The organism is Terrabacter sp. C0L_2 (assembly GCF_036352015.1).
GTDB lineage: Bacteria > Actinomycetota > Actinomycetes > Actinomycetales > Dermatophilaceae > Terrabacter > Terrabacter tumescens.
This window is the reverse complement of record NZ_CP143557.1, coordinates 3,020,068-3,077,738: the sequence shown is the minus strand read 5'-3', so window position 1 is coordinate 3,077,738 and position 57,671 is coordinate 3,020,068. Positions and strand designations below refer to the sequence as shown.

Below are 57,671 nucleotides of genomic sequence, written 5' to 3'. Positions count from 1 at the left end.
CCACGCGGTCGTCGTGCTCGTGCCTCTTTCCGCCCTGTCCGCGATCGCCTACGTCGTCCGCCCCGGGTGGCGCCGCGTGCTGCGCTGGCCGACGGCCGCCGGAGCGGTCGTCTCCGGCGTCTCGGCGTTCGTCGCCGCCGAGAGCGGTGAGGCGCTGCAGCGTCGGGTGACCCGGGTGCGCGCCGGCTCGTTCGACGTCGAGATGCTGAACAACCACGTCGAGTGGGGCGACCGCGCCAAGCTGCTCTGCCTGCTGTTCATGGCCCTGACCCTCGTGGCCCTCTGGTTCGCCCGGCCCCCCGACGAGGAGTCGCCGCGCGGGCACGCCTTCGACGTGCTCGTCGGCACCCTCGTCGTGCTGTCCGCCGTCGCCGCCGTCGTGACCGTCGTGCTGGCCGGCCACGCCGGGTCGGCCGTCGTCTGGAACGACCTGGCCTGACCGGGCGGGCACCTGCGTGGGCAGCGTCCGGGACCGCCGGAGAACCCCGGACAGCACCGACCGGGCGATTCGGGAGGAGCGCGCCACGCGGCATACCCTTGCGGGGTGTCCTCCACGCCTACCGTGACCGACGTCGACCGCGAGACCGGCACGAGCCGTCTCGCCCGCGTCGCGGGTCGCCTCCCCACCGTCCCGTCGTCCTGGGTGCGGCCGCTCCTGCTGGCCAACCTCGTCGGCGAGGTCGGGATCGTCGTCACCGGCGGCATCGTGCGCCTGACCGGCAGCGGTCTCGGGTGCAGCACCTGGCCGGAGTGCCAGCCGGGCTCGTTCACGCCGGTGCGCACGCCCGAGAGCGCCTACCACGACCTCGTCGAGTTCGGGAACCGCACGCTGACCGGCGTCGTGGGCATCCTCGCCCTCGTCTCGCTCTGGGTGGTCCTGACCCGGTGGCCGCAGCGCCGGCGCCTGCACCTCGTCGCGCTCGGCGTGCTCGCCGGCATCCCGGCGCAGGCCCTCCTCGGCGGCATCACCGTCCTGACGGGGCTCAACCCGTGGACCGTCATGTCGCACTTCCTGCTCTCGATGGTGCTCGTCGCGCTCTCGGCGGCCCTGGTGCGCGGAGCGCAGGACGAGGTCTCCGGTCCCGGCGAGCTCGTCGTCCACCCGCTCGCCCGCACGCTGGCCCTCGGCACGAGCGCGGTCGGCGCGGTCGTGCTCCTGCTCGGCGTCATCGTCACGGGGTCGGGACCCCACTCCGGCGACGCGGACCGGCCTGCGCGCACCGGCTTCGACCCGCGGTTCGTGTCGTGGATGCACGCCGACGCCGTCATGCTCTTCTGCGGGCTCGTCATCGCCACCCTCGTCGCCGTGCGCATCACGGCGCAGACCGACGAGGCCCGCCGCGCGTGGACCATGGTGCTCGTCGTCACCCTCGCGCAGGGCCTCATCGGCTACGTGCAGTACTTCACCAAGCTGCCCGAGCTGCTCGTCCTCGTGCACATGCTCGGTGCCAGCCTGCTCGTCGTCGCCCTGACCTTCGGCGTGCTCTCCACCCGGCGCCACCCGGTCTGACCTCGGGCATCGCCCCGCCCGGACGTCACCGGATCGCAAGGACTTTCGCAGGTCCTGCGGCCGTGTGCTGCCTAGGCTGGAGCGGTGCCCACCGTTCTCGTCGTCGACGACGACCTCACCCTGCGCGAGGTCGTCTCCGGCTACCTCGAGCGCGCCGGACTCGACGTCGTCGAGGCCGAGGACGGCCATGCCGCGCTGGCCGTGGCCCGCGAGCACTCCCCCGACCTCGTCGTGCTGGACCTCACCCTGCCGGGCCTCGACGGGCTCGAGGTCTTCCGCCGCCTGCGCTCCGAGCGCGGGGACCTGCCGGTCGTCATGCTGACGGCCCGGGGCGAGGAGTCCGACCGGGTGCTCGGGCTCGAGATCGGCGCCGACGACTACGTGACCAAGCCCTTCAGCAGCCGCGAGCTCGTGCTGCGCATCCAGTCCATCCTGCGCCGGGCGGCACCTGTAGCGACGTCGGGCAGCACCACGCTCGTCGATGCCGACCTGCGCGTCGACACCCGGCGCCACCAGGCGTGGCTCGGAAGCGACCCCCTGGCCCTGACGAGCCGCGAGTTCGACCTGCTCGCCCACCTCATGAGCCACCCCGGCACGGCCTTCTCGCGGCGGGAGCTGATGGAGCAGGTGTGGGGCTGGGAGTACGGCGACGAGTCCACGGTGACCGTCCACGTGCGTCGCCTGCGCGAGAAGGTCGAGGTCGACCCGGCGCAGCCGGTCCGGCTCCAGACCGTCTGGGGCGTCGGCTACCGCTGGGACGGCGCGACCGCGAACGGACGGCCGTGACCGGGTCGATGGGGATGCTCGTACGTCTGCCGCCGTGGCCGGCCGGCTCCGGCGCGCACACCGGGGAGGGGCCGTGATCACCGAGGCGGCCCTGCTGGCCGCCGTCGCGGCCGTCGCCGTCGGGGCCGTCGGAGCTCTCGTCGTCCGTGCCCTCGCGGCCCGGTCGCTCGTCGCCGCGGCCGTCGTCGCCCCTCTCGTCGTCATCCTCAGCGTCGCCGTCGGAGTGGTCGTCACCGCCCGTGCGATGTTCATCAACGAGCACGACCAGGCCGTGGTCCTCGTCGTCACCGCGACGTCGCTGCCCATCGCCGCCGTCTTCGGCTGGCTCATCGCCCGACGCGTCCAGGAGCTGATGCGCGCGTCCGCGCAGGAGACGGCGCAGCGGGACCGGGACCGACAGGTCGAGCAGAGCCGCCGCGAGCTCGTGGCCTGGGTCTCGCACGACCTGCGCACTCCGCTCGCCGGCATCCGCGCCATGGCCGAGGCCCTCGAGGACGGCCACGCGCCCGCGGACGGCTCCTACCCTGCGCGGATCCGGTCCGAGGCCGACCGGATGTCCGACATGGTCGGCGGTCTGCTCGCCCTCTCGCGGCTGCAGTCCGGCACGCTGCGCCTCGACCGCGCGCCCGTCGACGTGGGCGACCTCGTGTCCGACGCCGTCGCCTCCGCCCGGGTGCTCGCCGAACGCCGCGGAGTGCACGTGACAGGTTCGGCGCCGGCCGCGGCCGTGACGACCTCCGCGGACGTCGGTGAGCTGTCCCGGGCCCTGGCCAACCTCGTGACCAACGCGCTGACCCACACCGACGCCGGTGGCACCGTCGACATCTCGCTCGCCACCGGGCCCGCTCCGGACTGCCATGGCCACAAGGACGACGAGCACGCCCCCGACGTCGTGGGCGTGGCCACCGGCGGGGGTGCCGGCCGCACCGTGCACCCGGACGGCGCCGGTGTCGCTCGCATCGCGGTCTCCGACGGGTGCGGCGGCATCCCCGAGGACGAGCTCGACCGCCTGTTCGAGCCGGGGTGGCGCGGCACCAGCGCCCGCACCCCGGCCGCCGGCGTGGGTGCCGGCCTCGGCCTCGCCGTCGCGCGAGGCATCGCCCGCGCCCACGGCGGCGACGTGACGGTCGCCAACACCGGCCCGGGGTGCCGGTTCGAGCTCACCCTCCCCCTCCTCGATGCCCGGCCCGACCCCCGTCCCTAGGCTGGGGGTCGTGACCGACCAGCCGACCCTGCGAGACGGCGACCTCGAGCTGCGACCGTGGACGCTCGACGACAGCGACGTCACCCGCCCCCTCCACGACGACGAGATCGCCCGCTGGTTCGACGTCCCCGCCGTCACGCCGACAGCTGACGAGCACCTCGACTGGATCCGGCGCACGCACGTCGAGTGGTCCGACCGGAGCAAGGTGACCTTCCTCGTGCAGTGGCGGGGTCAGGCCGTCGGCACCGTGGACGTGCGGGTGCAGCACCAGGGCGTGGGTGTGCTGTCGTGGGCCGTCTACGCGCCCTTCCGCGGTCGCGGCCTCGCATGGCGCGCCGTGCGCCTGCTCGTCGAGTGGGCCTTCGACGAGCTGGGCCTCGAGCGCGTCGAGGCCCACGTCAACCCGGACAACCGCGCCTCGGTGAGCACCGCGCTGCGCGCCGGCCTGCGTCGCGAGGGTCGGCTCCGAGGCAACGCGACGTTGGCCGGCGTGCGACAGGACACGCTCGTGCTCGGGCGACGCCGCGACGACGCCCACCCCGACACCCGGGACGGCTTCACCGCGATGCTCGACTCGACCCTGCCGACCAAGCGCGCGATCGCCCAGGGCGTCCTGCGGTCGGTCTCCGGCCACGTGCTGCTCTGCGAGCTCGTCTACAAACGCGAGTGGGACCTCCCCGGAGGTGTGGTCGACCGCCACGAGTCCCCCGCCGCCTGCGTCGTGCGGGAGGTGCGCGAGGAGCTCGACCTCGTCGTCACCGCGGGGCCGCTGCTCGCAGTCAACTGGCTGCCCGCCCTGCACGGGTGGGGCGACGCCACCGTCTTCGTCTTCGACCTCGGTACCGTCGACACCGACGTGATCGAACGGGCGCACTTGCAGCAGCGCGAGATCCGCGACCTCCACTGGACCCGGCCCGAGGACTGGGACGGGCGGGTCGCCCCCTACAACGTGCGGCTGCTCACCGCCCTGCACGCGCACGACGGAGGCACGATCTACCTCGAGGACGGCACCCCGACCGCCTGAGCGCGCCGGACGGCATACGCCCTCGGTGCCCTCAGGAGAGGAACGGGAGCGGCAGGTGCCAGATCGGGTCGAGCGCCACGCCCACGAAGAGCACCGTGAGGTAGGTGATCGAGAAGTGGAACAGGCGCATCGGCTTGAGGACGTCCTCGGCCGCGCCGGCGCGCGCCTTGGCGAGCAGGCGGTGCGCCTCGGTGAGGAAGAGACCACCCGCGACGACCGCGGCGACGGTGTAGACCCAGCCGACGTGCTGGACCGGGACGAGCGCGAGAGACGTCAGCACCATGGCCCAGGAGTAGGCGACGATCTGGCGCGCGACGACGACGAAACGCTCGACGACCGGCAGCATCGGCACGTGGGCCGTGGCGTAGTCGTCCTTGTAGCGCAGCGACAGCGGCCAGTAGTGCGGCGGCGTCCAGAAGAAGATGACGAGGAAGAGGATGAACGCCGACCAGCTGAGCGAGCCGGTGACGGCGGACCAGCCGATGAGGACCGGCATGCAGCCCGCGGCTCCGCCCCACACGATGTTCTGGGCCGTGCGGCGCTTGAGCAGCAGCGTGTAGCCGAAGACGTAGAAGAGCAGCGCGCCGAGGGCGAGCCACGCGCTCAGCCAGTTGACGAGCAGGCCCAGCCACACCGTCGACACGACCGCGAGGGAGATCCCGAAGACGAGGGCGCCCCTCGGGCTGACCGTGCCGGTCACGAGCGGCCGACGGCTCGTGCGGTGCATGACGGCGTCGATGTCGCGGTCGATGTAGCAGTTGAGGGTGTTGGCGGCGCCGGCGGACAGCGTGCCGCCGACGACCGTTGCCACGACGAGCCAGAGGTCCGGCACGCCCTGCTCGGCGAGGAACATCACGGGGATGGTCGTGATGAGGAGCAGCTCGATGATCCGCGGCTTCATCAGTGAGACGTACTGTCCGACCAGGAACTTCACCCCACTGCCGTCCGGACCGTGCAGCGCCGAGAGGTCGGCGCGGGGGTCCACCGTTGTCACGAAGATCCTCACCGCTGGTACGTCGCTCCGACCCGTGGGGTACGTGAGCATTGCGTCGCAAGTCTAGACCGTCGCCGACGACGGCCGGCACCGCACCGGCAGGGCCGCGTACCGACCCCCGGGCGAGGTGTCGTGCCTCACAACGTGGGGGCTAGGCTCGTGGCCGTACGTGATCAACCCTTGTTGAAGGAGACCCGTTCCGTGCCCACTGCTGCGTCCAGCACCGCCACGAAGGCGAAGAAGCCCACCCGATCCGGCACCACGGCGAAGACGAAGGGCCTGCTGGCACAGCGCGACCCGGGTCTGCCGCGCCCCCTGGCGAAGAAGGCCGGCTGGAGCGACCTCGACGTGCGCGCGGTCGACACGACCCGCCTGCTCGCCGCCGACGCCGTGCAGAAGGTCGGCAACGGCCACCCCGGCACGGCCATGTCGCTGGCCCCGCTCGCCTACCTGCTCTACCAGAACGTCATGACGCACGACCCCTCCGACCCGGCCTGGCTCGGACGCGACCGGTTCGTGCTCTCCTGCGGGCACTCGAGCCTGACGCAGTACATCCAGCTCTACCTCAGCGGCTACGGCCTCTCGCTCGATGACCTCAAGTCGCTGCGCACGTGGGGTTCGCTGACGCCCGGCCACCCCGAGGTTCACCACACCCCCGGCGTCGAGATCACGACCGGCCCCCTCGGCTCGGGCCTCGCGTCCGCCGTCGGCATGGCCATGGCCCAGCGCCGCCAGCGCGGCCTCTTCGACCCGGACGCCAAGCCCGGCACGAGCCCGTTCGACCACCACGTCTACGTCATCGCCTCCGACGGTGACATGCAGGAGGGCGTCTCCCACGAGGCGTGCGCCCTCGCCGGCCACCAGGAGCTCGGCAACCTCACCGTCGTCTACGACGCCAACCAGATCTCCATCGAGGACGACACCGACATCGCCTTCAGCGAGGACGTCGCCGCCCGCTTCGAGGCGTACGGCTGGCACGTCGTCGAGGTCGACTGGCGCCAGGACGCCGACGGTGCGACGTACGTCGAGGACGTCGACGCCCTGCTCGCCGCCATCCGCTCCGGCGACAAGGTGACGAACAAGCCGACCCTCGTCGTGCTGCACACCATCATCGCCTGGCCCGCACCAACGAAGCAGAACACCGGCAAGTCGCACGGCTCGGCCCTCGGCGACGACGAGATCGGCGCGACCAAGGAGCTGCTCGGCTTCGACCCGAAGAAGACCTTCGCCGTCGAGCCCGCCGTCCTCAAGCACGCCCGTGACGTCGTCAAGCGCGGCAAGGCCGCCCACCGCGAGTGGGACAAGGCATACAAGGCCTGGCGCAAGGCCAACCCGGACCGCGCCGACCTGCTCGACCGCATCCTCGCGGGCACGTCCCCCGCCGGCCTCGCCAAGGCCGTGCCCACCTTCCCCGCCGACGCGAAGGGCGTGGCCACGCGCGCGGCGTCCGGCAAGGTCCTCACGGCCCTCGCCGACGTCATGCCCGAGCTGTGGGGTGGCTCGGCCGACCTCGCCGAGTCCAACAACACGACGATGGAGGGGCAGCCCTCCTTCATCCCGAGCGGCAAGCAGACCCGTGAGTGGAAGGGCGGCCCCTTCGGCCGCACGCTGCACTTCGGCATCCGCGAGAACGGGATGGGCATGATCCTCAACGGGATCGCGCTCGAGGGCCTGACCCGCCCCTACGGCGGCACCTTCCTCGTCTTCTCCGACTACATGCGCCCCGCCGTGCGTCTCGCCGCCATCCAGCAGGCACCCGTGACCTACGTCTGGACGCACGACTCCATCGGCCTCGGCGAGGACGGCCCGACGCACCAGCCGATCGAGCACCTCGCGGCCCTGCGCGCCATCCCCGGCCTCGACGTCGTGCGGCCCGCCGACGCCAACGAGACCGCTGCCGCCTGGGTGCAGATCCTGTCCAACACCGACGGCCCGGCGGCACTGTGCCTGACCCGCCAGCCCGTGCCGACGTGGGACCGCAAGCAGTACGGCAAGACCAGCGGCGTCGCCAAGGGCGCCTACGTCCTCGTCGAGGAGTCCCGCGCCGGCGACCCGGACGTCGTCCTCGTCGCCACCGGCTCCGAGGTGCAGCTCGCGGTCCAGGCCGCCGAGAAGCTCGAGAAGTCGCGTATCTCCACCCGCGTCGTGTCGATGCCCTGCCGGGAATGGTTCGAGAAGCAGAGCCGTTCCTACCAGGACAAGGTTCTGCCGCCGGCAGTCCGGGCCCGCGTCAGCGTCGAGGCGGGGATCTCGATGGGCTGGCACGACGTCGTCGGCGACGCCGGACGCATCGTCAGCATCGAGCACTTCGGCGCCTCCGCCGACCAGGCGACGCTCTTCCGCGAGTTCGGCATCACCGCCGAGGCGGTCGTCAAGGCCGCCAAGGACTCGATCAAGGCCGCGAAGGGCTCCGCCACCAAGGCGCCCGGGGTCACCGAGACCAACCCGGCCCGAGCCGTCCAGAGCGCCTCCACCGACGTCATGGGCGCCGACGCGCAGACCGGCAGCGGCAACGCCGCCCGCGCAGCCGCCGCCTCCGCACCGAGCAAGGGGAAGTGACCAGCATGACCAACCCGAACACCCAGGCCCTCTCCGAGGCAGGCGTCTCGATCTGGCTTGACGACCTGTCCCGCGAGCTCATCGAGACCGGCAAGATCTCCGACCTCATCACCGAGCGCAACGTCGTCGGAGTCACCTCCAACCCGTCGATCTTCCAGGCCGCCCTGTCCAAGGGCGAGCGCTACAACGACGACCTGTCCGCGCTGACCAAGGCCGGCAAGGGCGTCGACGAGGTCGTGCACGAGCTCACGACCTCCGACGTGCGCAGCGCCTGTGACCTGTTCCTCCCGCTCTACGAGTCGACCAAGGGCGTCGACGGTCGCGTGTCCATCGAGGTGGACCCGCGTCTCGCGCACGACACCGACAAGACCGTCGAGCAGGCCAAGCAGCTGCACGCCGACATCGACCGGCCCAACGTCCTCATCAAGATCCCCGCCACCAAGGCCGGCCTGCCGGCCATCACGGCGACGATCGCCGAGGGGATCAGCGTCAACGTGACCCTGATCTTCTCCCTCGACCGCTACCGGGCCGTCATGAACGCCTACCTCGAGGGGCTCGAGAAGGCGCACGCCGCCGGTCACGACCTGTCGAAGATCCACTCGGTCGCCTCGTTCTTCGTGTCGCGCGTCGACACCGAGATCGACAAGCGTCTCGACGCCATCGGCACCGACGAGGCCAAGGGGCTCAAGGGCAAGGCCGGCCTCGCCAACGCGCGCCTGGCCTACCAGGCCTTCGAGGAGGTCTTCTCGACCCCGCGCTGGGGCACGCTCGCCGAGGCCGGCGCCAACGTCCAGCGCCCGCTCTGGGCGTCCACCGGCGTCAAGGACCCGGCCTACCCCGACACGATGTACGTCACCGAGCTCGTCGCGGCCGACGTCGTCAACACGATGCCCGGCAAGACGCTCGAGGCGACCGCCGACCACGGCGACATCCACGGCGACACCGTCACCGGCGGCTACGAGCTGGCGAGCAACCTGCTCGACGACCTCGAGCGCGTCGGCGTCTCCTACACCGAGGTGGTCGACCTCCTCGAGACCGAGGGCGTCGACAAGTTCGAGAAGGCCTGGGGCGAGCTGTTGGACGGCGTCACCGCGGAGATGGAGAAGGTGACGGCATGAGCTCGCTGTCCGTCAGCGCATCGGGAGCAGCGGCGGACGCGATCGGGCGGCACGTGCCGACCCTCGTCGACGACGCCGTCGCCAGCCGACTCTTCGCCAAGGACGCCACGCTGTGGGGGCCGGAGGCAGAGTCCGAGTCGCGGATCCGCCTGTCCTGGGTGGGTCTCCCCCGCTCGTCGCGCCCGCTCGTCGGTGAGATCGCCGCCCTGCGCGACTCCTTCGCCGAGGAGGGCCTGACCCACGTCGTGCTCTGCGGCATGGGCGGGTCCTCGCTCGCGCCGGAGGTCATCTGCGCCACGGCCGGCAAGCCGCTCGTCGTGCTCGACTCGTCCGAGCCCGACTACGTCCGTCGCGCCCTCGAGGACGACCTCGAGCACACGGTCGTCGTCGTCTCGAGCAAGTCCGGATCCACCGTCGAGACCGACTCGCAGCGCCGCGCGTACGAGCAGGCGTTCACGGACGCCGGGATCGACCCCGCGTCGCGCATCGTCGTCGTCACGGACCCCGGCAGCCCGCTCGACGAGGAGTCGCGCGCCAAGGGCTACCGCGTCATCAACGCCGACCCCGAGGTCGGTGGGCGCTACTCGGCCCTGACCGCCTTCGGTCTCGTGCCGAGCGGCCTCGCCGGCGTCGACGTCGAGGCCCTCCTCGACGAGGCCGAGTCGGTTGCCGACCTGCTCGCCGCCGACGACGACGCCAACCCGGGTCTGCGTCTCGGCGCCGCCATGGGCGGCACCGAGCCGCTGCGCGACAAGCTCGTGCTCGTCGACGACGGCTCCGGCATCGTCGGGTTCGCCGACTGGGCCGAGCAGCTCATCGCCGAGTCCACCGGCAAGAACGGCACCGGCGTCCTGCCGGTCGTCGCCGGCAGCGACGAGGACCCCGAGGTGGCCCGGCCCGCGGCCGACACCACAGTGGCCCGCCTCGTGGCCGTCGACGACGAGTCCTCCCCCGCCGCGGACGCCGCGTCGGAGGTACGCGTCAGCGGCGCCCTGGGCGCCCAGCTGCTCCTGTGGGAGGTGGCGACCGCCGTCGCGGGCCGCCTGCTCGACATCAACCCGTTCGACCAGCCCGACGTCGAGAGCGCCAAGAAGGCGGCTCGCGCCCTGCTCGACCAGGGCACCGGCGCGACCTCAGAGGCGGCCGCCACCGATGGCGCCGTCGAGATCCGCACGCTCGGCGGCCCCGCCGACTGGCTCGGTGACGCGACCACGGTGTCCGGCGCCGTAGACGCGCTCCTCGCGCAGCTCGACCCGGAGCACGGCTACGTCGCCGTGATGGCCTACCTCGACCGGCTCGCCGACGTCGACCTGGCACAGTGCCGCGTGGCGCTCGCCCGGCGGACCGGACGTCCGACGACGTTCGGCTGGGGCCCGCGCTTCCTGCACTCGACGGGGCAGTTCCACAAGGGTGGCCCCGCCGTCGGCGTCTACGTCCAGGTGACCACCGCCCCCAAGGAGGACCTCTCCATCCCCGGGCGCGAGTTCACCTTCGGTGACTTCATCGCCTCCCAGGCCGGCGGTGACGCCGCGGTCCTCGCCGACCACGGGCGTCCCGTGCTCCAGCTGCACCTGACCGACCACGACGCAGGTCTCGCGCAGCTGCGCGAGGCGCTGCTGGCAGGGGGGACTGCATGAGTCCGGCGCGCATCTCGCACGGGCACAACCCGCTCCGCACGGCCGAGGACAAGCGCATCCCGCGCATCGCGGGACCCTGCGGCCTCGTGCTGTTCGGGGTGACGGGCGACCTCGCCCGCAAGAAGCTCATGCCGGCGATCTACGACCTCGCCAACCGTGGCCTGCTGCCGCCGGGCTTCTCGCTCGTCGGCTTCGCCCGTCGTGACTGGGCGGCGCAGGACTTCGGCCAGGTCGTGCACGACGCCGTCAAGCAGCACGCCCGCACGCCCTTCAGCGAGGACGTGTGGCGCAACCTCTCCGAGGGCTTCCGCTTCGTGCCTGGCACCTTCGACGACCCCGCCGCGTTCGACCTGCTCGCCAAGACCGTGGCCGAGCTCGACCAGGACCGCGGGACCGGCGGCAACCACGCCTTCTACCTCTCGATCCCCCCGGGCTTCTTCGCCACCGTGTGCGAGCAGCTCGAGCGGTGCGGCCTGACCAAGGCCGAGGGCGACAGCTGGCGCCGCGTCATCATCGAGAAGCCCTTCGGCCACGACCTCAAGAGCGCCCAGGAGCTCAACGAGATCGTCGAGGGCGTCTTCCCGCCCGACTCGGTCTTCCGCATCGACCACTACCTGGGCAAGGAGACGGTCCAGAACCTCCTGGCGCTCCGCTTCGCCAACCAGCTCTTCGAGCCGGTGTGGAACGCCAACTACGTCGACCACGTGCAGATCACCATGGCCGAGGACATCGGCATCGCAGGTCGCGCGGGCTACTACGACGGCATCGGCGCGGCACGCGACGTCATCCAGAACCACCTGCTGCAGCTGCTCGCCCTGACGGCGATGGAGGAGCCGGTCTCCTTCGACGCCAAGGACCTTCGCGCCGAGAAGGAGAAGGTGCTCTCGGCCGTCCGCCTCCCCGCGGACCTCGACAAGGGCGCTGCACGCGGGCAGTACGCCGGTGGCTGGCAGGGCGCCGAGGAGGTCGTCGGCTACCTCGAGGAGGACGGCGTCGACCCCAAGTCGGTCACCGAGACCTTCGCCGCCGTGACGCTCGAGGTCGACACCCGCCGGTGGGCGGGCGTCCCCTTCTACCTGCGCACGGGCAAGCGCCTCGGCAAGCGCGTCACCGAGATCGCGGTCGTCTTCAAGAAGGCCCCGCACCTGCCGTTCGAGCACACCGCGACGGAGGAGCTCGGGCAGAACGCCATCGTCATCCGCGTCCAGCCCGACGAGGGCATCACCCTGCGCTTCGGCTCCAAGGTGCCGGGCGCGCAGATGGAGGTCCGCGACGTGACGATGGACTTCGGCTACGGCTCGTCGTTCACCGAGGCCTCGCCCGAGGCGTACGAACGCCTCATCCTCGACGTGCTGCTCGGCGACCCGCCGCTCTTCCCGCGCCACGAGGAGGTCGAGTCGTCCTGGCGGATCCTCGACCCGCTCATGAAGCACTGGGCCAAGTCCGGCAAGCCGGAGCCCTACACGGCCGGCACGTGGGGTCCCCCCTCGGCCGACCGCATGCTCGAACGCGACGGACGTACGTGGAGGATGCCGTGATCCGGGACCTGACCGACACCACGACGACGGGGATCAGCAAGACACTGGTGCGCCTGCGCAACGAGGTCGGCGCGCTGGCGCTCGGGCGGGTGCTGACCCTCGTGGTCGTCGTCGAGGACACCGATGCCGGCAACGCCATCGAGGTCGCCAACCAGGCGAGCCGGCAGCACCCCTGCCGCATCATCGTCGTCATCGCCGGCGACCGCCGCGGCAAGAACCGCCTCGACGCGCAGATCCGCCTCGGCGGTGACGCCGGCGCGAGCGAGATCGTCGTGCTGCGGCTCTACGGCACCCTGGCCAACCACGGCCCGAGCGTCGTCGTCCCGCTCCTGCTGCCGGACTCCCCCATCGTGGCCTGGTGGCCCGGCGAGGCTCCGGCCGACGTGGCCAAGGACCCCATCGGGGCCATGGCCCAGCGCCGCATCACCGACGTCGCCGAGCACCGCAACCCGCGCCTCATGCTGAAGAAGCGGGCTGCCACCTACGCCCCCGGCGACACCGACCTCGCGTGGACCCGCATCACCCGCTGGCGTGGGCTGCTGGCCGCCGCGCTCGACCAGCCGCCCTACGAGCCGATCACCGGTGCCGTCGTCAGCGGCGCCCCCGACTCCCCGTCGTCCGACCTGCTGGCGGCGTGGCTCTCGCGACGCCTGCACGTGCCGGTGCACCGGGTGTCGACGCCGCGTGGCTCGGGCATCGGCTCGGTGCGCCTCGAGCGCAAGAGCGGCCCGATCGACCTCGTGCGCCCGGGCGACGTCGTCGCGACGCTGTCGCAGACGGGTCAGCCGGACCGCCGGATCAGTCTGCCCCGGCGCGAGCTCCCGGAGTGCCTCGCGGACGAGCTGCGCCGCCTCGACCCCGACGATGCCTACGAGGACGCGCTGCTGCACGGCCTCGGGGCCCTGCAGCCGGTGCGCCTCACCGCGGCCGCCGCGGCCAAGGCCGGCAAGGCTCCCGACCCGGCGGAGTCGCGGCGCCTCGCCGCACGCCTGGGCCGGGACGAGTCGGCCCAGGAGGCCAGCGCCATGATCACGGCGCCCCCGGCCCCCGAGCACGCAGAGATCGAGGACGTGCACGCGGCCACGGCCCGCAAGCTCGCCGGCAAGCGCACGCCGCGCGAGAAGCAGGCCGCCAAGGACCGCAAGAAGTCGGCCCCGTCGAGCTCGTCGTCCTCGTCGGGTGGCGGGGCCACGACCGCGGCGAAGAGCACGACGGCGAAGGCCACGGCGAAGAAGTCCACCGCACGGGCCGCGTCGAAGGCGACGACGAAGAGCGCGGCGAAGCGCGCCACGGCGAAGAAGTCCACCGCCAAGAAGGCCGCGACCACGGCCACCGCGCGGAAGGCCACGGCGAAGAAGGCCACGACGCGCGTCACGGCCGGGACCCGCAAGGCCACGGCGAAGAAGGCCGCCACGAAGCAGGCTGCCACGAAGCAGACCGGGAGCGCGTCGTCGTGACGGCCGCCCCCCGGGTCGTGGTGCACCCGAGCAAGCAGATCCTGGCCGATGCCGCGGCGGCGCGCCTCGTCGGGGCGATCGTCGACGCCCAGGCCGAGCGCGGGGTGGCGCACGTCGCCCTGACCGGTGGGTCGATGGGCTCGGCGATCATCGCGTCCCTCGCCGCCGTCCCGGGTCGGCTCGCCATCGACCCCATGCGGCTGCACCTCTGGTGGGGCGACGAGCGCTACCTCCCGGCTGGTGACGCCGACCGCAACGACACCCAGAACGACGAGGCCGGCCTGGCCTCCTTCGGGATCCCGGCCGAGCACGTGCACCGTGTCGCGGGCCCCGACGCCTCCGAGTCGCCCGAGGCGAGCGCGCTCGCCTACGGCGAGGCCATCCGGAAGCACGGCCAGGGCTCGTGGGACGTCGTGCTGTTCGGTGTCGGCCCGGACGGGCACGTCGCCTCGCTCTTCCCGCACCACCCCGCTCAGCGCATCACCGATGCGATCGCCGTGGCGGTGCACGACTCGCCCAAGCCGCCACCCGACCGGGTGAGCCTGACGTTCGAGTGCTTCGAGCGCAGTCACCAGGTGTGGTTCCTCGTCTCCGGCGCCGACAAGGCCGAGGCCGTCGCCGCAGCCCTTGCACCCGGAACCGACCGCTGGGACGTCCCGGCGGCCGGTCCGCGTGGCAGCGACGCGACCCTGTGGCTCGTCGACGCCGACGCCGCCTCGGGCATCGCCTGAGGGCACTGCTCCACCCAACCGGCCGGACGGCATACGCCATCGGCCGCAGGGCATGACGAAGGGCCCGGGAGATCCTCCCGGGCCCTTCGTCATGCGCGGCCCACCGCGACGGCGGGCGCGCAGGTCACGTCACTGGATGAGGCCACGCTCGCGGAGCGTGCTCAGCGCCTCGTCGAGGATCGCGGCGCCGTCGGCGTCGCTGCGACGCTCCTTCACGTAGGCGAGGTGCGTCTTGTAGGGCTCGACCTTCGGCGGGGCCGGAGGGTTCTCCTTGTCCTGGCCGGCCGGGAAGCCGCAGCGCGGGCAGTCCCACGTCTCGGGCAGGACCATGCCGGGCTCCTCGGCGAAGCTCGGGCGCGTCTCGTGCCCGTTGGAGCACCAGTAGGAGATGTGGACGCGAGGGGCGGTGTCACCGCGCTCCGCCTCGCCCATCGGGCCGGCGCCGACCCGGCTTCCACGAATGGCGTTACCGCTGGCCATCTACGTCTCCTGTCAGCTCACGAAGCGGGCCAGCAGGCCCAGACCGATGATGGACGCCGCCCAGACCGAGGCCACGGCCACGGTGAAGCGGTCGAGGTTGCGCTCGGCGACCGACGAACCACCGAGGGAGGTGGACATGCCCCCGCCGAACATGTCGGACAGGCCGCCACCCTTGCCCTTGTGCAGCAGGATGAACAGGGTCAGGACCATGCTGGACAGCACCAGCAGGACCTGCAGCACGATGCGAACCGCATCCACGTGGTCACTCCAAATCGTCGGGGTCCCGGGGGTCGGTGGGGCCGGTCGGCCCCTCCCCCACATGTTCCGGGGCTCGGGCAAGGATACCTGCCCGAGTGCCCATCGACCGAACGGACGTGACGGGGTCCGTGAGGAGTCCGTCAGGGGTCCGTCCGGTCGACGGCTGTGCTCAGGACGTCGCGAGGTGGTCGCGGTAGCGACAGATCGACGCGAACTCGGCCGGGTCGATCGAGGCGCCGCCGACGAGCGCGCCGTCGACGTCCTCCTGGGCCATGATCGCGGCGACGTTGTTCGCCTTGACGCTGCCGCCGTAGAGCACGCGGACGCCGTCGGCGACGTCGCCGCTGTAGAGCTCGGCGAGCAGGGTGCGGATCGCCGCACAGACCTCCTGCGCGTCGTCGGGCGTCGCGACCTCACCGGTGCCGATGGCCCAGATGGGCTCGTAGGCGATGACGATCGACGCGGCCTGCTCCTTGGTGACGCCGTCGAGGTTCTCGCGCAGCTGCGCGACGACGTGCTCGACCTGTCGGCCCTCCTTGCGCACGTCGAGCCCCTCGCCGCAGCACAGGATGGGCGTCAGCCCGTGGGCGTATGCCGCCTTGACCTTCGCGTTGACCACGGCGTCGGTCTCTCCGTGGCCCTCACGACGCTCGCTGTGGCCGACGGCGACGTAGGTGCAGCCGAGCTTGGCGAGGAAGGCGCCCGAGATGTCACCGGTGTAGGCGCCGGAGGCGTGCGGGGACAGGTCCTGCGCGCCGTACCTGAGGTCGAGCTTGTCGCCCTCGACGAGGGTCTGGACCGAGCGCAGGTCGGTGAACGGCGGGAGCACGGCGACCTCGACGGCCGCGTGGTCGTGCTTGGCGTCGCGCAGCGTCCAGTCGAGCTTCTGCACGAGGTGCGTGGCCTGCAGGTGGTCGAGGTTCATCTTCCAGTTGCCGGCCATGAGCGGCACGCGGCCCACCGGCTTGGTGTCCTTGGCCATCAGGCGTCGCCCTCCTCGAGCACGGTCAGACCGGGCAGCTCCTTGCCCTCGAGGTACTCGAGGCTCGCGCCGCCGCCGGTGGAGATGTGGCCGAACTGCTCGTCCCGGAAGCCGAGCTGGCGGACCGCGGCCGCGGAGTCCCCGCCACCGACGACGGTGAGCGCACCGCGCGCGGTGATGTCGACGAGCGCCTCGGCGAGGGCCTTGGTGCCGGCGGCGTAGGGCTCCATCTCGAACGCGCCCATCGGGCCGTTCCAGAAGACCGTGCGGCAGTCGGCGAGCTTGTCGGCGAACAGGGCGCTCGACTCGGGGCCGATGTCGAGACCCATCCGGTCCGCCGGGATCGCGTCGACGGCGACGACCTCGTGGTCGGCGTCGGCGCTGAACGCGTCGGCCGCGACGACGTCGACGGGCAGGACGATCTCGACGCCCTCCCTCTCGGCACGCTCGAGGTAGCCCTTGACGGTGTCGACCTGGTCGGACTCGAGCAGGCTCTTGCCCACCTCGTGACCCTGGGCCGCGAGGAAGGTGAAGACCATGCCGCCACCGATGAGGAGACGGTCTGCCGTGCCGAGCAGGTTGCCGATGACGCCGAGCTTGTCGGACACCTTGGCACCACCGAGCACGACGGCATACGGGCGCTCGGGGTCCTTGGTCAGGCGGCGGAGCACGTCGACCTCGGTCGAGACGAGGTCGCCCGTGGCGTGCGGCAGCAGGCGGGCGACGTCGTAGACGGACGCCTGCTTGCGGTGCACGACGCCGAAGCCGTCGGAGACGAAGACGTCTGCGAGAGAGGCGAGCTCGCCGGCGAACTCGGCGCGCTCCTCGTCGGTCTTGGCGGTCTCGCCGGCGTTGAAGCGGAGGTTCTCGAGGAGCAGCACCTGGCCGTCCTCGAGGGCGGCGGCCTTGGCCTTGGCGTCGTCACCGACGGTGTCGTCGGCGAAGACGACGTCGGAGCCGAGCACCTCACCGAGGCGCTTCGCGACGGGGGCGAGGGAGTACTTCGCCTCGGGAGCGCCCTTGGGGCGGCCGAGGTGGGCGCAGACGATGACGCGGGCGCCGGCGTCGGCCAGGCCCTTGATCGTCGGCGCCGAGGCGCGGATGCGCCCGTCGTCGGTGATGGTGGTGCCGTCGAGCGGCACGTTGAGGTCGGACCGGACGAGGACGCGCTTGCCGCGCAGGTCCCCGAGGTCGGTGGTGGTCTTCACGCGGGATGCCTCTTCGTCAGTTGGTGGTGCAGCCGGGCATGGAGGCGGCCACCGCCCCAAGGCGCTCGCAGGAGCGCCACGGGGCGGTGGCCGGGAGGCTCAGAGGGACTTGCCGACGAGCGCGACGAGGTCGACGAGGCGGTTGGAGTAGCCCCACTCGTTGTCGTACCAGCCGACGACCTTGACCTGGTTGCCGATGACCTTGGTGAGGCCGGCGTCGAAGATGCACGACGCGGGGTCGGTCTCGATGTCCTTGGAGACGATCTCGTCCTCGGTGTAGACGAGGAAGCCCTTGAGGGGGCCCTCGGCAGCGGCCTTGACCGCGGCGTTGACCTCCTCGACCGTCGTCTCACGGCCGGCCTCGAACGTCAGGTCCGTCGCCGAGCCCGTGGGCACCGGGACGCGCAGGGCGTAGCCGTCGAGCTTGCCCTTGAGCTCCGGCAGGACGAGGGAGACGGCCTTGGCGGCGCCCGTCGTCGTCGGGACGATGTTGAGGGCGGCTGCGCGCGCACGACGCAGGTCCTTGTGCGGCGCGTCCTGCAGGTTCTGGTCCTGCGTGTAGGCGTGGATCGTCGTCATGAGGCCCTTGACGATGCCGAACTCGTCGTTGAGCGCCTTGGCCATCGGGGCGAGGCAGTTGGTCGTGCACGACGCGTTGGAGATGACCGTGTGCTTGTCGGCGTCGTAGAGGTCGTGGTTGACGCCCATGACGATGGTGATGTCCTCGTTCTTGGCCGGGGCCGAGATGATGACCTTCTTGGCGCCGCCGTCGATGTGGGCCTTGGCCTTCTGCGCGTCGGTGAAGAAGCCGGTGGACTCGACGATGACGTCGGCACCCACGCCGGCCCAGTCGATGGCGGCGGGGTCGCGCTCCTCGAAGACGCGGATGGACTTGCCGTCCACGATGATCGACGTGTCGTCGTAGGAGACCTCACCGGGGAAGCGACCCAGGATCGAGTCGTACTTGAGCAGGTGGGCGAGGGTCTTGTTGTCCATGAGGTCGTTGGTGGCCACGACCTCGATGTCGGCTCCGGACGCCACGATGGCGCGGAAGAAGTTGCGGCCGATGCGGCCAAAGCCGTTGATACCAACGCGAACGGTCACTGCTGTGCACCTCTTCGGTGAGACTGTTTCGGACGGAAAAGCCAGACCTCGGGCCGCCCCGTTGCGACCGTGATCACATCCACCCTAGTGCGTCCCCCGCAGCGGCGAGGGGGCAGTCTCAGCGTCGGGTGAGCACGCGCTCAGCCCGCGACGGGGCAGCGCCCTGAGGGCGGGAGCGCCCGGGACGGCGCTCGTCGTGCGGCTGGGGCTCAGCTCTCCAGCATGTCGGGAGTGAGGTTCGCGTCGGTGCCGGCGACACCGAGCTCCTCGGCCCGCTTGTCAGCCATGGCGAGCAGGCGCCGGATGCGACCGGCGACGGCGTCCTTGGTCATCGGCGGCTTCGCGAGCTGGCCGAGCTCCTCGAGGCTCGCCTGCTTGTGCTCGAGGCGCAGCACGCCGGCCTCGCGCAGGTGGTCGGGGATGTCCTCGCCGAGCAGCTCCATGGCGCGCTCGACGCGGGCACCGGCGGCGACCGCGGCGCGCGCCGACCGGCGCAGGTTGGCGTCGTCGAAGTTGGCCAGGCGGTTGGCGGTGGCCCGCACCTCGCGCCGCATGCGGCGCTCCTCCCAGGCCATGACGGCGTCGTGGGCGCCGAGGCGGGTCAGCATCGCGCCGATGGCGTCGCCGTCGCGGATGACGACCCGGTCGACGCCCCGGACCTCGCGGGCCTTGGACTGGATGCCCAGACGACGCGCCGCGCCGACGAGGGCGAGCGCGGCCTCGGGCCCCGGGCAGGTCACCTCCATGGCCGACGAGCGACCCGGCTCGGTGAGCGAGCCGTGGGCGAGGAAGGCGCCGCGCCAGGCCGCCTCGGAGTCGCACGTCGCCGCGCTGACGACCTTGGGCGGCAGCCCGCGCACGGGTCGCCCGCGGGTGTCGATGAGCCCGGTCTGGCGGGCGAGGGTCGCGCCGTCCTCGACGACGCGGACCACGTAGCGCGACCCGCGGCGCAGGCCGCCGGCGGCGAGCACGAGCATGTCGCTCTTGTGGCCGTAGACCTCGGCGATGTTGCGGCGCAGGCGCCGTGCGGCGTTGGCGGTGTCGAGCTCGGCCTCGACGACGATCTGTCCCCCGATGATGTGCAGGCCCCCGGCGAAGCGGAGCATCGTGGACACCTCGGCCTTGCGACAGCAGGGCTTGGTCACCTCGAGGCGCGAGAGCTCGTCCTTCACCTTTGCTGTCATGGCCATGGGCGACATCCTGCCACCCCGATCAAGGACCCTCGCGCGGGAGTGCCTGCGCCCTCCGAATGCCCGGGGTCGTCCCGTCGGCCCGAGGCGGTCGCCGCTCGGTGACGACGGAGCCGTCAGGAGATGACGTCGCGCAGCGCGGCCGCGAGACGCAGGGGGTCGTGGACCCCCGGCTCGCCCCTCGCGGCCACCGGGGCGACGACGAGCTCGGCGCCGAGCTCGGCGGCGGCAGCCCGCAACGACGCGCCGTCGGGCACGACGCTGGGGTCGGCGAGCACGACGTCGAGCCGCAGCTCGGGCGCGTTGGCCGCGAACGAGGCGAGGTGGTCCTCGGCACGGAAGTCGCGCGTCTCACCCTTGTGCACCTCGAGGTTGAGGTTGAGCAGCCGCTTGGCCGGGGTCGTGACGAGCGCGTCGGCGAGGGCCGGGACGAGCAGGTGCGGCATGACGGACGTGAACCACGAGCCGGGGCCGAGCATCACCCAGTCGGCCTCGCGCACGGCGGCCAGCGCCTCGTGGCAGGGCTCGGGACACGTCGGGAGGATGCCGATCGAGGAGACGATGCCCGGCGAGGACGCCACCCGGTGCTGTCCGCGCACCTCGACCGTCTCGTCGGGCCGGTCGGGGTCGTGACCCCGGATCTCGGCGACGATCTCCAGCGGCTCGGCGGCCATCGGCAGCACGCGGCCGCGGGCACCGAGGAGCCGGCCGACGAGGTCGAGGCCCTGGACGGTGTCGCCGAGCAGCTCCCAGATCGAGACGATCATGAGGTTGCCGAGGGCGTGGCCCTTGAGGTCGCCGGTCCCGGCGAAGCGGTGCTGCAGCACGTCGCGCCACGTGTGGCCCCAGTCGCTGTCGTCGCAGAGCGCCGACAGCGCCATGCGCAGGTCCCCCGGAGGGAGGACGTCGAACTCCTCACGCAGGCGCCCGCTCGAGCCGCCGTCGTCGGCGACCGTCACCACGGCGGTGACGTTGTCGGTGAGCAGCCGCAGCGCGGTCAGGGCGGCCGCAAGCCCGTGCCCGCCGCCGAGCGCGACGATGCGCCGCTGGGGAGAGCCGAGTGGTAGGCGTGGGGTCGTCACGGAGTGGGTCCCGGTCACCCGGTCACTCGCGGCCCAGGTCACGGTGGACGACGAAGGTGTCGACGCGGTCGCGGCCGCCGAGCCGCTCGCTGAGGGCCTCGGCGATGGCCACGGACCGGTGCTTGCCGCCGGTGCAGCCGACGGCGACCGTGACGTAGCGGCGCCCCTCGCGGACGTAGCCGTCGATCATCGTGTCGAGCAGGTTGCCGGCTCGGTCGAGGAACTCGTCGGCGCCCTCCTGGCGCATGACGAACTCGCTGACGGGAGTGTCGCGCCCGGTCAGGGAGCGCAGCTCGGGCACCCAGTACGGGTTGGGCAGGAAGCGCATGTCGAAGACGACGTCGGCATCGAGCGGCAGGCCGTACTTGAACCCGAAGGACATGACGGCGATGCGCAGCTGGACGCGCCGGTCCCCCGCGAAGAGCGAGGACAGCTTGGCACTCAGCTGGTGCACGTTGAGGCCCGAGCTGTCGATGACGACGTCGGCCGAGGACCTCAGGTCGAGGAGCAGCTCGCGCTCGCGCTGGATGCCGTCGAGCAGCCGCCCGTCGCCCTGGAGCGGGTGCGGCCGGCGCACGCTCTCGAAACGGCGCACGAGCGCCTCGTCGGTCGCGTCGAGGAAGACGAGGCTGGGTCGCTCCCCCCGCTCGCGGGCCGCGCCGATCGCGCCCTCGAGCTGGGCGAACCAGCCGCGTGAGCGCACGTCGACGACGACGGCCACCTGCTGCAGGTGCTCCTCGGGGTGCTGCGCGCGAGCCTCGTCGCGCAGCTCCGCGAGGTGCGTGAGCAGCTGGGGCGGCAGGTTGTCGACGACGAGCCACCCGAGGTCCTCGAGGACGTTGGCGGTCGTGCTGCGCCCGGCCCCGCTCATGCCGGTGACGATGACGATGGGCGCGTCGGCCAGGGGCGTCTGCGGTGTGCGCCTGCTGTCGGCGGTCATTCGAGCACTTCTCCCGTCGTGAGGTTCACGGCTGGCTGCTGCGGTGCACCTTCAGCCAAGTGGCTGACAACGGCTGATGCAAGCGACTGGCCGAAGCCAGGTACGGCCATGATGTCCGTTACGTCCGCTGCGCGAAGTCGTTTGACCGAACCGAAGTGGCGCAGCAGGACCTTCTGTCGGCTCGCGCCGAGACCGGGTATGCCGTCGAGCTGGGAGGTCGTCATGGCCTTGGACCGCCGCTGGCGGTGGAAGGTGATCGCGAAGCGGTGCGCCTCGTCGCGCAGCCGCTGGAGCAGGTAGAGGCCCTCGCTCGTGCGCGGGAGGATGACGGGGTGGTCGTCGCGGGGCAGCCACACCTCCTCGAGGCGCTTCGCGAGGCCGACGAGGGCGACCTCCTCGATGCCGAGCTCGTCGAGCACGGCCTGGGCGGCGTTGACCTGCGGCAGGCCGCCGTCGACGACGACGAGGCTGGGCGGGTAGGCGAAGCGGCGCGGCCGGCCCGTCTCGGGGTCGATCGGCCCGGAGGACGGCGAGTCGTCGTCATCCGTGGTCCCGCTCGATGCACCGTTCGTGGCCCCGTTGGAGGCGCTGTTCGACGCCCCGTTCGGCGCCTCGGCCCGCGGCCCCGACGACTCCCCGACGACGCCGGTCGAGAGGTCGAGGTCACCGGCCCCCTCGGCGTCTTCGAGGTAGCGGCGGAAGCGCCGGGTCAGCACCTCGCGCATCGCGGCGGTGTCGTCGACGGTGACGGGCTCGTCGCCCTCCTCGCCCGTCGTGGCTCCGCGGACGATGAAGCGGCGGTACTCGCTCTTGCGGGCCAGGCCGTCCTCGAAGACCACCATCGACGCGACGACGTTGGTGCCCTGGACGTGGCTGACGTCGTAGCACTCGATGCGGAGTGGGGCGTCGTCGAGACCGAGGTAGTCCTGCAGCTCCTGCAGCGCCTTGCTCCGGAGCGTCAGGTCACCGGCACGGGCCACCTTGTGGCGGGCGAGCGACTGGTCGGCGTTGCGTCGGACGGTCTCCATCAGGGTGCGTTTGTCGCCGCGCTGGGGCACCCGCACGCTGACAGCCGAGCCACGGACCGACGAGAGCCACTCGGTCACCGCCTCGGCGTCGGCGGGGAGAGTGGGCACGAGCACCTCGCGCGGGACCGTCTCACGGTCGGCGTCGCCGTAGACCTGCAGGAGCAGGTGCTCGACCAGCGTGGGGACGTCCTCGCTCTCCTTCTCCACGACCCATCCGCGCTGGCCGCGGATGCGGCCGCCACGGACGTGGAAGACCTGCACCGCGGCCTCGAGGTCGTCGTCGGCGAGGGCGAAGACGTCGGCGTCGGTGGCGTCGCCGAGCACGACGGTCTGCTTCTCGAGCGCCTTGGTCAGGGCCCCGATGTCGTCGCGCAGGCGCGCGGCCTGCTCGAAGTCGAGCTCGGCCGCAGCCTCCTTCATCCGCGTCTCGAGCCGCTTGGCGAAGCGTGCGGTGTTGCCGGCCATGAAGTCGCAGAAGTCCTCGGCGATGGCGCGGTGCTCGTCGGGCGTCACCCGGCCGACGCAGGGCGCCGAGCACTTGTCGATGTAACCGAGCAGGCAGGGGCGGCCGCTCGCGGCCGCACGCTTGAAGACGCCGGCCGAGCAGGTGCGGACGGGGAAGACACGCAGCAGCAGGTCGAGGGTCTCGCGGATCGCCCAGGCGTGGCCGTAGGGACCGAAGTAGCGGGTGCCCTTGCGCTTCGCGCCGCGCAGCACCTGCGCGCGGGGGAACTCCTCGCCCATGGTGACCGCGAGGAAGGGGTAGGACTTGTCGTCGCGGTACTTGACGTTGAAGCGCGGGTCGAACTCCTTGATCCAGGAGTACTCGAGCTGGAGGGCCTCGACCTCGGTGCGGACGACGGTCCACTCGACCGACGCCGCGGTCGTGACCATCGTCGCGGTGCGCGGGTGCAGCGCCGTGATGTCCTGGAAGTAGGACGACAGCCGCGGTCGCAGCGACTTGGCCTTGCCGACGTAGATGACCCGGCCGTGCGCGTCACGGAAACGGTAGACGCCCGGGTCGGTCGGGATCTCCCCCGGCTTCGGTCGGTAGGTCGTCGGGTCCGCCACGCTCCCACCCTATGTCGGGCCACCGACGGCGCCGAACGCCGCCCGGGCGGCCGTCAGCTGACGGTGAAGCTGCCGCCCGAGACGGTGATGGTCTTGGCGGTCAGGCCCGTCGGCGCCGGGCCTGAGACGCGGTCGCCCGTCGTTGCGTCGAAGTGGCTCTGGTGGCACGGGCAGATGATCTGCCCGCCCTCGACCGAGTCGACGGTGCAGCCCTGGTGGGGGCAGATCGCGTCGAACGCCTTGAAGGTGCCGGCGGTCGGCTGGGTGACGACGGTCTGGCTGTCGGGGAAGACCTTGCCGCCGCCGACCGGGATCTCTGACGTCGGGGTGCCGCCTCCGGCCGAGCCCGACGCCGTGGCGCCGGCGCTCGAGGACGCACCGCCCGCGGCCGCTGCGCTCGAGGACCCGCCGGCGGGGCCGCTCGGCACGGGCGGGCTGCTGCAGGCGGTCAGGGCCCCGGCGCCGACCGCGACGCCGACGACACCGGCCGCCTTGAGCACGCCGCGTCGGTCGGTCAGGACAGCGACCCGCTCGTCGAGGGAGGCTGCGGTCGTCGCGGTGTCCGGGCTGCTGGTCGGCTGGGTCGGGTCGGCGGGGCTGCCCTGCGTCATGCGTTCCTCTTCCGGGTCGTGGTGGAGGTCCTCGTCTTGCTCACGGTCGTGCTCGACGTGCTCTTCTTCGCAGCAGCCGTGGTGGCACCTCCTCGGGCGCGACCGCTCGTCTTGGACGGGGCAGCGGTCTTGGATGCCTTCACTGTGCGGGGGTTCGTTGTGCGCGCGCCGTCAGATGGCTGGGAGCCCGCAGAACTCGCGGACTTCTTGGCGCGGCTGCCGGCGGTCCCGCGGGTCGTCGTGCGGGCGGTGCGCTCAAGGATGGGCTTGAGGAACCGCCCGGTGTGGCTGCCCTCCACCTCCGCGACGTGCTCGGGGGTGCCCTCGGCGATGACCGTGCCGCCACCGGAGCCACCCTCGGGCCCCATGTCGATGATCCAGTCGGCGTTCTTGATGACGTCGAGGTTGTGCTCGATGACGATGACGGTGTTGCCCTTGTCGACGAGACCCTGGAGGACGTCGAGCAGCTTGCGGATGTCCTCGAAGTGCAGGCCCGTGGTCGGCTCGTCGAGGACGTAGATCGTGCGTCCGGTCGAGCGCTTCTGCAGCTCGCTCGCGAGCTTGACGCGCTGGGCCTCACCACCGGAGAGGGTCGGCGCGGGCTGGCCGAGGCGGACGTAGCCCAGGCCGACGTCGTTGAGCGTCTTCAGGTGTCGGGCGATCGCGGGGACCGCCTCGAAGAACGTCGCGGCCTCCTCGATCGGCATGTCGAGCACGTCGGCGATGGTCTTGCCCTTGAAGTGCACCTCGAGCGTCTCGCGGTTGTAGCGGGCGCCGTGGCACACCTCGCACGGGACGTAGACGTCCGGCAGGAAGTTCATCTCGATCTTGATCGTGCCGTCGCCGGAGCACGCGTCGCAGCGGCCGCCCTTGACGTTGAACGAGAACCGGCCCGGCTGGTAGCCGCGGACCTTGGCCTCGGTCGTCTCGGCGAAGAGCTTGCGCATGTTGTCGAAGACGCCGGTGTAGGTGGCCGGGTTCGACCGGGGGGTGCGCCCGATCGGGCTCTGGTCGACGTGCACGACCTTGTCGAGCTGGTCGAGGCCCGTGACGGTCTTGTGCCGGCCGGGCACGTGACGCGCGCCGTTGAGCTTGTTGGCGAGGACGTTGTAGAGGATGTCGTTGACGAGGGTCGACTTGCCCGAGCCGGAGACGCCGGTGACCGCGACGAGGTTGCCGAGGGGGAAGTTCACCGAGACGTTCTGCAGGTTGTTCTCGCGGGCGCCGCTCACCGTGATCTGGCGACCGTCGTGGCCACGACGCACCTCGGGCGACGGGATCTCGCGCCGTCCGGAGAGGTACATGCCGGTCAGCGAGTCGGGGTGCTCGAGCAGGCCCTTGACGGGACCGGAGTGCACGACGTGACCGCCGTGCTCGCCGGCGCCAGGACCGATGTCGACGACCCAGTCGGCCGTGGCGATGGTGTCCTCGTCGTGCTCGACGACGATGAGGGTGTTGCCGAGGTCGCGCAGGCGCGTCAGCGTCTCGATGAGCCGGTGGTTGTCGCGCTGGTGCAGGCCGATGGACGGCTCGTCGAGGACGTAGAGCACCCCGACGAGGCCGGAGCCGATCTGCGTGGCGAGACGGATGCGCTGGGCCTCGCCACCCGACAGCGTGCCCGCGGGCCGGTCGAGCGAGAGGTAGTCGAGGCCGACGTCGAGCAGGAAGCCGAGGCGTGCGTCGATCTCCTTGATGACGCGCTCGGCGATCTGCTTCTCGCGCGCCGTGAAGTCGACGGTGTCGAGGAAGCCCGCCGCCTCGCTGATCGCGAGACCGCAGACCTCGGAGATGTTCTTGCCGCCGAGGAGGACCGCGAGCGACTCGGGCTTGAGGCGGGCGCCCTTGCAGACCGGGCACGGGACCTCGCGCATGAAGCCCTCGTAGCGGTCGCGGCTCCACTCGGAGTCGGTCTCGGAGTGGCGGCGCTTGATGAACGGGACGACGCCCTCGAAGCCGGTCGTGTAGGAGCGGTCGCGGCCGTAGCGGTTCTTGTACTTGACGTGGACCTTGTAGTTCTGGCCGTGCAGCAGCGCCTCCTTGGCACGCGCCGGCAGCGCCCGCCACGGAGCGTCCATCGAGAACTTCATGTCCTCGGCGAGGGCGCCCATGACGCGCTGGAAGTACTCGGCCGAGCCCGACCCCTGGGCCCACGGAGCGATGGCGCCCTCGGCCAGCGACAGGTCGTCGTCGGGCACGACGAGCTCGGGGTCGACCTCCAGCTCGGTGCCGATGCCGGTGCACTCCGGGCACGCGCCGAACGGCGAGTTGAACGAGAAGGAGCGCGGCTGGATCTCGTCCATGCCGAGCGGGTGGTTGTTGGGGCAGGCCATCTTCTCGGAGAAGCGCCGCTCGCGGTCCTTGGCCTTGGCGTCACGGTCGACGAAGTCGATGATGACGATGCCGCCGGCGAGCCCGAGGGCGGTCTCGACGGAGTCGGTGAGGCGGCGCTTGGAGCCGGCGTCGTCGCCCTTGGCGACGAGGCGGTCGACGACGACCTCGATGGTGTGCTTCTTCTGCTTCTCGAGGGCGGGCGGCTCGGCGAGCGAGACGACCTCGCCGTCGACGCGGGCGCGCGAGAAGCCCTTGGTCTGCAGCTCGGCGAAGAGGTCGACGAACTCGCCCTTGCGGCCCTGGACGACCGGCGCGAGCACCTGGAAGCGGGTGCGGTCCTCGAGCGTCAGCAGCTGGTCGACGATCTGCTGCGGCGACTGGCGCGTCACCGGCTCGCCGCAGACCGGGCAGTGCGGCCGGCCGGCGCGGGCGAAGAGGAGGCGGAGGTAGTCGTAGACCTCGGTGATCGTGCCCACCGTCGAGCGCGGGTTGCGGTTGGTCGATTTCTGGTCGATCGAGACCGCGGGCGACAGGCCCTCGATGAAGTCGACGTCGGGCTTGTCCATCTGCCCGAGGAACTGCCGGGCGTAGGCCGAGAGCGACTCGACGTAGCGGCGCTGGCCCTCCGCGAAGATCGTGTCGAACGCGAGGCTCGACTTGCCCGACCCCGAGAGCCCGGTGAAGACGATGAGGCTGTCGCGCGGGAGGTCGACGGACACGTCGCGCAGGTTGTGCTCGCGCGCGCCGCGGACGACGAGGGAATGGGCGTTGCCGGTGGGCGTAACAGTCACGCGCAACATGCTAGGTGGGGCCACCGACAGTCCCCCCATCGGCGGCTCAACGCTGGACACGGGGGCCCCGCGCCGGGACCGCGCCACGCGCACGGGGCGGCCGGAGCGGACGACCCGGCGGGACGGCATACTCGCACCCATGAGTGAGCACGTGCCCACGCCGATCGAGGACTACGCCGTGCTCGGCGACCTCGGCACCGCCGCCCTCGTGAGCCGTCGTGGCTCGGTCGACTGGCTCTGCCTGCCCCGCTTCGACTCGCGCGCCTGCTTCTCCGCGCTGCTCGGCACGCCCGAGCACGGGCGCTGGCTCATCGCCCCGGCCGACCCCGACGCCGTGACGACGCGCCGCTACGTCGGCAACTCGTTCGTGCTCGAGACGACCCACGAGACCCCCACCGGGCGGGTCCGCGTCACCGACCTCATGCCGCTCGGCGACGGGCGGTCGGACCTGCTCCGCCGGATCGAGGGCCTGGAGGGCAGCGTCCGGATGGTCCACGAGTGGACGGTGCGCTTCAACTACGGCCGCACCCGCCCGTGGGTGGCGCGGCACACCGACGACCGCGAAGACCACACCGACGAGATCATCACGGCCATCGCCGGTCCCGACATGCTCGTCCTGCGCGGCGCCCGCCTGCCCCACGCCCAGGACGGCCACCACGTCGACGAGTTCGACGTCGCCGCGGGCGAGACCTTCACCTTCTCCACCACGTGGTTCCGCAGCCACGACGAGATCCCGCCGCCGCTGCGGGTCCGCGCGCGCATCCGCGAGACGATCATGCGCAGCGAGGAGTACGCCGCTCGCAGCGACTACGTGGGCCCGTACGCGGACGCCGTGACGCGCTCGCTCCTCGTCCTGCGCGGCCTGACCCACCAGGAGACCGGGGGCATCGTGGCCGCCGCGACGACCTCCCTGCCCGAGGAGTTCGGCGGCGAGCGCAACTGGGACTACCGCTTCTGCTGGCTGCGCGACGCGGCGCTGACGCTCGAGGCGCTGCTCGGGTGCGGCTACGTCGAGGAGACCGCGCTCTGGCGCGACTGGCTGCTGCGCGCCGTCGCCGGTGACCCCGAGGACATGCAGATCATGTACCGCGTCGACGGCGGCCGCGACCTCCCGGAGCGGGTCCTCGAGCACCTGCCGGGGTATGCCGCGTCGCGCCCCGTGCGCGTCGGCAACGCCGCCGTGGACCAGCGCCAGACCGACGTGCTCGGCGAGGTCCTCATCTCGCTCGACCACGCGCGCTCGCGCGGGCTCGAGGAGAACGACGACTCCTGGCACCTGCAGCGCGCCCTCGTCAACCACCTCGCCGACCACTGGGAGGAGGCCGACAACGGCCTCTGGGAGATCCGCGGCCCGCTCCGCCACTTCACGCACTCCCGCGCCATGGTGTGGGCGGCGTTCGACCGCGCCATCCGCGCCGTCGAGCAGCACGGCCTCGACGGACCCGTCGAGCAGTGGCGCGAGCTGCGCGAGCGCGTGCGCGACGAGGTCCTGACGAAGGGGTTCGACGCCGGGCGCAACACCTTCGTCCAGCACTACGACACGACCGAGGTCGACGCGTCGCTGCTGACGCTGTCGTCCATCGGCCTCGTCGACGGCGACGACCCGCGGATGCTCGGCACCATCGCCGCGGTGGAGTCCGACCTCATGCGGGACGGCCTCGTCATGCGCTACCGCACCGACACCGGAGTCGACGGGCTCGCCGGCGACGAGCACCCTTTCCTCGCCTGCTCCTTCTGGCTCGTGACGGCCTACGCGAACGCGGGTATGACGACGGAGGCCACCGCACTGATGGACCGGCTCGTGGGCCTGACCAACGACGTGGGGCTGCTGTCCGAGGAGTACGACCCGATCGGGAAGCGCATGGTGGGCAACTTCCCCCAGGCGTTCTCGCACCTGACACTCGTCGGTGCCGCCCTGGCGCTGGCGAAGGCGACCGGAGAGGCGACGCATGCGGCACGCTGACGTGACACCCGACCTCGTGGCGGCGGAGACCGAGCGCCTCCTGTCGACGGCGGCCTCGTTCCGCAACGACGCGGTGCTCGCGCCGTCGCTGTGCGAGGGGTGGTCGCGCGGTCACGTGCTCGCCCACCTCGCCCGCAACGCCGACGCCCTCGTGCGGGTGTGCGACGTGGCCCTGACCGGCGCCCCCGACACGATGTACGACGACGTCGAGTCGCGCGACGCCGACATCGAGCGTGGCGCCCGCCGGTCGGCCCACGAGCACGCGACCGACATCCGCGACACCGCGGCCCGGCTGGCGGACCGGCTGGAGGCGCTGCGCCCCGAGCACGCCGAGGTCCGGGTCGAGCGGACGCCGGGCGGCTTCCCCATCGCCGTCGGCATGGTCCCGTTCATGCGGCTGCGCGAGGTCGTCTTCCACCACGTCGACCTCGACGCGGGCTACTCCTTCTCGAACGCTCCCGCCGAGGTCGTGGCGCTCTTCCTGCGCGACGCCGTCAACCGCCTCGCCCACGACAATGCACCCCCGTCGCTGCACGTCGTCACCGCCGAGGGCGAGGAGCACGTCGTCGGCGACGGTGCGTCACGCGTGACCGGCTCCGCCGCCGACGTGCTGCTGTGGCTCGCCCGCGGACGCACCGACGGCATCCACGTCGACGGGCCCGTCCCGACCCTTCCCTTCGGAGGCTGACCGTGAACCACCACGACGACACCTACACCGGGCACGTCACGGCCGGCGGCCCCGCCGGCGTGCGCGAGCTGCCCGCGCTGACGATCCGCAAGCTCGAGGTCGGCGGCTTCGGCAACAACGCCTACCTGCTCACCTGCCGGTCCACCGGCGCGCAGCTGCTCGTCGACGCGGCCGCAGAGCCCGAGCGGCTGCTCGAGCTCGTCTCCGCCGGGGGCGGTGGCCTCGACACCGTCGTCACCACCCATCAGCACCACGACCACGTTGGCGCGCTCGCAGAGGTCGTCGCCGCGACGGGCGCGCGCACGGTGGCCGGCGCCGACGACGCCGACGCCCTGCCCGTCCCGGTCGACGTGCGCGTGTCCCACGGCGACAGCGTCACCGTCGGGGACGTCACCCTCGACGTCGTGCACCTCCGCGGCCACACCCCGGGCTCCATCGCGCTCGCCTACGCGGACCCCGCCGGGCACACCCACCTCTTCACGGGCGACAGCCTCTTCCCCGGCGGCGTGGGCAACACGAAGAACCCCGGCCAGAGCTTCGCGTCGCTCATCGAGGACGTCACGACCCGCGTCTTCGACGTCTACGACGACGACACGTGGTTCTACCCCGGCCACGGCGACGACTCCACCCTGGGCGCCGAGCGGCCGTACCTCGACGAGTGGCGCGCCCGCGGCTGGTGACCCTCGGACCGGGCCAGACGGCATACGCCCTCGATGACCTGGTCGGGCGTCGGGGACGGACCGATGGCGTATGCCGTGGGCGGGCTCCGGCGTCAGCGTGACGGCGCCGTCGCGGCGCGGATCGGCAGGCGCACCCTCAGTCGGGTGTCGCCCGGCCGGGACTCGATCTCGACCGAGCCGCCGTGGCGCTCGACGACGATGCGGTGGGCGATGTCGAGGCCGAGCCCGGTGCCGCGTCCGACGTCCTTCGTCGTGTAGAAGGCCTCGAAGGCACGCTGCTGCACCTCCGGGCTCATGCCGGCGCCCGTGTCGCCGACCTCGACGACCACGCTGTCCCCGTCGCGCCGCGTGGAGACGGTGAGCGTGCCGACGCCGTCCATGGCGTCGACGGCGTTGTCGACGAGGTTGGTCCAGACCTGGTTGAGCTCGCCCGGCATCCCGTCGACGAGCGGCACGTCGCTGCCCCAGTCGCGCACGACCGTGACCCCGGGCCGCAGGCGAGGACCCATGACGAGCAGCGTGCTTTCGAGCCCCTCACGCAGGTCGACCGGCTGATGGGAGGCGCGGTCCATCTGGGAGTAGGACTTGATGCCGGCGACGAGCTCGGAGACGCGGCGCGTGGACTCGCGGACCTCGGCGAGGAGCAAGGACACGTCGATCGTGCGCGCGACCCAGCCGAGCGAGGCCGCGAGGCCCTCGTCGGGGCTGGCCGCGGCCGCGCGGGCGAGCCAGTCCAGGTTGGCCCCGGCGGAGACGAGGGAGGCCGCGAGCTCCCACGGCCGGGGCACGCTGGCGTGGTCGAGCCACTCCCCCAGCTCGTCCTCGCGGTCGGCCGCCTCGAGCGGGTCGGGCAGGGTGGTCGGCGGCTGCAGCTCCCGACGCAGGGCGTCGACCCGGGCGAACTGTGCTGTCGAGACGCCGTTCGACGCCATCTGACGCAGGGCCTCGAGCAGCCCGTCGCAGGCGCCTTCGAGCTCGGCGGCCGAGCGGGCCGCGGCCGCCGCGGGGTTGTTGATCTCGTGGGCCAGTCCGGCCGCGAGCGTCCCGAGCGTCACGAGCCCGCTGCGTTGGCGGGCCGTCGCCTCGATCGACCGCGCCGTGCCGTAGAGGCCCGCGACGAGGTGGGCGGCGAACGGGAACCAGTCGTTGGCCAGCTCGTGGAGCCGCTCGGCCGGGACGCGCAGCAGCCGGCCCGGCGTGACGCCGCGAGCCGTCGCGAGGTAGACGCCGTGCTCGTCCCAGGCCCGGAAGCCGCCGGCCCACCGGCCGGGGACGTCCATCCGGCCGACGACGACGTCCTCGCGGCCGACGTGGCGGGACAGGTCGAGGGTGCCGTCGACGACGACCCACCAGTGGTCGGCCCGGTCACCCTCGAGCCACATCACCTCACCGGGGGCGATCGCGACCTCCGCGCCCGCGGCGAGCAGCTGCGCCAGCTGGTCGTCGCTCAAGCCGTCGAAGAGCGGCACCGTCCGGAGGTCGGAGAGCTCGAGCATCGTGGGTCCCGTCTGTCGGCCGTCAGATCGTGGCGAGGTAGCGGTGGACGAAGTAGACCGACATCGAGCCCTCGCCGACGGCCGACGCGACACGCTTCATCGAGTCCGAGCGGACGTCGCCGGCGGCGAAGACGCCGGGCAGGCTCGTCTCCAGGGCGAAGGGCGGGCGCGCCAGCGTCCAGCCCCGGGCGTGGGGGCCAGTGACGAGGTCGTGCCCCGTCACGACGAAGCCGTGCTCGTCCCGCACGACGTCGGCGCCGAGCCAGTCGGTGCGTGGCGTGGCACCGATGTAGACGAAGAGCCAGGCCGCGTCGACCTCCGTCGTCGCACCCGTGTGCCGGTCCGAGAGCGTCAGCCGCTCGAGGTGTCCGTCCCCGTCCGCCCCGACGACCTCGGTGCGGCACAGCACCCGGATGCGCGGGTCGGCCCGGATCCGCTCGACGAGGTACTGCGACATGCCGGCCTCGAGCGACTCGCCGCGCACGACCAGGGTGACGCGCTCGGCGTAGCGGGCGAGGTTGAGGACGGCCTGGCCGGCGGAGTTGGCCGCGCCGACGACGTAGACCTCGTCACCGGCGCAGGCGGCGGCCTGCCCGGCGTTGGAGCCGTACTGGACCCCGCGTCCGACGAGGTCGTCGATGCCCCGCGCCCCGAGCCGGCGGTACGAGACGCCGGTCGCCAGCACGACGCTGCGCGCCTCGATGTCCTCGGCGCCGTCGAGGCGCACCGCGCGCGCGAGGCCGCGGGCCTCGAGGGCGACGACGTCACGGGCGAGCACCATCTCGGCCCCGAAGCGCCGGGCCTGCGCGATGGCCCGCTGCGCGAGGTCGGAGCCGGAGAGCCCGCGCGGGAAGCCGAGGTAGTTCTCGATGGCCGCGCTCTGTCCGGCCTGCCCGCCGGGGGCGTCGTGCTCGACGATGACGGTGCTGAGTCCCTCCGACGCGGCGTAGACCGCGGCGGCGAGCCCGGCCGGACCGCCGCCGACGATGCACAGGTCGTAGAGATCACGCTCCGCGCGCGTGCGCAGGCCCAGGGCCGTCGCGACGGCGACCGGCGTCGGGGCGCGCAGGGTCTCGCCGTCCGGGACGAGCACGAGCGGCAGGTCCTCGGGTCGGGCGCCGGCGAGGTCGCGCAGCCGAGCGCCCTCCTCGTCGCGCTCGACGTCGAGCCAGACGTAGGGCACGTGGTTGTTGGTCAGGAAGGTCTTGACGACGTGGCTGCCCTCGGACCACCGGTGGCCGACGACACGGACGTCGTTGCCCTGCTCGGGGTGGGCGTTGTGCCAGTCCGAGAGCAGGTCGTCGACGACGGGGTAGAGCCGCTCCTCGGGCGGGTCCCAGGGCTTGAGGAGGTAGTGGTCGAGGCCGATCTCGTTGATCGCCGAGATCGCGACGTCGGTGTCGGCATACGCCGTGAGCAGCAGGAGCTTGGCGTCCGGGACGTCGGCCCGCACCCGCGAGAGCAGCTCGATCCCGGTCATGGACGGCATCCGCTGGTCGGAGGCGACGAGGGCGAGCGGCTGGCCGCGCAGGACCAGCCGGGCCACGAGGTCGAGGGCCTCGGCGCCCGAGGAGGCCCGCAGGATCCGGTGCTCGGCCCCGTAGCGGGCGCGCAGGTCTCTCGCGATCGCAGCCGAGACGGGCGCGTCGTCGTCCACGGTGATGATCGCGGGCCGGGCCACGGCCTCAGCGTACGAGCGGGATCGCCTGCCGCGCGGGCAAGTCGGGCCACTTCACCCGCTGGAGGTGAGCGGGCCGGGATGCGCCATGGGACAGAGCGGACACATGGGGCCACGGCGCGCCGGGCCTGAGACGGCGTCGTCGGTCGCCGCGGCCACGGCCGCTCCTACTGGGCGTCCTCGAGGTCGGACTGCGCGTCGGGGTCGTTGTCGAGCTCGGCGATGAGCGACTCGAGCTCGGACCGGAGGAAGTCGATGTCCGGCGGGACGTTCGTCATGAGGATGTGACGCCTCGGGTTGTTGGCGACCGCGAGGCCGACACCCAGCCGGGACCGTCCGTGCTTCTCACGCCAGGCGCGCTCGAGGTGCGGCCCACCGGTCCAGTCGACGGGTGCATGGAGCCAACCCTTGACGTCGACGAGGTCGCCGTCGGGGCCGTGACGTCGGTTCGTGGGGGGATCGAATCCCTCGAGGGTGACTCGCTCTTCCATACCTCTGACGGTACGGCCCCGGACGCCCGCGGACCAGTACCCGCGACAGGTCCGCGGCGATTCGTGAGGCAAGAGACAAGCCGGGCGACGGGTGGGCGGACGCCCGTGTGGCGCGCGCGGGTGCCGGCGACACCGCCGCGCGGCGCGGGCCGCCTCGGCGAGCGCGCGCCGTGGTGCGAGGATGACGGGCGTGAGCTCGCCCGTCGCCGCCCCCACCGTCCCTGCCACCCACGTCGTCCGCGTCCCCGTGACGACGGTCTGGTCCGGTCCCGAGAGCCCGCGAGCCGTCGACGCCCCGGCCGTCGCGCCCGAGCCCGACAACGTCGCGTGGTTGGCCGCGCTCGACGCGAACGCCGCCCACGACGAGTCGGGCGACGGGCGCCTCGGGCTGCACGGCCGGGTCGAGACCCAGCTGCTCGCCGGCGAGCCCGTCGTCGTGACGCAGACGCACCACACCGAGACGACCGGCTCGTGGTCGCACGTCGTCGCCCCGTGGCAGCGGTCCCCCAAGGACGACCGCGGCTACCCGGGCTGGGTGCCCACGGCGCACCTGACGTCCGCGCCCCACGCCTCAGCGTTGGGCAACCCCACCCCGGTGCTGGGCGGGACGCCGGCGGCGGCATCCACCTCCGCGTCCGATGACGCCGTGCACCCTGCCGTGGCCGAGGCCCGCCGCCACATCGGCTTGCCCTACCTCTGGTCGGGCATCTCGCCGCTCGGCTTCGACTGCTCGGGGCTCGTGCTGCACACGTGGCGGCGCATGGGCGTCGTCGTCGCTCGCGACGCCTACGCGCAGGCCGACTTCGCCTCGCCCGTCGACCTCGCGTCGGTCCGTCCCGGCGACCTCTACTTCTTCGCCCGGCCCGGTCGGCGCATCCACCACGTCGGCATCGTCGTGCGCCCGGGTCGCATGGTCCACGCCTCGGAGACCGGAGGCGTGCTCGTCGAGGAGGACCTGCCCGCCGACCGCGTCGCCACCCTCGTCGCCGCCGGGCGCCTGCCGATGCCGTGAGCGTCGACCGTCGCACCGCTCCCCTGCTCGTCCTCGGGGGCGTCGTCTCGGTCCAGTTCGGGGGAGCCTTCGCCGCCACGCTCGTCCCGCGCATCGGGGCACCGGGCTCGGTGCTGCTGCGGCTGCTCTTCGCCATGGTGATCCTGTATGCCGTCGCGCGGCCCTCGTGGCGTGGACGCAGCCGTTCGGACTGGGGCACCGTCGTGCTCTTCGGGTTGGCCCTGGCGGCGATGAACACCTCGTTCTACGCCTCCCTGGCCCACCTGCCCATCGGCGTCGCCGTGACCATCGAGTTCCTCGGGCCGCTCGGGCTGGCGGCGGCGCTGAGCCGCCGCCCTCGGGACGTCCTCGCCGTCGCGGCAGCCGCGGTCGGCGTGCTGCTCGTCTCGGGAGTGCTGCACACGTCGTGGGACCGGCTCGACCTCGTCGGTGTGGGGTTCGCCGCGCTCGCGGGCGTCATGTGGGCGGCCTACATCGTCCTCAGCCAACGCACCGGTCGCGCGTTCGGTGGGCTCGACGGGCTGGCGCTCGCGCTCATCGTGTCCACCGTGGCGGTCGCACCGCTGGGACTGACCTCGGTGGACCGGTGGACTCCCCGTGACGTCGCCCTTGGTCTCGGCATCGCCGTCCTGTCGTCGGTGCTGCCCTACTCGCTGGAGCTCATCGCGCTGCGCCACCTGGCCCAGCACGTCTTCGGCATCCTGCTCAGCCTCGAACCCGTCGTCGCGGCGCTGGCCGGCCTCGTCGTGCTCCACCAGGTCCTCGACCGCGGCCAGGTGGCCGGCATGGTGCTCGTCGTGCTGGCCAGCGTGGTCGTGCTCGGCGCGCAGTCCCGGCCCGAGTCCCCGGACGCCGCGATGGGCCCGGGCTGATGCCGGCGACCGACCGGCGCTTGACCTCAGGTCGACTCGAAGTCCTACCGTCACCGGATGACCTCGGGCACCATGCGCACTGACTCCTCCTCCACCGTCCCCGACGAGGGCGGCGGCATCATGTCCCCGGCACTGCGGGCCACGACGGTCGGTGTGCTGGCGCTCGTCTCGCTCCACGCCTTCGAGGCCCTTGCCCTCACCACCGTCATGCCGACGATCGCCCGGGAGCTCGACGGGGCGTCCCTCTACGCGATGGCCTTCACCGCTACGCTCGCGTCCGGCATCGTCAGCATCGTCTGGTCCGGCAACCTCGCCGACCGGCACGGCCCTCGCCCGCCACTGCTCCTCGGGCTGGCGCTCTTCGCCACCGGGCTCGTCGTCGCCGGTCTGGCGCCCTCGATGGGGGTCCTCGTCGCCGCGAGGGTCGTGCAGGGCCTCGGCGCCGGCATGACGAGCACGGCGCTCTACGTCCTCGTCACCCGCGTCTACCCGCAGCGCCTGCACACGGCGATCCTCGCCGGCTTCTCGGCGGCCTGGGTCGTCCCGTCCATCGCAGGTCCGTTCGTCGCCGGGCTCATCACCCAGACCATCGGGTGGCGCTGGGTCTTCGGCCTCGCCCTCGTCGTGCTCGTCGTCGCGGCCGTGCTCCTCGGACGCATCCTCACCGGCCTGCGCCAGGAGGTCGTCGACGTGCCGTGGCGCACGCGCTCGATCGCGGCGTCGGGCGTCCTCGCGGTCGCCGTGCTCGGGCTCAACGCAGCGGCCGAGCGCCTCGACCCGGTCGGCATCACGGTGGGCGTGGTGGCGCTCGTGATCGTCGGGCTCACGCTGCTGCCGCTCACACCCCGCGGGACCCTGCGCGCGGCCCGCGGGCTGCCGACCGACATCGCCCTGCGCGCGCTGGCCTTCGCCGCCTTCAGCGGCGCCGAGGTCTACCTGCCCCGCCTGCTGACCGAGCGCGACGGCCTGAGCCCGAGCCTCGCCGGGGTCGCCCTGACGGTCACGGGCGTGACGTGGTTCGTCGGGTCGTGGGTGCAGGGTCGCTGGGACCAGCGTTTCGAGGTCGGCCGCACCGCCGCCGTGTCGCTGGGCGCCATCACCCTCTCCCTCCTCGCGCTCGCGGCAGCCGTCGCACTGGGAGCCCCCACGTGGGTCGTCATCGCCCTCTTCCCCGTCGTGGGCCTCGGGATCGGGACGCTCTACCCACGCGTCACCGCGCAGGCGCTGGCTCGGGCCTCCGCGACCGAGCAGGGCCTCGTCAGCTCCGCGCTGCAGATCTGTGACTCCTCGGGCGCCGCCACGGCCATCGCCCTGTCGGCCATCGCCTTCGCGGCGGCGGGCTCGGCCGTGCCGGGCGCGTATGCCGTCGTCTTCGTCGTCATGGCCGTGCCCGCCCTCGTCGGCTGGGTCGTCGCGCCGCGGGTGCGCTAGCGGCCGTTTCGGGACCTTGGTCCCTGTCGCCGGGCACCGGCGGCACGTACCTTCACAGGCACGACCTACCTCGAGCGCCACCCCGACCAGGATGTGACGTGACGGCCGGCTCCCCCACCTTGCTCAGCGCCGGCCGTGCCCAGCTCGGCACAGGAGTCCTGATGACCCTTCCGCTCAACCTGCCCACCCTGCCCAGCACCGGCGAGTCCTCGGCGACCAGCGTGGCCGCCATGAGCATCCGCGAGCTCATCGGCGCGCTGACCACCATCGAGGACCGGCTGCGTCACCTGCCGACGTTCGTCCCCCTGGGCGGGCGCCTGGTGACCAACCCCGAGCGGCGCCTGCTGCTCCGGCAGCAGCGGCTCGTCGTCGCGGGCCTGCGGCGGCACCGTGCCGCCATGCGCGCCCCGCTGTCCGGGCACCACGCCTAGCACCCGACGTCCGACCGGCGCCCGTTCAGGTCAGGCGTCAGGTCCCGCGTCAGGTCAGGTCACGCGTCAGGTCACGACGCGTCGTGCGTCGCCGCCCGCGAGGGCGCGTCGTCGCGCGGAGCGTCGCCAGGGGCGCCGGCACTGACGGCGCCGTCCGGGCGGTCTGCGCGGTTCGCGCTGTCCACGCTGCGGGCGGCCCCACCCTCGACGCTGCTGTCGGCGCCGCTGCCGAGGGGACCGGCCTGCGCCGCCTCGAGCTTGGCGTCGCGGCTCGACTTCCACAGGCTCGCGATGGTCGTGACGCCGAGGATGAGCACGATCGCGCCGAGCGAGACGAGGATCGGGATGTCCGGGACGCCCTCGACGGGCTGCCCGCCGTTGATGAACGGCAGGTTGTTCTCGTGCAGCGCGTGCATGACGAGCTTGACGCCGATGAAGGCGAGCAGCACGGCGAGCCCGATGCTGAGGTAGACGAGCTTCTTGAGCAGGCCGCCGATGAGGAAGTACAGCTGTCGCAGGCCCATGAGGGCGAAGATGTTGGCCGTAAGGACGAGGAAGGGCTCCTTCGTCAGGCCGTAGATCGCCGGGATGGAGTCGAGCGCGAAGAGCAGGTCGGTGGTCCCGAGCGCGAGGATGACGATGAGCATCGGCGTGATGAGGCGCTTGCCGTTCTCGATCACCGTCAGGCGGGTGCCGTTCCACTCCTTGGTGGCCGGGAAGCGCTTCTCGATCCAGAGCAGGAGACGGTTCTCGTGGTACTCGTCGTCGTCGGTCTCGCCGCCCGTGGCCAGCTTGACGGCGGTGTACACGAGGAACGCGCCGAAGATGTAGAAGACCCACGAGTAGGCGTTGATGACGACGGCCCCGAGGGCGATGAACACGCCGCGCAGGATGATCGCGATGATGATGCCGATCATGAGCGCCGACTGCTGGAGCTTCTGCGGCACCTTGAAGCTGGCCATGATGAGCAGGAAGACGAAGAGGTTGTCGACCGACAGGGAGTACTCCGTCAGCCAGCCGGCATAGAACTCACCCGCGTACTGGCCGCCCCACTCGAACCACACGAAGAGGCCGAAGAGCACGGCCGCCGCGACGTAGAAGGCCAGGTGTCGCCCGGCCTCGGCCATCGACGGGACGTGCGGTCGCCTCGCGATGACGAAGACGTCGATCATGAGGAACACGGCCATCAGGCCGATCGTGAGGAACCAGCCCCAAGCGGGAACGTTCATGGGCACAACCTTCCGGTCACCAGATCAGTAACCGGAGGTCTCTCCCGCCCGACCTGAGGTCGGACCGACGGGACCGGGAGCGGCGGTGAGACCCACTCCGTGATGACGAGCCCGTCGTGTCGGGGATACTCCCCTCCGTGAACGCCTGAGTCTTTCACTCCCGCCGCCGTCCCTCAAATCGGTCCGTCCCGTGGGCAGCCGGCGGACCCGGCTGCCCGGTGGAGCGGGTCAGCGAGTCGCCGCGCTCATCTGCCGCAGCTCCTTCTTCAGCTCGCCGATCTCGTCGCGCAGCCGGGCCGCGAGCTCGAAGTGCAGCTCGGCCGCCGCCTGGTGCATCTGCGTCGTGAGCTCCTGGATGAGGCCGGCGAGGTCGGCGGCCGCCATGTCGGCCGGCCGGTTGGCCGTGCCACCGGCGGACACGCCCACGTCGGCCGCCATCGCCCCTCGCCCGGACCCGCTCTTGCCTCGGGACTGCATGCGCCCCGAACCGAGCAGCTCCTGGGTGTCGGCGTCCTCGCGCTCGAGCAGGTCGGTGATGTCGGCGATCTTCTTGCGCAGCGGCGTCGGGTCGATGCCGTGCTCGGTGTTGTAGGCGATCTGCTTCTCGCGGCGCCGGTTGGTCTCGTCGAGCGCCTGCTCCATCGACGGCGTCATCTTGTCGGCGTACATGTGCACCTGGCCCGACACGTTTCGCGCGGCGCGACCGATGGTCTGGATGAGCGACCGGGCCGAGCGCAGGAAGCCCTCCTTGTCGGCGTCCAGGATCGACACGAGCGAGACCTCGGGCAGGTCGAGGCCCTCACGGAGGAGGTTGATGCCGACGAGGACGTCGAAGACGCCGGTGCGCAGCTCGCGCAGCAGCTCGACGCGGCGCAGCGTGTCGATGTCGCTGTGGAGGTAGCGGACGCGGATGCCCTTGTCGAGGAGGTAGTCGGTGAGGTCCTCGGCCATCTTCTTCGTCAGGGTCGTGACGAGGACGCGCTCGTTGCGCTTGGTGCGCTCCTGGATCTCGTGCATGAGGTCGTCGATCTGGCCCTTGGTGGGCTTGAGCACGACCTCGGGGTCGACGAGACCGGTCGGCCGGATGATCTGCTCGACCGGCGGGCCAGACTTGGCCAGCTCGTACTCCCCCGGCGTCGCCGAGAGGTAGACGGTCTGCCCGATGCGCTCGAGGAACTCCTCCCACTTCAGCGGCCGGTTGTCCATGGCGCTCGGCAGGCGGAAGCCGTGTTCGACGAGCATCCGCTTGCGGGACATGTCGCCCTCGTACATCGCGCCGATCTGCGGCACCGTCTGGTGCGACTCGTCGAGTACGAGGAGGAAGTCCTCGGGGAAGTAGTCGATGAGGCAGTTGGGCGCCGAGCCCGCGGTGCGGCCGTCGATGTGGCGGCTGTAGTTCTCGATGCCGTTGCAGAAGCCGACCTGGCGCATCATCTCGAGGTCGTAGGTCGTGCGCATGCGCAGGCGCTGGGCCTCGAGCAGCTTGCCCTGCTTCTCGAAGAGCGCGAGCTGGTCCTCGAGCTCGAGCTCGATGCCCCGGATGGCGCGCTCCATGCGCTCGGGGCCGGCGACGTAGTGCGAGGCCGGGAAGACGTACATCTCCTGCTCCTCGTTGACGACCTCTCCCGTCACGGGGTGCAGGGTGTAGATGCGCTCGATCTCGTCGCCGAAGAACTCGATGCGGATCGCGAGCTCCTCGTAGACCGGGATGATCTCGACGGTGTCGCCGCGGACCCGGAACGTGCCACGCGTGAAGGCGAGGTCGTTGCGGGTGTACTGCATCTCGACGAAGCGGCGCAGCAGGTCGTCGCGCACGACCTCCTGGCCGACCTTGAGCCGGGCCATCCGGTCGACGTACTCCTGCGGCGTGCCGAGGCCGTAGATGCACGACACCGAGGCGACGACGATGACGTCGCGCCGGGTCAGCAGCGAGTTGGTGGCCGAGTGCCGCAGCCGCTCGACCTCGTCGTTGACCGAGCTGTCCTTCTCGATGTAGGTGTCGGTCTGCGGGATGTATGCCTCGGGCTGGTAGTAGTCGTAGTAGCTGACGAAGTACTCGACGGCGTTGTTGGGCAGCAGCTCGCGGAACTCGTTGGCGAGCTGCGCGGCGAGCGTCTTGTTGGGTGCCATGACGAGCGTCGGACGCTGGACCTGCTCGATGAGCCAGGCCGTCGTGGCGGACTTGCCGGTGCCGGTGGCGCCGAGCAGGACGGTGTCGGTCTCGCCGGCCTTGACCCGCCGCGCGAGCTCGGCGATCGCCGTGGGCTGGTCACCGCTCGGGGTGTACTCGGAGATCACCTCGAAGGGTGCCACCGTGCGCTGGAGGTCGGTCGTGGGACGCATGGCTCAACCGTACGTCGCACGACCGACAGTCCCCCACCCGCTACTGCTCCCAGACGTACGCCGGGCGCAGCTCGACCGTGTCTCCGGGGCCGGCGAAGTTCACCGCGAGCTCCTCGGCGCGCTCCCGGGAGGCGACGTCGAGCAGGAAGAAGCCGGCCAGGTGCTCCTTGGCCTCGGCGTACGGGCCGTCGGTCGCCACGTGGCCGGAGCCGTCCCAGCGGAGGATCCGCGAGGACGCGGGGTCACCCAGCGCCTCGCCGCCCTTCAGCTCGCCGCTGGCCGACAGCTCCGCGAGCATGCCGTCGAACCAGGCGCTGCCGGCCTCTCGCTCCTCCTGCGGCCGAGCGAGAGCCTCGGCGACGAAGTCACCGGTCGGGTGGCCCCAGGGCTGGGGGTTGGAGTGGATGAGGATGACGTACTTCATGAGCGGTGCCTTCCGGTTCGCGGGCGGCCAGTCTGCCGCCTCGCGAGTGACGTCGGAGCCGACACGCCGTCCTCGACATCAGCAGCCGTCACGGCACCCGGTGGGTCCACTCCGGGGTGGCGAACTTCTCGTAGACGAGGCGCTGGGCGGCCTCGATCTCGTCCGGCGTGTAGTCCGAGCGGGACGACCGGTAGCGCCGGGCGAACGAGCCGGCGAAGGACTCGAGGATCGCGTCGCGCGTCATCCCGGTCTGCGAGCGCATGGGGTCGACCCGCTTGTTGGCCGACTTCGTCCCCTTGTCGCTCATCTTCTCGCGGCCGATGCGCAGCACCTCGAGCATCTTGTCGGCGTCGATGTCGTAGGCCATCGTCACGTGGTGCAGCACGGCTCCCGCGACGAAGCGCTTCTGGGCCGCACCGCCGATCTTGCCCTTGTCGCTCGCGATGTCGTTGAGCGGCACGAAGTGGGCGTTGACGCCGACGTCGGCGAGGGCCTCGATGACCCACTCGTCGAGGAAGGAGTAGGAGCGCTCGAAGCTCAGGCCCTCGACGAGCGAGGTCGGCACGACGAGCGAGTACGTGATGGTGTTGCCCGGCTCCATGAACATGGCGCCGCCGCCCGAGACGCGTCGGACGACGTCGATGCCGTGCCGCTCCGCCCCCTCGGGGTCGACCTCGTTGCGCACCGACTGGAACGAGCCGATGACGACGAGCGGGCTGTCCCAGTCCCAGAAGCGCAGAGTGGGCGGCCGCTCCCCCGCGGCGACCTCACGGGCGATGACCTCGTCGAGCGCGACGTGCAGCGCCGGGGCCAGCACGCGGGCCGGGATGACGTCGAACTCGTGGTCGTCCCACCCGGTCGCCTTGCCGAGGGCCCGGCGGATCGCGATGCCGATCGACTCCGCGGTGAAGCCGATGAGCGACACGTCGTCGGCGAGGGCGCCGGTGACGGCGCCTGCCAGCTGCTCGACACCCGCCTCGACAGGCATCCCGGTCAGGGCCGCGTTGATGTCGCCCAGGGCCTCGTCCGGCTCGAGGAAGAAGTCGCCCGACACGCTGACACCGGCCAGCCTGCCGTCCACCTCCTCGAGGTCGACCGCCACGAGCTTGCCACCGGGGACCTTGTACTCACCACGCATGCCACCCACAACACCACGAACCGCCTGCGTATGCCGTGTGCCCCCTACCGGGGTCGCCACCCCGTGCGCTCGGCCCACGTGTTCGCGCGCTGCCACGCACCCTCGAACCACGGCTCCTTGGCCACGACGTAGTCGGAGGTCGTGCTGTGGAGCGCGAGGAGCCGACGCTTCTCGGCGGCGTACGCGTCTCGCTCGGCGGGCTCGTGGCGCAGCCAGTCCCGGAAGAGGAGCGCGAATCTCCAACCGGCAGAACCGTGCTCGCGCACGTGGACGTGCACGTGGTTGCCGGGGTCGCACCCGCCGAGGAACTGCTTGAGCCAGGCAGCGGGGTCGGCTCCGTGCGGGTGCGGCGTGTCGGAGTGGATGCCGTGGCTGAAGACGTAGCCGGCGTCGGCGAACGCCGCTCGCACGTCGCCCCGGGTGACGTCGTCGAGGCGGTGCACCCCGACCTGCACGTCGAGGACGTCCTTGGCGAGCAGCCCGGGCACCGAGGTGGACCCGACATGCGACACCTCGGTGACGACACCGGTCGGCCCGAGTGCAGCCGCGAGCCGGGCGACGACGCGCTCGGCGCGCGACTCCCAGTCCGGGCGCGGCTCGACGACGCAGTCGGCTGCCCGGTCGGGTCGACGGGAGCGTGTGCTGCTGACGAGGTTCGCGGCATACGGCTGCAGGCGCTGCGACCACAGCGCGTCGACAGCCCGCACGAGGTCCTCCTGCGTGCCCGAGTTGTCGAGGACGACGTCGGCGACCGCGCGCCGCTGCGCGTCCGTCGCCTGCGCGGCGATCCGGTGGCGGGCGTCCTCCTCCTGGAGTCCGCGCTGCTCGACGAGCCGGCGCACGCGCGTCTCGGCGTCGGCCTCGACGACGACGGCGAGGTGCTCGTGCACCCAGAGGCCGCGCTCGACGAGCAGCGGCATGTCGTAGACGGAGACGCCGTCCCGCGGCCCGGCCGAGCGCTGCGCGGCCACGCGCTCCGCGATCGCGGGGCCGGTGATGGCGTCCAGCGCGTCCAGGGCGTCCCGGTCGGGGAAGACGATCGCCGCCAGGGCGGCGCGGTCGAGCGAGCCGTCGGCGCGGGTCACGGCGTCGCCGAAGCGCTCCCGGATCCGTTGCAGGGTCGGCTCGCCCGGCTCGACGACCTCGCGCGCGACGGCGTCGGCGTCGACGACGTGCGCCCCGAGCTCACCGAGCCGACGCGAGACGCTGGACTTGCCCGACCCGATCCCTCCGGTGACCCCGACGCGCAGCACCCGGCCAGCCTACGGTCCACCGCTCCTCCCCGCCGAACGCCGCGTTCGGTGGCGAACTCAGTGTTCTGCCCGTGAGTTCGGCGCCGAACGCGGCGTTCGATCGGTGAAGGTACTGCTGGAAGGCGCGGTGCGGGTCAGGCGAGGCGCGCGGGGAAGCCGCCCGTGGCGACCGGGCCCCAGCGGGTCGGCGTCACGCGCAGCAGCGACTTGCCCTGGTCGCGCATCGCCTGGCGGTACTCGTCCCAGTCGGGGTGCTCGCCGGAGATGGCGCGGAAGTAGTCGACGAGCGGCTCGACCGAGTCGGGCAGGTCGATGACCTCACAGTCACCGTCGACCTGGACCCACTCGCCGCCGAAGTCGTCGGACAGCACGAGCACGCTGACCTGGGGCCGCCGGCGGGCGTTCGCCGTCTTGGCACGCTCGGGGTAGGTGGAGATGACGATGCGGCCCTGCTCGTCGACGCCTCCCGTGACCGGCGAGGCCTGCGGACGGCCGTCGGACCGCTGGGTCATGAGCACCATCGAGTGGCGCGGCCGCACGAAGTCGAGCATGGCCTCGCGGTCGACCTCGGTGTTCGTGGCGATCTGGCGGGGCATCGCTACTCCTCGGTGTCAGGGCCGGTGTCGGGGGTGGTGGCGTCGCACTGGTCGAAGGTCACGACGAGAGTGTCGGCGAGCCACGCGGCATACGCGGGGTGGCTCCAGCCGCAGCGACGCACGAGGCGGTCGTAGATCTCGGGCGCGCTGAGGGTCCAGCAGATGTCGAGGAACCGCTCGCGGTCGAACCGCTCGGGCAGTCCGTGCGCGCCCTCGAGGGCGGCCATCGCGTTGGTGTTGCCCGCACGCCGCTCGCGGTCGATCGTCGCGACGAACTCGTGCAGGCCCGTGTCCGCACCGGGCCCCTGCGCGAGCAGCACGCCGAGCAGCGGACCGACCCGCTCGTAGATCGTGGCGCACAGGGCGGCGTAGGCACGCACGAAGGCCGGGCGGTCGGGGGCCTGGGACATGGCCCGGAACTCGGGACGCTCCTGCATCGCCACGGGCGCGTCGTCGCCGGCCAGCATGACGTCGTAGACGCCCTTGACGACGTCGGACTTGGAGCCCACGGCGTTGTAGACGGTCTGGGCGCTCACCCCGGCGGCGGCGGCGAGGCCGCCGACCGACATCGCGTGGTAGCCGTCGCGGAGCAGCATCTCGGCCGCCGCCTCGATGATGCGACGCCGCGTCGCGAGCGCCGCCTCGGCCCGGGAGCTGTTGTCGTACGCCCGGTCTGTTGACATCGGAGCCCTTCGAAAAGCATCATGAGTTCGCTGGAACGGCGTTCTAGCGAATGGGTGGGGTCCAGGGGTCCCCACCCGACTGCTGCACCAGGCGGTTGCAGCGCCGACATCGGCGCCTGTCGACCGAACGAGTGTGACACGAGCGCCACCGCTCCCGCCCCCGAGGGGGCACCGGGAGGGGGAGCGAGGGGCCGGGCCGCAGGGGTCCCGGCCCCTCGCTACGGGCGCGTCAGGCGCAGGCGGGCGCGAGCACCGACAGGGCGCGGTCCGGGTAGTCCGAGACGAGCCCGTCGACCCCGGCCTCGACGAGCTCGGCCACGCGGTCCGCGTCGTTGACCGTCCACGGCAGGACCGCGAGGCCGGCCGCGTGGGCCCGCTCGACGAAGTCCGCGTCGACGAGCACGTGCTCCGGCGAGATGACCTGCGCGCCGACGGCGGCGGCCCCCTCGCACACGTCCACGTGGGACTCCCCCACGACGACGCTCCCGGTCCACGGGCTCCCGGGCACCCACGTGACGGCCGCCTCGACGAGCGCCGAGCGGGTCACCTGCGGCGCGAGCTCGGCAGACAGCTCGAGCACCGCCCAGTCGAAGGAGTGCACGAAGCACTGCCGCTCGAGGCCGGCCTCGTGGACGCTCGAGAGGACCCCCTCGAGTAGGTCTCGCCGATGGGCGGACTCGCCCGCGTCGAGCGGGTTGACCTTGAGCTCGATGGTCCACCACACCTCCGGAGCCTGTTCGAGCCCGTGCGCGAGGACCTCGTCCAGGGTGCTGATGCGGGCCCCCGGCGCCGGGCGCTGCTCGGGGAAGCCCTCTAGCGTCAGGCTGCCGACGTCGACGGTGCGCAGCTGGGCCAGCGTCAGGTCGGCGACCCGCGCCCCGACGAGGTCCGGGCCGGTCGAGCGGCACTTGGTCGGCAGCAGCACCGGGTCGTGCCACACGACGACGTGGCCGTCGGCCGTGAGCCGCACGTCGAGCTCGACACCGGTCACCCCTGCGTCGTACGCCGCGGCGAAGCTCGCCAAGGTGTTCTCGACGACGAGGCCCTTGGCGCCCCGGTGACCCTCGACGTCGAAGCGGCCCGACGCCCACGGACCGGGTCGTGTCGACATCTCAGGCCTCGATCCGCTCGCCGGACGCCGCGTCGAAGAGGTGCACCTCGTCCCGGTTCGGCTCCACGTGCACGACGTCGCCGACCGTCAGGTGGGTGCGCTTGTCGAGTCGGACCGTGACCCGGTCAGCTCCCTCGTCGGCTCCGGCCGGCCGGCCGTAGACGAACGACTCGGACCCCAGCGACTCGACGAGCTCGACGTTGAGGGCGAGCGCCGTCGCGCCGGCTCCGTCGCGACCGGGGTCACGGGCACCGTCGCGACCGGCGCCGGCCGGCGTGTCGACGACGTGCCAGGACTCGGGACGCAGACCGACGACGACCTTCTCCCCCGCCCGCCCGGCCACGGAGCGGTCGAGCGGCACGGACACGCCGTGCACCCGGGCCACGCCCTCGCGGACCTCGGACTCCACGAGCGTGATGGCGGGTGACCCGATGAAGGCGGCGACGAAGGTGTTGACCGGGTGGTCGTAGAGCCGCTCGGGGGTGTCGACCTGCTGGAGTTTGCCGTCACGGAGCACGGCGACCCGGTGTCCCATCGTCATGGCCTCGACCTGGTCGTGGGTGACGTAGACGGTCGTGATGCCGAGGCGCCGCTGGAGCCCCGCGATCTGCGAGCGCGTGGACACGCGCAGCTTGGCGTCGAGGTTGGACAGCGGCTCGTCCATGCAGAAGACCTTGGGGTTGCGCACGATCGCGCGGCCCATGGCGACCCGCTGGCGCTGGCCGCCGGACATCTGGCCCGGCTTGCGGTCGAGCAGCTGGTCGAGCTCGAGGATCTTGGCGGCCTCGGCCACGCGCTGCTTCGTCTCCGCCTTGCTCACCTTGGCGTTGTCGAGGGCGAAGGCCATGTTCTGGGCCGCCGTCATGTTGGGGTAGAGCGCATAGCTCTGGAAGACCATGGCGATGTCGCGGTCGCGCGGACGCACGCCCTTCTGGTCGTGGCCGTCGACGAGGATGCGGCCGCCGTCGACGGGCTCGAGACCCGCGAGCATGCGCAGGGTCGTGGACTTGCCGCAGCCCGAGGGGCCGACGAGGACGAGGAACTCACCGTCCGCGATGTCGAGCGTGATGCCGTCGACCGCCGGGGCGTCGTCCTTGGAGAACCGACGAGTCGCCTCGTCGAAGTACACGGTTGCCATCGGTGGCCTCTCGGGTCGTTCGTGGTCTGGGAGGTCGTATGCCGTCCGGCGGCGTCCACGCGGAGCGCGCCGGACGGCATACGACCAGGGTGCTGCGGTGGCGCCTCAGGCGCCGAGCTTGCTCTTGATCTGCGAGTCGAAGACCTGTTGGCTCTCGGCGTCGAGACCCTTGAAGACGGTCGCGACGTCCTGGCCCTGGACGATCTGGTCCAGGGCCTTGCCGATGCGCGCGCCGCCGCCGGGCAGCAGCACGCGCACGTTGTCCTGCGAGCGGGTCTTGGGGAGCTGCTCGATGGCGGTCTTGGCGTTCGGGTTCTTCTCGAGGAAGGTCTTCTCGGCGGGCAGGTCGACGGCCGACTTGCGCACCGGCATGTAGCCCGTGGCCTGCGTGAAGGTGACGGTGTTCTGCGCGTTGGTGAGGAACTCGATGAACTTGAGGGCGTTCTTCTTGCGCGCGTCCGAGATGCTGGCCGGGATGCCGACGCCCGCGCCACCCGTCGGGCAGTTGCCGTCGCCGGGCAGGAAGGCCGTGCCCACGGAGAACTTCGCGTCCTTGGCGACGCCTCCCAGCGACCCGGTCGACATCATCGTGCAGCCGACGATGCCTGCCGTGAAGTCGGGGGCGGGGTCCTTGGACAGCTTGAGGAAGCCGTTCTTGGCCAGCCCCTGCAGGTAGGTGCCCGCCTTGACGGTGTTGGGGTCGGAGAAGGTCGGCGTCCACTCCTTGGAGTAGGCACCGCCGTAGCCCCACACGATGTTCTGGAAGACCCAGTCTAGGTAGTTGGAGCCGTCGGGCAGCTCCATGACGATCTTGTCCGAGCCGGCCGCGGCCTTGAGCTTCGGTGCCCACGTGAGGAACTCGTCCCAGTCCTTGGGCCCACGGTCCTCGAGACCAGCGGCTTTCCAGAGGTCCTTGTTGTAGTAGAAGAGCGGCGTCGACCGGGCGAACGGCAGCGCGTAGTGCTTGTCGTCCAGGTTGTAGTCGTTGTACAGCGCGTCGACGTAGTCGCTCGTGTCGATCTTGGCCGCCGACAGCAGGTCGTCCATCGGGGTCAGCTGCTTGTTGAGCGCGAAGTTGAACCACGTGACGTCCGAGACCACGACCACGTCGGGCAGCTGGCCGCCGGCGAGCGAGGCATTGAACTTCTGGGCGACCTCCTCGTAGTTCTTGCCGGCGTCGACGAGCTTGACCTTGAGGCTCGGGTTGGCCGCCTCGAAGGCCTTGATGATCGCCTGCTCGGTCGGCTTGCTGTTGCCGGGGTGGTTGCTCCAGAACTCGATGGTGTTGCTCGAGTCGCCGCCGCCCGACGTCGCGGTGCCGGTGCCGGCGCAGGCCGAGAGCCCTGCGATGCCGGCCGCACCGGCGAGCCCGAGGAACCCTCGGCGTGAGAACTCGTTCATGGGTGGTGCCTTTCCCTGTGGTGGTGGTTGGGGACGGAAGGTCGTGCTGGTCGTGCTGGTCGAGCTGGTCGAGCTGGTCGTGGATCAGCCTGCGACAGAGCGGGACTCAGCTCTTGACGGCGCCGGCCGTGAGGCCCTTGATCATCTGCCGCTGGAGGAAGAGGAACAGCACGAGGATCGGGAGCATGGCCAGCACCGTGCCCGCCATGACGGGCCCCCAGTTCGTGACCCCGTCGTTGTTCTGCAGGAACGTCAGGCCGACCGGCAGCGGTGCGGTCGTCTCGTCGTCGGACATGAGGAACGGCCAGAGGTACTCGTTCCACTCGTTGACGACGGTGATGAGGGCGAACGCCACGAGGGTCGGCCACGACATCGGCATGACGACGCGCCACAGCAGCTTCATCGGGCCGGCCCCGTCGAGGCGCGCCGCCTCGATGATCTCGCCGGGCAGGTTGAGGAACTGGTTGCGCATGAGGAAGGTGCCGAACGCGACGCCCGCGAGCGGGATGATGATGCCCTGGTAGGTGTTGCGCCAGCCCAGCTGCGCGACGAGCGCGTAGTTGCTGATGACGGTGATCTGGTTGGGCACCATGAGGGCCGCGATGACGACGAGGAAGACGACGGAGCGTCCCGGGAAGCGCAGCAGCGACAGGGCGTACGCGCTGATGACACCGAGCACGATCTTCGCGGCGGACGTCGCGGTGGTGATGATCACCGAGTTGCGGACGTAGTCGAAGAACGGGATGCGGGTCGTCAGCTCGGTGTAGTTCGCGCCCGTCGCCGGGTTGGGCCACCACTGCGCCGGGCGGACGTAGATGTCGCCGCGCTCCTTGAACGAGGTGATGAGGATCCAGAAGAGAGGGACGGCGACGACGAGGACGATGAGGACCATGCCGGCGTATCCCGCTGCGGTCCAGACCGGCCCGCGGTGGTGCGTGGACGCCTCGACGTTGTGGGCCTTGCGGCTGCGCTTCGCGGGCGTGGGGCCGGCGCGCTCCTCGTCGAGGTCCTCGACCACCGTGGACGTGCTCATGACTGCTTCCCCCTGTCCATGAAGCGCACCTGCACGACCGTGACGGCGAGCAGGATGACGAACATGACGGTGGCGACGGTCGCGCCGTAGCCGGCGCGCTGGTTGACGAACGTCTCCTGGTAGACCTGGTAGACGAGGGTGGTCGTGCCGTTGCCCTGCGGCCCGCCACGGGTCATGACGTTGATGATGTCGAAGACCTGGACGGAGCTGAGCAGCACCGTGATCGACAGGAAGAAGGTCGTCGGGCGCAGCTGCGGCATGAGCACCCGGCGGAAGCGCGTCCAGGCCGAGGCGCCGTCGATCTCGGCCGCCTCGTCGAGGTCGGCACGCCGGCCCTGCAGGGCCGCGAGGTAGATGACGAAGGTGTAGCCGAGGTTCTTCCAGATGTAGGTGACCGTCACCATGAACAGCGCCCAGCCCGGCTGCTGGTAGAAGTCCGGCGACTGCACGCCGATGCGGGCGAGGAGGTCACGGACGAGCCCGAACTGCGGGTCGAAGACGAACTGGAAGGCGATGCCGATCGCCGCGCCGGAGATGACGAACGGCGCGAAGACGACGGACCGCACGAGGTTGCGGCCACGCAGCTTCTGGTCGAGCAGCAGCGCGAGGCCGAGCCCCAGCGCCATCGAGATGCCGACGGTCGCGACCGTGAAGACCACCGTGTTGCGCACGATGATCTTCGTGTCGTCGCGGCCGAACCACTCGATGTAGTTGGCCAGCCCGACGGGGTTGGCGATGGGCGAGCTGATGTTCCAGTCGGTGAACGACAGCCGGATGTTGTCGAGCAGGGGCCGGTAGGTGAAGACGATGAGCAGGACGAGGTTGGGCAGCAGCAGCAGGGCTGCCAGCGACCACTCCCACGCCCTGCCGCTCGACCGTCTCGGAGGCGGACCCACCTCGGGCGGTGGGCCGCCGGAGGTGGGCAGGGCACTTCGGGTTTCGGTCACCGATGACTGCACCCCGCCAACCTAGCCGCGCAGATGCACCGAATGCGGCTTTGGCGCGTCGGGCATTCGACGCCCGTCTGAACTCCTGTGACGGCGCGCGCCCGACGCGCGCGTGGCTCTCGACCCGCGCGACCTGCGAGACCTGCGCGGCACCGAACGGACGTGGGACGCGAAGGAGCCCCGGACCCAACGGGTCCGGGGCTCCGTGCGAGCGGTCAGCTCAGAGCGACGAGGCTCAGTTGCCCGTCAGCTTCTCGCGAAGCGCGGCGAGCGCCTCGTCCGAAGCAAGGGTGCCCTCGACCGGAGCCGGGGCGTTGCGCGGGGCGCGCTCGCCACGGTCGGCGTCACCGGAGTCGGCGACGTCACCGGTCGCGGACGAGTAGGACGTCGCGGAGCCGGCGTTGGCCGCAGCCTCGGCGTCGGCCTTCGTCGCGGCGTCGACCTGGGCCTTGTGGGCCTCCCAGCGAGCGTGGGCGTCGGCGTACTGACGCTCCCACTTCTCGCGCTGGGCGTCGAAGCCCTCGAGCCACTCGTTCGTCTCCGGGTCGAAGCCCTCGGGGTACTTGTAGTTGCCCTGCTCGTCGTACTCGGCGGCCATGCCGTAGAGCGTCGGGTCGAACTCCGACGCCGAGACGGCCTGGTCGTTGGCCTGCTTGAGCGACAGCGAGATGCGGCGACGGTCGAGGTCGATGTCGATGACCTTGACGAAGATCTCGTCGCCGACGTTGACGACCTGCTCCGGCAGCTCCACGTGGCGCTCGGCCAGCTCGGAGATGTGCACGAGGCCCTCGATGCCGTCCTCGACGCGAACGAACGCACCGAACGGGACGAGCTTGGTGACCTTGCCCGGGACGACCTGGCCGATGGCGTGCGTGCGAGCGAAGTGCTGCCACGGGTCCTCCTGCGTCGCCTTCAGCGACAGGGAGACACGCTCACGGTCCATGTCGACGTCGAGCACCTCGACGGTGACCTCGGTGCCGACCTCGACGACCTCGGACGGGTGGTCGATGTGCTTCCACGACAGCTCCGAGACGTGGACGAGACCGTCGACGCCGCCGAGGTCCACGAACGCACCGAAGTTGACGATGGAGGACACGACGCCCGAACGGACCTGGCCCTTCTGGAGCTCCTTGAGGAACGTCGTGCGCACCTCGGACTGCGTCTGCTCGAGCCAGGCACGGCGCGACAGGACCACGTTGTTGCGGTTCTTGTCGAGCTCGATGATCTTGGCCTCGATCTCCTTGCCGACGTACGGCTGGAGGTCGCGGACACGACGCATCTCGACGAGCGAGGCGGGCAGGAAGCCGCGGAGGCCGATGTCGAGGATGAGACCACCCTTGACGACCTCGATGACGGTGCCGGTGACGACGCCGTCCTCTTCCTTGACCTTCTCGATCGTGCCCCAGGCGCGCTCGTACTGCGCACGCTTCTTGGACAGGATCAGACGGCCTTCCTTGTCCTCCTTCTGGAGGACGAGGGCCTCGACCTCGTCACCGACCTTGACGATCTCGCCGGGGTCGACGTCGTGCTTGATGGACAGCTCGCGCGAGGGGATGACGCCCTCGGTCTTGTAGCCGATGTCGAGCAGGACCTCGTCCCGGTCGACCTTGACGATGCGACCCTCGACGATGTCGCCGTCGTTGAAGTCCTTGATGGTGGCGTCGATCGCCGCAAGGATGTCTTCCTGAGAGCCGATGTCGTTGATGGCAATCTCAGGCGCGGTCTTCTCGACCGTGTTGGCAGTCATGTAGTAGGAACTCCGATTGTGGACGGTTAGATTGGGACCTCGCGGCGGCGGGCCTGACGGCTCGTGCCCCGATGCCTTTGTGGACAGGTTCAACATTGATCGTGCGCACACGAATGTGCTCGGCAATCCTATCCGCGCTGTCAGCACCCGGTCAAAAGAGACGATGTATGCCGTGAGCACGCCCACCGAGGCCACCCGACGTCCCGCTCCCCCGGCCGAGACGGCCACGGCCAACCGCACGTGGTGGGACGGCGAGGCAACGTCGTACTACGTCGAGCACGGCTCGTTCCTCGGCGACACCGACTTCGTGTGGGGACCGGAGCGCCTGCGCGAGGAGGACGCCCGCCTGCTCGGCGACCCGGCCGGCCAGGTGGTCCTCGAGATCGGCGCGGGCTCCGGCCAGTGCTCGCGCTGGCTCGCCGCGCACGGCGCGACCGTCGTGGCCACCGACCTCTCGGCAGGGATGGTCGCGACGGGGGTGGCGGTCAACGCCGCCGTCGAGAGCGGGGCCCGCGTGCCGTTCGCGCAGTGCGACGGACGGTCCCTCCCCTTCGCCGACGCGTCCTTCGACACGGTCTTCACGGCATACGGCGTCGTGCCCTTCGTCGCGGACTCCGAGGTCGTCATGGCCGAGGCGGCCCGGGTGCTGCGGCCGGGCGGCCGCTTCGTCTTCTCCACGACCCACCCGATCCGGTGGGCCTTCCCGGACGACCCGGGTGCCGGCGGCCTCACGGCGCGCCACTCGTACTTCGACCGCACGCCCTACGTCGAGCAGGACGCGTCGGGACACGCCACCTACGTCGAGCACCACCGCACGCTCGGTGACCGGGTGCGCGAGATCGCGGCGGCCGGGCTGGTGCTCGTCGACCTCGTCGAGCCGGAGTGGCCCGAGGGGCACGACGAGCCGTGGGGCGGCTGGTCCCCGCTGCGCGGGCGGGTCATCCCCGGCACGGCGATCTTCGTCTGCCGCGAGCCCGCCTGACGGGCGACGACCGGTCGACGCGTCGAGGACCATCGCGCCGGACGCACGCGACAGCGGCCGCGGATCCCGAAGGATCCGCGGCCGCCGTCGTCACGCTCGTCAGAGGAAGCGTCGCCTCAGGAGGACCGATCCACCGGCGAGGCCGAACACTCCGACAGCCGCTGCGGCCCGACCGAGGTTGGCCGAGCCTTCACCGTCGACACCTGCGAGCTCGTAGGAGTACGCCGTGGCACCCGTAGCGCCCTTCGGCGCGCCGTACGCCATCCCCTCGGCCTTGGCACGCTTGGCCCCGACTTCGATGAGTGCATACTTCTCGCCGTAGTCGGCCGCCGTGGCCTTTCCGGCCGCGACGAGCTTCTTCGTCCCCTCGTCGGACAGGCGCTGGGCACCGTCCTTCAGCTGGGGTGCGCCGGCAGCCGCGTCGGTGAGACCGGCGGCAAGCTGGCTCGTGCCGTCCGCCGCGTCAGCGAGGCCGTCGGAGAGCTGTCCGGCGCCGTCCTTGAGCTTGCCCGCGCCGTCGTCCAGCTGGCCGGCGCCATCGGCGAGCTTGCCGATACCGGTGTCCAGCTGCCCGGCTCCGGTCGCCACCTTCCCGGCGCCGGACGCGAGCTTCGACGCATTCGCCGAGAGCTCGCCGTTGCCCTTTGCGACGGCCGAGGTCCCGCCATGGACGGCGTCAGCCCCGGTCGTCAGACGATCGACAGCGTCGACCAGATCGAGTCCACCCAGTCCGAGGAGGTCGACTCCGTACTGGAGGTCATTGATGCCACCTCGCAACGTCTTGTTCTTCGCAGTGTCCTTCGGTCCGCCGATGCCGCCTTGGACCTTGGTGACGACACCGTCGACAAGAGTCGAGACTCCTCCGTCGACGAGGTCGACGCCCTCGAGCAGGCCGGGCACGGTCGGGTCACACACACCCTTGAGAGTGGTGTTGCTCAACCCGCACTCGACCTTCACCAGACCGATGGCCGCATCGCTGAGTTTGCCCTTGAGCTGACCGAGGCCTCCGGACACCTGGCCCAAGCCACTCGACACCTGTCCCAGACCACCCGAGACCTGGCCCAGACCAGCGGAGGCGGTCGTCGTCTTGGTCCGCAGGTCGCCCAGGCCGGATTGCACCTGTCCCAGAATCCCCTGGCACACCACACCGCAGTCGGTCGTCTTGGCAAGCGCGACCCCACCGTCCAGCTGGTCGATGCCGCCGCCCGACTTCAAAGCGTCCTGCAGGCCCGCTCGAACCTGGTCGACACCACCCTTGGACTGGTCGACACCACCCTTGGACTGGTCGACGCCACCCTTGAGCTGGTCGAGGCTTCCGCCGTTCTCCGTGGCCGTGGCCAGACCAGCGCGGATCTGATCGACACCGTCGATGAGGGTTCCGGTCTGGCCCTTGTTGCCGAGCCCGGCACGCAACTTCGCAATCCCTGCGTGCAGCGGCTTCGCCTGGTCCGGGAGTCCACCGATGCCGTCGTAAAGCGTCGTGAGTCCGGCATCGACCTGGTCGAGACCATCGGCCACCTGAGCGAGGCCGTCAAGTAGGCCAGGGGCCTGGTCACCCAGCAGGTGCAGGCCACCGGCCACGAGGCCGGCGCCGTCGTCCACCTGGGCCGCGCCGCTGCTCAACTTTTTCGCCCCGGCGTCGAGCTTGGAGTTGCCGTCCGCGACCTGGGTCGCCCCGTCAGCCACCTTGGCCGAGCCGTCCTTCGCATCTCCTGCTCCGGACCGCAGCTTGCTCGTCCCGTCCTTCAGCTGGCCTGCGCCCGCTGCAAGGTCTCTTGAGCCGGGCAGCGCCTGGGCACCGAGCCCCGCGTCGAGCTTCTTGGCACCGTCCCGCAGCTGGATCAGGCCGGCCAGCAGTGTGCTCGCACCGTCCCGCAGCTTGAGCAGGTTCGTGTCGATCTCGGTGGCCCCGGCCGTCAGGGTGGCACCGGTCGTGGCTCCGCCCTTGTAGCTCTCAGCGCCGCCCTTGAACGACGGGCTGTCGAGGGGGCTGACCGGCAGGGCCGACACGGACGCCTTGGGGAGCGTGCCGTCGACGATGTCTGCGGCGTAGCCGAAGGTCGCGGTCGGCGTCCCGATGGGGCCGAACAACGTCATGGTGAAGGTCAGCTTCGTCCCACCGCGACCGTCACCCGCGAGGTTGGCCTCGTTGGAGCTCACGTTCGTGAAGGTGGCCGGCAGGGTCGTGGTGAGCGACCCCACCATCGGGATCACGACGTCTTGGGTCGCGGACGTGCTCGCCCCGGTGCCGTCGTCGAAGGTCACGACCTGTGAAGAGCCCGTGACGTTCTTGACGGTGTAGCGCACCTCGAGTCGGCCACTGCGACCGAGCAGGTCGTCGGGCTGAACGGGCTGGCCGTCGAGCGTGTAGGTCGCCTGAACCTCGAGTGGCAGCTTCTTGGTGAAGTCGCTGACGGTCCTCAGCCGCTGCTCGCCATCGACGTCGAAGCGGCCGAGCATGATGCCGTCCTTGACCTCGAACCCACCGAAGCCGTCGAGGTTGCGCAGGCCCTGGGTCTCGACCGGGTTCGCGAGGTCGACCGAGCCGCGGCCCTTCATGGCGACCTGCTCGTAGACGCGTGCGACGTCGACCTTGCCGGACGCGTCGAGGTAGGCCTGCACCGTCTCGGTGTTGGACACCTGGACGGCGCCGTCACCGGCAGCGGCGGCGGGTGACGCCGCGAGAAGCAGGATCGTGGGCATGGCCGCGAGGCCGACCACCATGGTGGCGAGGGTTCGCTTGTTCACTGTGCCGCTCCCGTCACGAGCTCGTCGAGGTCTGTGGTGGTGCCGGTCTGGCGCTCACCGGTGTCCGCATCGGACACGGCCCTGCGCCACTGCACAGTCGCGGTCGAGTCGGATTGGGCCGCAAGGAGATTCGTGGCGAAGAAGCCGAGCCCCACAGCCAGGAGCACGGTGGTCGCAGCCGCGGGTGACTCCGTGAGGAACTGTGATGGAGCATTGGTGTAGACCGACTCGTAGGCCCCGACGATCGACGCGGCACCGACGAGACCGCTCCACAGCGGCAGGCGTCCACGGCTCACCGCGGCGACGACGGCGATCAGAGCCACGACGACGAAGGCAGCGACGGCGCGGCCCGCGGACGAGTCGGGCAGGACGGCCGCGCGCAGTGCGAAACCGATCCAGGCAAGGACGAACCCGGCGAGGAAGCCGGCCACCTTGCCCCAGACGGGACGGTGCGGGACGAGCCCGAGAACACCGCCGAGAGCCGCACCGAGAAGGGCGACGTGCTCGAGGTCGAGACCGAGC

General features: G+C 71.4%; 49 protein-coding genes (2 of these 49 only partly in view). 19 read left to right on the top strand and 30 right to left on the bottom strand.

All coding sequences use genetic code 11. The features are described from left to right. The 5 genes from U5C87_RS14030 to U5C87_RS14010 all read left to right on the top strand — a co-directional run. Positions 1-439, top strand: the 3' portion of a protein-coding gene (locus tag U5C87_RS14030) for a DUF2231 domain-containing protein (protein ID WP_330473156.1). 44 nt of this gene lie to the left of the window's left edge; only the last 439 of its 483 coding nucleotides appear in the window; its start codon lies off the left edge, out of view; its stop codon occupies positions 437-439. A 105-nt stretch (positions 440-544) separates the two neighbouring features. Then, positions 545-1,510 (top strand): COX15/CtaA family protein, encoded by a 966-nt coding sequence (locus U5C87_RS14025; RefSeq protein ID WP_330473155.1) that lies wholly within the window; start codon positions 545-547, stop codon positions 1,508-1,510. Positions 1,511-1,594: 84 nt separating this feature from the next. Beyond that, positions 1,595-2,296 carry a response regulator transcription factor gene (locus U5C87_RS14020; RefSeq protein ID WP_330473154.1) on the top strand — a complete coding sequence of 234 codons (702 nt, stop codon included), beginning with the start codon at positions 1,595-1,597 and terminating at the stop codon, positions 2,294-2,296. Between the two features lie 73 nt (positions 2,297-2,369). Continuing rightward, positions 2,370-3,500, top strand: coding sequence for a sensor histidine kinase (locus U5C87_RS14015; RefSeq protein WP_330473153.1), 1,131 nt, complete (start codon positions 2,370-2,372; stop codon positions 3,498-3,500). A gap of 10 nt (positions 3,501-3,510) precedes the next feature. Further along, positions 3,511-4,524, top strand: a complete 1,014-nt coding sequence (locus U5C87_RS14010) for an NUDIX hydrolase (RefSeq protein ID WP_330473152.1) — start codon at positions 3,511-3,513, stop codon at positions 4,522-4,524. Positions 4,525-4,555: 31 nt separating this feature from the next. On the opposite strand, the gene U5C87_RS14005 is transcribed toward U5C87_RS14010, so the two are convergent. Beyond that, complete coding sequence (locus U5C87_RS14005; RefSeq protein ID WP_443082133.1) at positions 4,556-5,530, bottom strand: heme o synthase; 975 nt, start codon at positions 5,528-5,530, stop codon at positions 4,556-4,558. Between the two features lie 189 nt (positions 5,531-5,719). Between U5C87_RS14005 and tkt the strand changes: the two genes are divergently transcribed. The 6 genes from tkt to pgl are packed head-to-tail and all read left to right on the top strand — an operon-like array spanning position 5,720 to position 14,558. Next, positions 5,720-8,077, top strand: a complete 2,358-nt coding sequence (gene tkt / locus U5C87_RS14000; RefSeq protein ID WP_330473151.1) for a transketolase — start codon at positions 5,720-5,722, stop codon at positions 8,075-8,077. Positions 8,078-8,082: 5 nt separating this feature from the next. Next, on the top strand, positions 8,083-9,195 hold the full coding sequence (gene tal, locus U5C87_RS13995; RefSeq protein WP_330473150.1) for a transaldolase: 1,113 nt from the start codon (positions 8,083-8,085) through the stop codon (positions 9,193-9,195). Continuing rightward, positions 9,192-10,832, top strand: coding sequence for a glucose-6-phosphate isomerase (locus tag U5C87_RS13990; RefSeq protein WP_330473149.1), 1,641 nt, complete (start codon positions 9,192-9,194; stop codon positions 10,830-10,832). The genes tal and U5C87_RS13990 overlap by 4 nt, the downstream gene beginning before the upstream one ends. After that, the gene (gene zwf / locus U5C87_RS13985) at positions 10,829-12,370 is read left to right on the top strand and encodes a glucose-6-phosphate dehydrogenase (RefSeq protein WP_330473148.1); all 1,542 of its coding nucleotides are present in this window, start codon (positions 10,829-10,831) and stop codon (positions 12,368-12,370) included. Before U5C87_RS13990 ends, zwf begins: the two co-directional genes overlap by 4 nt. Beyond that, complete coding sequence (locus tag U5C87_RS13980) at positions 12,367-13,827, top strand: glucose-6-phosphate dehydrogenase assembly protein OpcA (RefSeq protein ID WP_330473147.1); 1,461 nt, start codon at positions 12,367-12,369, stop codon at positions 13,825-13,827. The genes zwf and U5C87_RS13980 overlap by 4 nt, the downstream gene beginning before the upstream one ends. Then, on the top strand, positions 13,824-14,558 hold the full coding sequence (gene pgl / locus U5C87_RS13975) for a 6-phosphogluconolactonase (protein ID WP_330473146.1): 735 nt from the start codon (positions 13,824-13,826) through the stop codon (positions 14,556-14,558). Before U5C87_RS13980 ends, pgl begins: the two co-directional genes overlap by 4 nt. 129 nt (positions 14,559-14,687) lie before the next feature. On the opposite strand, the gene U5C87_RS13970 is transcribed toward pgl, so the two are convergent. The 11 genes from U5C87_RS13970 to uvrA all read right to left on the bottom strand — a co-directional run bounded on the left by U5C87_RS13970 (position 14,688) and on the right by uvrA (position 27,643). Next, positions 14,688-15,038 carry an RNA polymerase-binding protein RbpA gene (locus U5C87_RS13970; RefSeq protein ID WP_081920628.1) on the bottom strand — a complete coding sequence of 117 codons (351 nt, stop codon included), beginning with the start codon at positions 15,036-15,038 and terminating at the stop codon, positions 14,688-14,690. A 12-nt stretch (positions 15,039-15,050) separates the two neighbouring features. Then, positions 15,051-15,296 (bottom strand): preprotein translocase subunit SecG, encoded by a 246-nt coding sequence (secG, locus tag U5C87_RS13965; RefSeq protein WP_030202140.1) that lies wholly within the window; start codon positions 15,294-15,296, stop codon positions 15,051-15,053. Between the two features lie 169 nt (positions 15,297-15,465). After that, entirely contained in the window at positions 15,466-16,278 is an 813-nt protein-coding gene (tpiA, locus tag U5C87_RS13960) for a triose-phosphate isomerase (RefSeq protein ID WP_030202138.1), read from the bottom strand. Then, the gene (locus tag U5C87_RS13955) at positions 16,278-17,486 is read right to left on the bottom strand and encodes a phosphoglycerate kinase (protein WP_330473145.1); all 1,209 of its coding nucleotides are present in this window, start codon (positions 17,484-17,486) and stop codon (positions 16,278-16,280) included. Before U5C87_RS13955 ends, tpiA begins: the two co-directional genes overlap by 1 nt. A gap of 99 nt (positions 17,487-17,585) precedes the next feature. After that, positions 17,586-18,590, bottom strand: coding sequence for a type I glyceraldehyde-3-phosphate dehydrogenase (gene gap, locus U5C87_RS13950; protein WP_030202130.1), 1,005 nt, complete (start codon positions 18,588-18,590; stop codon positions 17,586-17,588). Positions 18,591-18,799: 209 nt separating this feature from the next. Then, a complete protein-coding gene (gene whiA / locus U5C87_RS13945; RefSeq protein ID WP_030202127.1) occupies positions 18,800-19,780 on the bottom strand; it encodes a DNA-binding protein WhiA in 981 nt (326 codons plus the stop codon). 116 nt (positions 19,781-19,896) lie between these two features. Next, entirely contained in the window at positions 19,897-20,862 is a 966-nt protein-coding gene (locus U5C87_RS13940; RefSeq protein WP_330473144.1) for a gluconeogenesis factor YvcK family protein, read from the bottom strand. Positions 20,863-20,884: 22 nt separating this feature from the next. Then, a complete protein-coding gene (gene rapZ / locus U5C87_RS13935) occupies positions 20,885-21,802 on the bottom strand; it encodes an RNase adapter RapZ (RefSeq protein ID WP_330473143.1) in 918 nt (305 codons plus the stop codon). Beyond that, positions 21,799-23,901: an excinuclease ABC subunit UvrC gene (uvrC, locus tag U5C87_RS13930; protein ID WP_330473142.1), complete on the bottom strand. Its 2,103-nt coding sequence runs from the start codon at positions 23,899-23,901 to the stop codon at positions 21,799-21,801. Before uvrC ends, rapZ begins: the two co-directional genes overlap by 4 nt. 53 nt (positions 23,902-23,954) lie before the next feature. After that, complete coding sequence (locus tag U5C87_RS13925; protein ID WP_330473141.1) at positions 23,955-24,512, bottom strand: Rieske (2Fe-2S) protein; 558 nt, start codon at positions 24,510-24,512, stop codon at positions 23,955-23,957. Further along, positions 24,509-27,643 (bottom strand): excinuclease ABC subunit UvrA, encoded by a 3,135-nt coding sequence (gene uvrA / locus U5C87_RS13920; RefSeq protein WP_330476694.1) that lies wholly within the window; start codon positions 27,641-27,643, stop codon positions 24,509-24,511. Before uvrA ends, U5C87_RS13925 begins: the two co-directional genes overlap by 4 nt. Before the next feature lie 130 nt (positions 27,644-27,773). Between uvrA and U5C87_RS13915 the strand changes: the two genes are divergently transcribed. Genes U5C87_RS13915 through U5C87_RS13905 form a run of 3 tightly spaced genes read left to right on the top strand, consistent with a single transcriptional unit; the run spans position 27,774 to position 30,965 of the window. After that, entirely contained in the window at positions 27,774-29,597 is a 1,824-nt protein-coding gene (locus U5C87_RS13915; RefSeq protein WP_330473140.1) for a glycoside hydrolase family 15 protein, read from the top strand. Further along, a complete protein-coding gene (locus U5C87_RS13910; protein WP_330473139.1) occupies positions 29,584-30,285 on the top strand; it encodes a maleylpyruvate isomerase family mycothiol-dependent enzyme in 702 nt (233 codons plus the stop codon). The genes U5C87_RS13915 and U5C87_RS13910 overlap by 14 nt, the downstream gene beginning before the upstream one ends. A 2-nt stretch (positions 30,286-30,287) precedes the next feature. Next, positions 30,288-30,965 carry an MBL fold metallo-hydrolase gene (locus U5C87_RS13905; protein ID WP_330473138.1) on the top strand — a complete coding sequence of 226 codons (678 nt, stop codon included), beginning with the start codon at positions 30,288-30,290 and terminating at the stop codon, positions 30,963-30,965. Positions 30,966-31,057: 92 nt separating this feature from the next. Here the strand turns inward: U5C87_RS13905 and U5C87_RS13900 are convergent, their stop codons facing one another. The 3 genes from U5C87_RS13900 to U5C87_RS13890 all read right to left on the bottom strand — a co-directional run bounded on the left by U5C87_RS13900 (position 31,058) and on the right by U5C87_RS13890 (position 34,630). After that, positions 31,058-32,461 carry a sensor histidine kinase gene (locus U5C87_RS13900; RefSeq protein ID WP_330473137.1) on the bottom strand — a complete coding sequence of 468 codons (1,404 nt, stop codon included), beginning with the start codon at positions 32,459-32,461 and terminating at the stop codon, positions 31,058-31,060. A 22-nt stretch (positions 32,462-32,483) separates the two neighbouring features. Then, positions 32,484-34,142, bottom strand: a complete 1,659-nt coding sequence (locus tag U5C87_RS13895; protein ID WP_330473136.1) for an FAD-dependent oxidoreductase — start codon at positions 34,140-34,142, stop codon at positions 32,484-32,486. Between the two features lie 164 nt (positions 34,143-34,306). Beyond that, the gene (locus tag U5C87_RS13890; RefSeq protein WP_330473135.1) at positions 34,307-34,630 is read right to left on the bottom strand and encodes a hypothetical protein; all 324 of its coding nucleotides are present in this window, start codon (positions 34,628-34,630) and stop codon (positions 34,307-34,309) included. Between the two features lie 190 nt (positions 34,631-34,820). On the opposite strand from U5C87_RS13890, the gene U5C87_RS13885 reads away from it, so the two are divergent. The 4 genes from U5C87_RS13885 to U5C87_RS13870 all read left to right on the top strand — a co-directional run bounded on the left by U5C87_RS13885 (position 34,821) and on the right by U5C87_RS13870 (position 38,376). Next, a complete protein-coding gene (locus U5C87_RS13885) occupies positions 34,821-35,642 on the top strand; it encodes a C40 family peptidase (protein WP_330473134.1) in 822 nt (273 codons plus the stop codon). Further along, on the top strand, positions 35,639-36,514 hold the full coding sequence (locus U5C87_RS13880) for an EamA family transporter (RefSeq protein ID WP_330473133.1): 876 nt from the start codon (positions 35,639-35,641) through the stop codon (positions 36,512-36,514). The genes U5C87_RS13885 and U5C87_RS13880 overlap by 4 nt, the downstream gene beginning before the upstream one ends. 57 nt (positions 36,515-36,571) lie before the next feature. Next, on the top strand, positions 36,572-37,945 hold the full coding sequence (locus tag U5C87_RS13875) for an MFS transporter (RefSeq protein ID WP_330473132.1): 1,374 nt from the start codon (positions 36,572-36,574) through the stop codon (positions 37,943-37,945). Positions 37,946-38,106: 161 nt separating this feature from the next. Then, complete coding sequence (locus tag U5C87_RS13870; protein WP_330473131.1) at positions 38,107-38,376, top strand: hypothetical protein; 270 nt, start codon at positions 38,107-38,109, stop codon at positions 38,374-38,376. A 71-nt stretch (positions 38,377-38,447) separates the two neighbouring features. On the opposite strand, the gene U5C87_RS13865 is transcribed toward U5C87_RS13870, so the two are convergent. The 13 genes from U5C87_RS13865 to rpsA form a co-directional block, all read right to left on the bottom strand. After that, on the bottom strand, positions 38,448-39,605 hold the full coding sequence (locus tag U5C87_RS13865; RefSeq protein WP_330473130.1) for a TerC family protein: 1,158 nt from the start codon (positions 39,603-39,605) through the stop codon (positions 38,448-38,450). Between the two features lie 228 nt (positions 39,606-39,833). Then, complete coding sequence (gene uvrB / locus U5C87_RS13860; protein WP_330473129.1) at positions 39,834-41,948, bottom strand: excinuclease ABC subunit UvrB; 2,115 nt, start codon at positions 41,946-41,948, stop codon at positions 39,834-39,836. A 40-nt stretch (positions 41,949-41,988) separates the two neighbouring features. After that, the gene (locus U5C87_RS13855; RefSeq protein WP_330473128.1) at positions 41,989-42,372 is read right to left on the bottom strand and encodes a YciI family protein; all 384 of its coding nucleotides are present in this window, start codon (positions 42,370-42,372) and stop codon (positions 41,989-41,991) included. Between the two features lie 88 nt (positions 42,373-42,460). Then, positions 42,461-43,510: a lipoate--protein ligase family protein gene (locus U5C87_RS13850; protein ID WP_330473127.1), complete on the bottom strand. Its 1,050-nt coding sequence runs from the start codon at positions 43,508-43,510 to the stop codon at positions 42,461-42,463. 44 nt (positions 43,511-43,554) lie between these two features. Then, the gene (gene coaE / locus U5C87_RS13845) at positions 43,555-44,763 is read right to left on the bottom strand and encodes a dephospho-CoA kinase (protein WP_330473126.1); all 1,209 of its coding nucleotides are present in this window, start codon (positions 44,761-44,763) and stop codon (positions 43,555-43,557) included. 134 nt (positions 44,764-44,897) lie between these two features. Then, positions 44,898-45,359: a PPOX class F420-dependent oxidoreductase gene (locus tag U5C87_RS13840; protein ID WP_330473125.1), complete on the bottom strand. Its 462-nt coding sequence runs from the start codon at positions 45,357-45,359 to the stop codon at positions 44,898-44,900. A gap of 2 nt (positions 45,360-45,361) precedes the next feature. Beyond that, complete coding sequence (locus tag U5C87_RS13835) at positions 45,362-46,042, bottom strand: TetR/AcrR family transcriptional regulator (RefSeq protein ID WP_330473124.1); 681 nt, start codon at positions 46,040-46,042, stop codon at positions 45,362-45,364. A gap of 229 nt (positions 46,043-46,271) precedes the next feature. Then, a complete protein-coding gene (locus U5C87_RS13830; RefSeq protein WP_330473123.1) occupies positions 46,272-47,153 on the bottom strand; it encodes a glycerophosphodiester phosphodiesterase family protein in 882 nt (293 codons plus the stop codon). 1 nt (position 47,154) lies between these two features. Then, entirely contained in the window at positions 47,155-48,291 is a 1,137-nt protein-coding gene (locus U5C87_RS13825; RefSeq protein ID WP_330473122.1) for an ABC transporter ATP-binding protein, read from the bottom strand. Between the two features lie 105 nt (positions 48,292-48,396). Then, positions 48,397-49,692, bottom strand: a complete 1,296-nt coding sequence (locus tag U5C87_RS13820) for an ABC transporter substrate-binding protein (protein ID WP_330473121.1) — start codon at positions 49,690-49,692, stop codon at positions 48,397-48,399. A gap of 106 nt (positions 49,693-49,798) precedes the next feature. Beyond that, complete coding sequence (locus tag U5C87_RS13815) at positions 49,799-50,725, bottom strand: carbohydrate ABC transporter permease (protein WP_330473120.1); 927 nt, start codon at positions 50,723-50,725, stop codon at positions 49,799-49,801. After that, the gene (locus U5C87_RS13810; RefSeq protein WP_330473119.1) at positions 50,722-51,672 is read right to left on the bottom strand and encodes a carbohydrate ABC transporter permease; all 951 of its coding nucleotides are present in this window, start codon (positions 51,670-51,672) and stop codon (positions 50,722-50,724) included. Before U5C87_RS13810 ends, U5C87_RS13815 begins: the two co-directional genes overlap by 4 nt. Before the next feature lie 235 nt (positions 51,673-51,907). Then, a complete protein-coding gene (gene rpsA / locus U5C87_RS13805) occupies positions 51,908-53,419 on the bottom strand; it encodes a 30S ribosomal protein S1 (RefSeq protein ID WP_330473118.1) in 1,512 nt (503 codons plus the stop codon). 172 nt (positions 53,420-53,591) lie between these two features. Between rpsA and U5C87_RS13800 the strand changes: the two genes are divergently transcribed. Further along, positions 53,592-54,401, top strand: a complete 810-nt coding sequence (locus tag U5C87_RS13800; RefSeq protein ID WP_330473117.1) for a class I SAM-dependent methyltransferase — start codon at positions 53,592-53,594, stop codon at positions 54,399-54,401. Positions 54,402-54,500: 99 nt separating this feature from the next. Here U5C87_RS13800 and U5C87_RS13795 read toward each other — a convergent pair whose 3' ends face one another. Both U5C87_RS13795 and U5C87_RS13790 read right to left on the bottom strand, forming a co-directional pair. Next, positions 54,501-57,149 (bottom strand): hypothetical protein, encoded by a 2,649-nt coding sequence (locus U5C87_RS13795; protein ID WP_330473116.1) that lies wholly within the window; start codon positions 57,147-57,149, stop codon positions 54,501-54,503. Beyond that, a protein-coding gene (locus U5C87_RS13790) for a hypothetical protein (RefSeq protein WP_330473115.1) crosses the window boundary here: on the bottom strand, positions 57,146-57,671 show its 3' portion. 71 nt of this gene lie beyond the right edge of the window; the window shows 526 of its 597 coding nt (coding positions 72-597); the start codon falls outside the window, past its right edge; it ends in the stop codon at positions 57,146-57,148. Before U5C87_RS13790 ends, U5C87_RS13795 begins: the two co-directional genes overlap by 4 nt.

Coding starts and splice junctions, on each gene's coding strand:
- tal (WP_330473150.1), top strand. CDS start 8,083: ATGACCAACCCGAACACCCAGGCCCTCTCCGAGGCAGGCGTCTCGATC.
- U5C87_RS13990 (WP_330473149.1), top strand. CDS start 9,192: ATGAGCTCGCTGTCCGTCAGCGCATCGGGAGCAGCGGCGGACGCGATC.
- zwf (WP_330473148.1), top strand. CDS start 10,829: ATGAGTCCGGCGCGCATCTCGCACGGGCACAACCCGCTCCGCACGGCC.
- U5C87_RS13970 (WP_081920628.1), bottom strand. CDS start 15,038: ATGGCCAGCGGTAACGCCATTCGTGGAAGCCGGGTCGGCGCCGGCCCG.
- tpiA (WP_030202138.1), bottom strand. CDS start 16,278: ATGGCCAAGGACACCAAGCCGGTGGGCCGCGTGCCGCTCATGGCCGGC.
- whiA (WP_030202127.1), bottom strand. CDS start 19,780: ATGGCCATGACAGCAAAGGTGAAGGACGAGCTCTCGCGCCTCGAGGTG.
- rapZ (WP_330473143.1), bottom strand. CDS start 21,802: ATGACCGCCGACAGCAGGCGCACACCGCAGACGCCCCTGGCCGACGCG.
- U5C87_RS13925 (WP_330473141.1), bottom strand. CDS start 24,512: ATGACGCAGGGCAGCCCCGCCGACCCGACCCAGCCGACCAGCAGCCCG.
- uvrA (WP_330476694.1), bottom strand. CDS start 27,643: ATGTTGCGCGTGACTGTTACGCCCACCGGCAACGCCCATTCCCTCGTC.
- U5C87_RS13915 (WP_330473140.1), top strand. CDS start 27,774: ATGAGTGAGCACGTGCCCACGCCGATCGAGGACTACGCCGTGCTCGGC.
- U5C87_RS13910 (WP_330473139.1), top strand. CDS start 29,584: ATGCGGCACGCTGACGTGACACCCGACCTCGTGGCGGCGGAGACCGAG.
- U5C87_RS13900 (WP_330473137.1), bottom strand. CDS start 32,461: ATGCTCGAGCTCTCCGACCTCCGGACGGTGCCGCTCTTCGACGGCTTG.
- U5C87_RS13890 (WP_330473135.1), bottom strand. CDS start 34,630: ATGGAAGAGCGAGTCACCCTCGAGGGATTCGATCCCCCCACGAACCGA.
- U5C87_RS13875 (WP_330473132.1), top strand. CDS start 36,572: ATGACCTCGGGCACCATGCGCACTGACTCCTCCTCCACCGTCCCCGAC.
- U5C87_RS13870 (WP_330473131.1), top strand. CDS start 38,107: ATGACCCTTCCGCTCAACCTGCCCACCCTGCCCAGCACCGGCGAGTCC.
- U5C87_RS13865 (WP_330473130.1), bottom strand. CDS start 39,605: ATGAACGTTCCCGCTTGGGGCTGGTTCCTCACGATCGGCCTGATGGCC.
- uvrB (WP_330473129.1), bottom strand. CDS start 41,948: ATGCGTCCCACGACCGACCTCCAGCGCACGGTGGCACCCTTCGAGGTG.
- U5C87_RS13855 (WP_330473128.1), bottom strand. CDS start 42,372: ATGAAGTACGTCATCCTCATCCACTCCAACCCCCAGCCCTGGGGCCAC.
- U5C87_RS13850 (WP_330473127.1), bottom strand. CDS start 43,510: ATGCGTGGTGAGTACAAGGTCCCCGGTGGCAAGCTCGTGGCGGTCGAC.
- U5C87_RS13840 (WP_330473125.1), bottom strand. CDS start 45,359: ATGCCCCGCCAGATCGCCACGAACACCGAGGTCGACCGCGAGGCCATG.
- U5C87_RS13835 (WP_330473124.1), bottom strand. CDS start 46,042: ATGTCAACAGACCGGGCGTACGACAACAGCTCCCGGGCCGAGGCGGCG.
- U5C87_RS13830 (WP_330473123.1), bottom strand. CDS start 47,153: ATGTCGACACGACCCGGTCCGTGGGCGTCGGGCCGCTTCGACGTCGAG.
- U5C87_RS13825 (WP_330473122.1), bottom strand. CDS start 48,291: ATGGCAACCGTGTACTTCGACGAGGCGACTCGTCGGTTCTCCAAGGAC.
- U5C87_RS13820 (WP_330473121.1), bottom strand. CDS start 49,692: ATGAACGAGTTCTCACGCCGAGGGTTCCTCGGGCTCGCCGGTGCGGCC.
- U5C87_RS13815 (WP_330473120.1), bottom strand. CDS start 50,725: ATGAGCACGTCCACGGTGGTCGAGGACCTCGACGAGGAGCGCGCCGGC.
- rpsA (WP_330473118.1), bottom strand. CDS start 53,419: ATGACTGCCAACACGGTCGAGAAGACCGCGCCTGAGATTGCCATCAAC.